The organism is Corynebacterium sp. ACRPO (assembly GCF_022347205.1).
In the GTDB taxonomy this organism is placed as follows: Bacteria; Actinomycetota; Actinomycetes; order Mycobacteriales; family Mycobacteriaceae; genus Corynebacterium.
The window spans coordinates 1-57,671 of the sequence record NZ_JAKRNE010000002.1 but is presented as its reverse complement, the minus strand read 5'-3'; the positions used below and the strand labels follow the sequence as shown (position 1 = coordinate 57,671).

Annotated in this window: 51 protein-coding genes (1 of these 51 running past the window's edge); 29 read left to right on the top strand and 22 right to left on the bottom strand. The window is 59.5% G+C overall.

Going from position 1 to position 57,671, the window contains the following annotated elements; translation table 11 throughout:
* The 12 genes from MHY22_RS01900 to MHY22_RS01845 form a co-directional block, all read left to right on the top strand.
* Positions 1-1,169: the 3' portion of an MFS transporter gene (locus MHY22_RS01900; protein ID WP_239277822.1), read on the top strand. 28 nt of this gene lie to the left of the window's left edge; only the last 1,169 of its 1,197 coding nucleotides appear in the window; the start codon falls outside the window, past its left edge; the stop codon is at positions 1,167-1,169.
* A 68-nt stretch (positions 1,170-1,237) separates the two neighbouring features.
* Positions 1,238-2,683, top strand: a complete 1,446-nt coding sequence (gene glmU, locus MHY22_RS01895) for a bifunctional UDP-N-acetylglucosamine diphosphorylase/glucosamine-1-phosphate N-acetyltransferase GlmU (protein WP_239277821.1) — start codon at positions 1,238-1,240, stop codon at positions 2,681-2,683.
* A 15-nt stretch (positions 2,684-2,698) separates the two neighbouring features.
* Positions 2,699-3,673 carry a ribose-phosphate diphosphokinase gene (locus MHY22_RS01890; RefSeq protein WP_239277820.1) on the top strand — a complete coding sequence of 325 codons (975 nt, stop codon included), beginning with the start codon at positions 2,699-2,701 and terminating at the stop codon, positions 3,671-3,673.
* Positions 3,674-3,801: 128 nt separating this feature from the next.
* On the top strand, positions 3,802-5,178 hold the full coding sequence (locus MHY22_RS01885) for a hypothetical protein (RefSeq protein ID WP_239277819.1): 1,377 nt from the start codon (positions 3,802-3,804) through the stop codon (positions 5,176-5,178).
* Positions 5,179-5,403: 225 nt separating this feature from the next.
* The gene (locus MHY22_RS01880; protein ID WP_239277818.1) at positions 5,404-6,054 is read left to right on the top strand and encodes a 50S ribosomal protein L25/general stress protein Ctc; all 651 of its coding nucleotides are present in this window, start codon (positions 5,404-5,406) and stop codon (positions 6,052-6,054) included.
* A 91-nt stretch (positions 6,055-6,145) separates the two neighbouring features.
* Positions 6,146-6,676 carry an aminoacyl-tRNA hydrolase gene (pth, locus tag MHY22_RS01875; RefSeq protein WP_239277817.1) on the top strand — a complete coding sequence of 177 codons (531 nt, stop codon included), beginning with the start codon at positions 6,146-6,148 and terminating at the stop codon, positions 6,674-6,676.
* 5 nt (positions 6,677-6,681) lie between these two features.
* Entirely contained in the window at positions 6,682-7,542 is an 861-nt protein-coding gene (locus tag MHY22_RS01870) for a fumarylacetoacetate hydrolase family protein (RefSeq protein ID WP_239277816.1), read from the top strand.
* A 76-nt stretch (positions 7,543-7,618) separates the two neighbouring features.
* Positions 7,619-8,506: a polyphosphate kinase 2 gene (ppk2, locus tag MHY22_RS01865; protein ID WP_204609688.1), complete on the top strand. Its 888-nt coding sequence runs from the start codon at positions 7,619-7,621 to the stop codon at positions 8,504-8,506.
* Positions 8,507-8,535: 29 nt separating this feature from the next.
* Positions 8,536-9,714: a sensor histidine kinase gene (locus tag MHY22_RS01860; RefSeq protein WP_239277815.1), complete on the top strand. Its 1,179-nt coding sequence runs from the start codon at positions 8,536-8,538 to the stop codon at positions 9,712-9,714.
* Positions 9,707-10,366, top strand: coding sequence for a response regulator transcription factor (locus MHY22_RS01855; RefSeq protein WP_239277814.1), 660 nt, complete (start codon positions 9,707-9,709; stop codon positions 10,364-10,366). The genes MHY22_RS01860 and MHY22_RS01855 overlap by 8 nt, the downstream gene beginning before the upstream one ends.
* Positions 10,367-10,452: 86 nt before the next feature.
* A complete protein-coding gene (locus MHY22_RS01850) occupies positions 10,453-11,166 on the top strand; it encodes an ATP-binding cassette domain-containing protein (protein ID WP_239277813.1) in 714 nt (237 codons plus the stop codon).
* Between the two features lie 82 nt (positions 11,167-11,248).
* Entirely contained in the window at positions 11,249-12,649 is a 1,401-nt protein-coding gene (locus MHY22_RS01845) for a hypothetical protein (RefSeq protein WP_239277812.1), read from the top strand.
* A 135-nt stretch (positions 12,650-12,784) separates the two neighbouring features.
* On the opposite strand, the gene MHY22_RS01840 is transcribed toward MHY22_RS01845, so the two are convergent.
* Positions 12,785-14,239: a glyceraldehyde-3-phosphate dehydrogenase gene (locus tag MHY22_RS01840; RefSeq protein ID WP_370658823.1), complete on the bottom strand. Its 1,455-nt coding sequence runs from the start codon at positions 14,237-14,239 to the stop codon at positions 12,785-12,787.
* Between the two features lie 64 nt (positions 14,240-14,303).
* On the bottom strand, positions 14,304-15,287 hold the full coding sequence (locus MHY22_RS01835; RefSeq protein ID WP_239277810.1) for a nitronate monooxygenase: 984 nt from the start codon (positions 15,285-15,287) through the stop codon (positions 14,304-14,306).
* A 35-nt stretch (positions 15,288-15,322) separates the two neighbouring features.
* Here MHY22_RS01835 and pth (MHY22_RS01830) point away from each other — a divergent pair, with 35 nt between their 5' ends.
* Complete coding sequence (gene pth, locus MHY22_RS01830) at positions 15,323-15,970, top strand: aminoacyl-tRNA hydrolase (RefSeq protein WP_239277809.1); 648 nt, start codon at positions 15,323-15,325, stop codon at positions 15,968-15,970.
* Here pth (MHY22_RS01830) and MHY22_RS01825 read toward each other — a convergent pair.
* Positions 15,967-16,659 carry a TrkA family potassium uptake protein gene (locus MHY22_RS01825; protein ID WP_239277808.1) on the bottom strand — a complete coding sequence of 231 codons (693 nt, stop codon included), beginning with the start codon at positions 16,657-16,659 and terminating at the stop codon, positions 15,967-15,969. The genes pth (MHY22_RS01830) and MHY22_RS01825 overlap by 4 nt on opposite strands.
* Positions 16,652-18,004, bottom strand: a complete 1,353-nt coding sequence (locus tag MHY22_RS01820) for a potassium transporter TrkG (protein ID WP_239277806.1) — start codon at positions 18,002-18,004, stop codon at positions 16,652-16,654. The genes MHY22_RS01825 and MHY22_RS01820 overlap by 8 nt, the downstream gene beginning before the upstream one ends.
* 81 nt (positions 18,005-18,085) lie before the next feature.
* Between MHY22_RS01820 and MHY22_RS01815 the strand changes: the two genes are divergently transcribed.
* Positions 18,086-18,922: an SDR family NAD(P)-dependent oxidoreductase gene (locus MHY22_RS01815; RefSeq protein WP_239277805.1), complete on the top strand. Its 837-nt coding sequence runs from the start codon at positions 18,086-18,088 to the stop codon at positions 18,920-18,922.
* 24 nt (positions 18,923-18,946) lie between these two features.
* Complete coding sequence (locus tag MHY22_RS01810) at positions 18,947-20,581, top strand: peptide chain release factor 3 (protein WP_239277804.1); 1,635 nt, start codon at positions 18,947-18,949, stop codon at positions 20,579-20,581.
* Between the two features lie 72 nt (positions 20,582-20,653).
* Here MHY22_RS01810 and MHY22_RS01805 read toward each other — a convergent pair whose 3' ends face one another.
* Entirely contained in the window at positions 20,654-22,219 is a 1,566-nt protein-coding gene (locus MHY22_RS01805) for a TrkA C-terminal domain-containing protein (RefSeq protein WP_239277803.1), read from the bottom strand.
* A 152-nt stretch (positions 22,220-22,371) separates the two neighbouring features.
* A complete protein-coding gene (locus tag MHY22_RS01800; protein ID WP_239277802.1) occupies positions 22,372-23,241 on the bottom strand; it encodes a patatin family protein in 870 nt (289 codons plus the stop codon).
* Between the two features lie 25 nt (positions 23,242-23,266).
* On the opposite strand from MHY22_RS01800, the gene MHY22_RS01795 reads away from it, so the two are divergent.
* The 3 genes from MHY22_RS01795 to MHY22_RS01785 are packed head-to-tail and all read left to right on the top strand — an operon-like array spanning position 23,267 to position 24,555.
* On the top strand, positions 23,267-23,608 hold the full coding sequence (locus MHY22_RS01795) for a hypothetical protein (protein ID WP_225747272.1): 342 nt from the start codon (positions 23,267-23,269) through the stop codon (positions 23,606-23,608).
* Positions 23,609-23,619: 11 nt separating this feature from the next.
* Positions 23,620-23,997 (top strand): hypothetical protein, encoded by a 378-nt coding sequence (locus MHY22_RS01790; protein WP_239277801.1) that lies wholly within the window; start codon positions 23,620-23,622, stop codon positions 23,995-23,997.
* A gap of 18 nt (positions 23,998-24,015) precedes the next feature.
* Positions 24,016-24,555 (top strand): gamma carbonic anhydrase family protein, encoded by a 540-nt coding sequence (locus MHY22_RS01785; RefSeq protein ID WP_239277800.1) that lies wholly within the window; start codon positions 24,016-24,018, stop codon positions 24,553-24,555.
* On the opposite strand, the gene MHY22_RS01780 is transcribed toward MHY22_RS01785, so the two are convergent.
* The gene (locus MHY22_RS01780) at positions 24,552-25,205 is read right to left on the bottom strand and encodes a hypothetical protein (protein WP_239277799.1); all 654 of its coding nucleotides are present in this window, start codon (positions 25,203-25,205) and stop codon (positions 24,552-24,554) included. The genes MHY22_RS01785 and MHY22_RS01780 overlap by 4 nt on opposite strands.
* Before the next feature lie 234 nt (positions 25,206-25,439).
* Here MHY22_RS01780 and MHY22_RS01775 point away from each other — a divergent pair, with 234 nt between their 5' ends.
* From MHY22_RS01775 to MHY22_RS01765, 3 genes are read left to right on the top strand one after another with little or no spacing between them, the layout of a single operon-like run.
* A complete protein-coding gene (locus tag MHY22_RS01775) occupies positions 25,440-27,818 on the top strand; it encodes an MMPL family transporter (RefSeq protein WP_239277798.1) in 2,379 nt (792 codons plus the stop codon).
* A complete protein-coding gene (locus MHY22_RS01770) occupies positions 27,811-28,410 on the top strand; it encodes a TetR/AcrR family transcriptional regulator (RefSeq protein WP_239277796.1) in 600 nt (199 codons plus the stop codon). The genes MHY22_RS01775 and MHY22_RS01770 overlap by 8 nt, the downstream gene beginning before the upstream one ends.
* Positions 28,411-28,452: 42 nt before the next feature.
* Positions 28,453-29,628 (top strand): DUF6882 domain-containing protein, encoded by a 1,176-nt coding sequence (locus MHY22_RS01765; protein WP_239277795.1) that lies wholly within the window; start codon positions 28,453-28,455, stop codon positions 29,626-29,628.
* Here MHY22_RS01765 and MHY22_RS01760 read toward each other — a convergent pair.
* Positions 29,605-30,648 carry a 3-hydroxyisobutyryl-CoA hydrolase gene (locus MHY22_RS01760; RefSeq protein ID WP_239277794.1) on the bottom strand — a complete coding sequence of 348 codons (1,044 nt, stop codon included), beginning with the start codon at positions 30,646-30,648 and terminating at the stop codon, positions 29,605-29,607. The two genes, MHY22_RS01765 and MHY22_RS01760, sit on opposite strands and share 24 nt — an antisense overlap.
* A 24-nt stretch (positions 30,649-30,672) precedes the next feature.
* Here MHY22_RS01760 and MHY22_RS01755 point away from each other — a divergent pair, with 24 nt between their 5' ends.
* Both MHY22_RS01755 and MHY22_RS01750 read left to right on the top strand, forming a co-directional pair.
* Positions 30,673-31,515, top strand: coding sequence for an HAD family hydrolase (locus MHY22_RS01755; protein WP_239277793.1), 843 nt, complete (start codon positions 30,673-30,675; stop codon positions 31,513-31,515).
* A 120-nt stretch (positions 31,516-31,635) separates the two neighbouring features.
* A complete protein-coding gene (locus MHY22_RS01750; RefSeq protein WP_239277792.1) occupies positions 31,636-35,388 on the top strand; it encodes an acyltransferase family protein in 3,753 nt (1,250 codons plus the stop codon).
* 189 nt (positions 35,389-35,577) lie between these two features.
* Here MHY22_RS01750 and MHY22_RS01745 read toward each other — a convergent pair whose 3' ends face one another.
* Both MHY22_RS01745 and MHY22_RS01740 read right to left on the bottom strand, forming a co-directional pair.
* Positions 35,578-35,901, bottom strand: coding sequence for a putative quinol monooxygenase (locus MHY22_RS01745; protein ID WP_005323747.1), 324 nt, complete (start codon positions 35,899-35,901; stop codon positions 35,578-35,580).
* 88 nt (positions 35,902-35,989) lie between these two features.
* Positions 35,990-36,580: a hypothetical protein gene (locus MHY22_RS01740; RefSeq protein WP_239277791.1), complete on the bottom strand. Its 591-nt coding sequence runs from the start codon at positions 36,578-36,580 to the stop codon at positions 35,990-35,992.
* 161 nt (positions 36,581-36,741) lie between these two features.
* On the opposite strand from MHY22_RS01740, the gene MHY22_RS01735 reads away from it, so the two are divergent.
* Positions 36,742-37,500, top strand: a complete 759-nt coding sequence (locus MHY22_RS01735; protein WP_239277790.1) for an AEC family transporter — start codon at positions 36,742-36,744, stop codon at positions 37,498-37,500.
* On the opposite strand, the gene MHY22_RS01730 is transcribed toward MHY22_RS01735, so the two are convergent.
* Both MHY22_RS01730 and MHY22_RS01725 read right to left on the bottom strand, forming a co-directional pair.
* Positions 37,497-39,230: an alpha/beta hydrolase gene (locus tag MHY22_RS01730; RefSeq protein WP_239277789.1), complete on the bottom strand. Its 1,734-nt coding sequence runs from the start codon at positions 39,228-39,230 to the stop codon at positions 37,497-37,499. The two genes, MHY22_RS01735 and MHY22_RS01730, sit on opposite strands and share 4 nt — an antisense overlap.
* Positions 39,197-41,005, bottom strand: a complete 1,809-nt coding sequence (locus tag MHY22_RS01725; RefSeq protein WP_225747284.1) for an ABC-F family ATP-binding cassette domain-containing protein — start codon at positions 41,003-41,005, stop codon at positions 39,197-39,199. Before MHY22_RS01725 ends, MHY22_RS01730 begins: the two co-directional genes overlap by 34 nt.
* Before the next feature lie 92 nt (positions 41,006-41,097).
* Between MHY22_RS01725 and MHY22_RS01720 the strand changes: the two genes are divergently transcribed.
* Entirely contained in the window at positions 41,098-42,435 is a 1,338-nt protein-coding gene (locus MHY22_RS01720) for a hypothetical protein (protein ID WP_239277788.1), read from the top strand.
* Here the strand turns inward: MHY22_RS01720 and MHY22_RS01715 are convergent, their stop codons facing one another.
* The 4 genes from MHY22_RS01715 to MHY22_RS01700 form a co-directional block, all read right to left on the bottom strand.
* Positions 42,436-43,416, bottom strand: coding sequence for a 4-(cytidine 5'-diphospho)-2-C-methyl-D-erythritol kinase (locus tag MHY22_RS01715; RefSeq protein ID WP_239277787.1), 981 nt, complete (start codon positions 43,414-43,416; stop codon positions 42,436-42,438).
* Positions 43,417-44,277 (bottom strand): 16S rRNA (adenine(1518)-N(6)/adenine(1519)-N(6))-dimethyltransferase RsmA, encoded by an 861-nt coding sequence (gene rsmA / locus MHY22_RS01710; RefSeq protein WP_239277785.1) that lies wholly within the window; start codon positions 44,275-44,277, stop codon positions 43,417-43,419. It lies immediately after the preceding gene.
* A gap of 72 nt (positions 44,278-44,349) precedes the next feature.
* On the bottom strand, positions 44,350-45,531 hold the full coding sequence (locus MHY22_RS01705) for a resuscitation-promoting factor (protein WP_198492757.1): 1,182 nt from the start codon (positions 45,529-45,531) through the stop codon (positions 44,350-44,352).
* 285 nt (positions 45,532-45,816) lie between these two features.
* Positions 45,817-46,671, bottom strand: coding sequence for a TatD family hydrolase (locus MHY22_RS01700; protein ID WP_239277784.1), 855 nt, complete (start codon positions 46,669-46,671; stop codon positions 45,817-45,819).
* Between MHY22_RS01700 and MHY22_RS01695 the strand changes: the two genes are divergently transcribed.
* Positions 46,670-47,164, top strand: a complete 495-nt coding sequence (locus MHY22_RS01695) for a GNAT family N-acetyltransferase (RefSeq protein WP_239277783.1) — start codon at positions 46,670-46,672, stop codon at positions 47,162-47,164. The genes MHY22_RS01700 and MHY22_RS01695 overlap by 2 nt on opposite strands.
* A gap of 10 nt (positions 47,165-47,174) precedes the next feature.
* Entirely contained in the window at positions 47,175-47,675 is a 501-nt protein-coding gene (locus tag MHY22_RS01690) for a GNAT family N-acetyltransferase (protein WP_239277782.1), read from the top strand.
* Positions 47,676-47,800: 125 nt separating this feature from the next.
* On the opposite strand, the gene metG is transcribed toward MHY22_RS01690, so the two are convergent.
* From metG to rsmI, 3 genes are all read right to left on the bottom strand, one after another.
* Positions 47,801-49,633, bottom strand: a complete 1,833-nt coding sequence (gene metG, locus MHY22_RS01685) for a methionine--tRNA ligase (protein WP_239194409.1) — start codon at positions 49,631-49,633, stop codon at positions 47,801-47,803.
* A 153-nt stretch (positions 49,634-49,786) separates the two neighbouring features.
* On the bottom strand, positions 49,787-51,643 hold the full coding sequence (locus tag MHY22_RS01680) for a BCCT family transporter (protein WP_239277781.1): 1,857 nt from the start codon (positions 51,641-51,643) through the stop codon (positions 49,787-49,789).
* A gap of 247 nt (positions 51,644-51,890) precedes the next feature.
* On the bottom strand, positions 51,891-52,745 hold the full coding sequence (gene rsmI, locus MHY22_RS01675; RefSeq protein WP_239277780.1) for a 16S rRNA (cytidine(1402)-2'-O)-methyltransferase: 855 nt from the start codon (positions 52,743-52,745) through the stop codon (positions 51,891-51,893).
* A 24-nt stretch (positions 52,746-52,769) separates the two neighbouring features.
* Here rsmI and MHY22_RS01670 point away from each other — a divergent pair, with 24 nt between their 5' ends.
* Positions 52,770-54,389 (top strand): dolichyl-phosphate-mannose--protein mannosyltransferase, encoded by a 1,620-nt coding sequence (locus tag MHY22_RS01670; protein WP_239277779.1) that lies wholly within the window; start codon positions 52,770-52,772, stop codon positions 54,387-54,389.
* A 17-nt stretch (positions 54,390-54,406) separates the two neighbouring features.
* Here the strand turns inward: MHY22_RS01670 and MHY22_RS01665 are convergent, their stop codons facing one another.
* Both MHY22_RS01665 and MHY22_RS01660 read right to left on the bottom strand, forming a co-directional pair.
* Positions 54,407-55,108 carry a zf-HC2 domain-containing protein gene (locus MHY22_RS01665; protein WP_239277778.1) on the bottom strand — a complete coding sequence of 234 codons (702 nt, stop codon included), beginning with the start codon at positions 55,106-55,108 and terminating at the stop codon, positions 54,407-54,409.
* Entirely contained in the window at positions 55,095-55,508 is a 414-nt protein-coding gene (locus MHY22_RS01660; RefSeq protein ID WP_049379053.1) for a DoxX family protein, read from the bottom strand. Before MHY22_RS01660 ends, MHY22_RS01665 begins: the two co-directional genes overlap by 14 nt.
* A gap of 156 nt (positions 55,509-55,664) precedes the next feature.
* On the opposite strand from MHY22_RS01660, the gene MHY22_RS01655 reads away from it, so the two are divergent.
* Complete coding sequence (locus MHY22_RS01655) at positions 55,665-56,381, top strand: DNA-3-methyladenine glycosylase I (RefSeq protein WP_239277777.1); 717 nt, start codon at positions 55,665-55,667, stop codon at positions 56,379-56,381.
* A 14-nt stretch (positions 56,382-56,395) separates the two neighbouring features.
* Here the strand turns inward: MHY22_RS01655 and glpR are convergent, their stop codons facing one another.
* The gene (gene glpR / locus MHY22_RS01650; RefSeq protein ID WP_239277775.1) at positions 56,396-57,586 is read right to left on the bottom strand and encodes a gephyrin-like molybdotransferase receptor GlpR; all 1,191 of its coding nucleotides are present in this window, start codon (positions 57,584-57,586) and stop codon (positions 56,396-56,398) included.
* Positions 57,587-57,671: the final 85 nt, after the last annotated feature.

Sequence of the window (57,671 nt, the reverse complement as noted above, 5' to 3'; positions counted from 1 at the left end):
TCTGGTCCAATGGCCTGCAAAATTTGGGCGATCAGATTGTTGCTGCCAAGACGGTGCTGCCCGCGCTCTTTAGTGCGGCCGGAGTGCCTGCGTTCTTTACCGGTCTGCTCACCCCTATCCGCGAGTCCGGTTCGATGCTGCCGCAGGCGGCGCTGACCCCGTGGGTGACTACGCATAGGGCCCGCAAGCGCCTGTGGATTATCGGTTCTTTGGGCCAAGCGGTATCCGCCGCGGTCATCGCGCTCGCGGCATTTTTTACCCGCGGTGCGGTATTGGGTGTGGTGGTGCTGGTGGCCTTGGCGGCGCTTTCCCTCTTCCGCGCGCTGTGCTCGATTGCGGGCAAAGACGTGCAGGCGCGCACCATTTCTAAGGGTGCGCGCGGCCGAGTGACCGGCAGCGCGGCTGCCCTTGGTGGCGGCGCCACTTTGCTGACCGGCATTATCCTCTACTTTTTGGGCGAGCTCAGCATTCCCATGATGGGCACGGTCCTCGCCATTGGTGCGGCCACGTGGGCCATTGCCGCGTGGGTCTTTTCGGGCGTGGATGAGCCGGTGCCAGAGGAAGCCGAAGGGGGCATCGATAAGCGCTGGTGGCAAGATACCTGGCAGCTTTTTACTAGCGACGGCCAATTTCGCAACTTCGTCATCGTCCGCGCGCTCTTGCTCGTGTCGGCGCTATCTACCTCTTTTATTGTGCTGCTCAGCAGCAACCTTTCCGGGCTCTACGGATTTGTGCTTGCTTCAGGCCTAGCCTCCCTGGTGGGCGGGCGCATCTCCGGGGTGTATTCGGATAAGTCCTCTAAAAACACCATGGCCGTGGGCGCGGCCGTGGCTTCCGTCGTGCTGGTGCTTTTGGTCGCCAGCTCGCACTGGGCACCGGATGCGGTCAATGCCTGGGTCATGCCGATTGGTTTCTTTGCTGTGAACTTGGCGCACACGGCCATTCGCGTGGCGCGAAAGACCTACGTGGTGGATATGGCCGGCGGCGATAAGCGCACCCAGTATGTAGGTGCGGCCAATACGATGATGGGCATTATCCTTCTCATCGTCGGTGGCATTTCCTCCGTGGTGGCACTGGCCGGCCCCGAGGCAGCGCTGCTTTTCCTTGCCCTCATTGGTTTCCTCGGCGTGTGGCGCGCCCGCGGCCTGAAAGAGGTTTCTCACACATAAATCGCACTTGGGCTATAGGATGTAGTCCGGATAAGAATCAGACTCAACCCCCAGGAGCTCAATAACCCGTGGTAGCAACAACCTCGTGTGCTGTCGTCGTCCTTGCGGCTGGCGCCGGCACCCGCATGAAGTCCACCAAGCAGAAGACCTTGCATGAGATTGGCGGGCGCACCTTGCTCGGCCACGCTCTGCACGCTGCGGCCGGGATCAACCCGGAGCGCATCGTGACGGTGGTGGGCCACCAGCGCGATCAGGTCTCCCCCGCCGTGGATGCCATCGCCCAGGAGCTGGACTGCGAGGTACTCCAGGCGGTGCAGGAGGAGCAGCTGGGCACCGGTCATGCCGTGGCCTGCGGCTTGGAGCCGATTCCGGACTTCGAGGGAACCGTCATTGTCACCAACGGTGACGTCCCGCTGCTTACCCCAGAGACCATCGAGGGCCTGCGCGCCACCCACACCGAGCAGGGCAACGCGGTCACTGTGCTCTCGATGCGCCTCGATGACCCGACCGGTTACGGCCGCATCATTCGCGGCGAGGACGGCAGCGTGTCTGCCATCGTGGAGCAAAAGGATGCCACCGAAGAACAGCGCCAGGTCAATGAGGTCAATTCCGGCGTTTTCGCGTTTGATGGGCGCGTGCTTGCCGCAGCCCTCCAGAAGCTCGACTCCAATAACGCCCAAGGCGAGCTGTATATCACCGATGTCCTCGAGATTGCCCGCACCGCAGGACACGGCGTCGGCGCGCATGTAGCAGCGGATCCGGCCGAACTCGCAGGCGTCAATGACCGCGTGCAGCTCGCCTCTGCCGGCCGAGAGCTCAACCGCCGCATGGTAGAAAAGGCGATGCGCGGCGGCGCCACCATTGTGGATCCGGAAACCACCTGGATTGGTGTCAACGTCACCGTGGGCTCCGATGTCATTATTCACCCAGGAACGCAGCTGTGGGGCACTACCAGCATCGCCGATAACGCCGAGATTGGCCCCGACACCACCTTGACCAATATGCAGGTGGGCGAGGGCGCTTCAGTCGTGCGCACCCATGGCAGCGATTCCGTCATTGGTACCAACGCCAAGGTCGGCCCGTTTACCTATATCCGCCCGAAGACCGTCGTGGGCGAGGACGGAAAGCTCGGCGGCTTCGTAGAGGCAAAGAACGCCCAGATTGGCCGCGGCTCCAAGGTTCCGCACCTGACCTATATCGGCGATGCCACCGTGGGCGAGCAGTCCAATATCGGCGCCTCCTCCGTCTTTGTGAACTACGACGGCGTGAACAAGCACCACACCACCATCGGCAGTCACGTGCGCACCGGTTCTGACACAATGTTTATCGCTCCGGTCAATGTCGGTGATGGCGCATACTCCGGTGCGGGTACAGTAATTAAAGACGATGTTCCTGCGGGAGCACTCGCAGTCTCCGGTGGCAAACAACGCAACATCGAGGGCTGGGTTCAAAAGAAGCGTCCGGGTACCCCCGCGGCTGAGGCCGCAGCCCGTGCGCAGGACAACGAAAAGTAAGGGGCATATTCTCCCATGACTGGCAAGGTAACTGGTAGCAGCAAGAACATGAAGCTCTTCTCTGGGCGGGCACACCCAGAGTTGGCGGAGGCTGTGGCTAAGGAGCTCAAGACTGATCTGGTTCCTACCACCGCCCGCGACTTCGCCAACGGCGAAATCTTCATTCGCTTTGAAGAGTCCGTGCGTGGCGCCGACTGCTTCGTAATGCAGTCTCACACCCAGCCGCTCAACAAGTGGCTAATGGAGCAGCTCATCATGATCGATGCTTTGAAGCGCGGCTCCGCTAAGCGCATCACCGCCATCCTGCCCTTCTACCCATATGCACGCCAGGACAAGAAGCACCTGGGCCGCGAGCCAATTTCCGCCCGCCTGGTGGCAGACCTTCTGCAGACTGCTGGTGCGGACCGCATCGTGTCCGTGGACCTGCACACCGATCAGATCCAGGGCTTCTTCGATGGCCCGGTCGATCACATGCACGCTCAGCCCATCCTGACCGATTACATCAAGTCCAAGTACGCCACCGATAACATCACCGTGGTCTCCCCGGATGCTGGCCGCGTGAAGGTGGCAGAAAAGTGGGCCCACGACTTGGGCGATGCCCCGCTGGCCTTCGTGCACAAGACCCGCTCCAACACTGAGGCTAATAAGACGGTATCCAACCGCGTGGTCGGCGATGTAGAGGGCAAGGACTGCGTGCTTCTCGACGACATGATTGACACCGGTGGCACCATCGCCGGCGCCGTACGCGTTCTGAAGGACGCCGGTGCGAAGAAGGTCATCATCGCCTGCACCCACGGCGTTTTCTCCGATCCAGCCCGCGAGCGCCTCTCCGAGTGCGGCGCGGAGGAAGTTATCACCACCGATACCCTCCCGCAGTCCACCGAGGGCTGGTCCAACCTCACGGTGCTGTCCATTGCACCGCTTTTGGCACAGACCATCCACGAGATCTTTGAGAATGGTTCCGTGACCACCCTCTTCGATCGCGCCTAAGCGCAGCATAACCAAAGGCGGTGAGTAATATTTTTGCTCACCGCCTTCTTTTTGCTGCGAAACCAACATAAGTCTCCTACCCTAAATCTCGTCTCTAAAAGTTTTCTCTTTCAGATTTAGGGTTTTCAGTGAAAAAGGTTTTTCTCTTAGCTCTCGCGTATTTCAGCTCCGTCGTCGGCGCCGGATTCGCCTCTGGGCAGGAGCTTTTGCAGTACTTCACCGCTTTCGGCATCTGGGGCATTGTGGGCGCAGTCGTTGGTCTCATCCTTGCCCCGCTGACCATCATGATTGCGATGCAGTACGGCTCCTACTTTCAGGCAACATCCCACGGGCGCGTGTTTTCCTCGATTGCTTCCAAACCGGTAGCACGCTTTGTGGATTACGCCATTATCTTCACTCAGTTCTGCCACACTTTTGTCATGCTGTCTGGCGGCGGCGCTAACCTGAACCAGCAATGGGGGCTGCAGCCGTGGGTTGGCTCCGCGCTGATGGCTGCCCTGGTCCTCATTGTCGGCTCTATGAACGTGGCCAAGGTGACGAATGTCCTCGGTGCGATTACTCCCTTCGTCCTCATTCTCCTCCTCTTGGCCGTAGGTGCTGCTTTTATCGATCCACCTTCTGGCCTGCAACAAGCACACGAATTCGCCACCGCCAACGTTGAGTCACCGCTTCCCTTCTGGTGGATAGCGGCACTGAACTACCTTGGATTGTCCCTCATGGCGTCAACAGCGATGAGCATTGTGATGGGTGCAGATACGCTCAATTCCAAGCAAGCCGGCCGCGGTGGTTTCCTCGGCGGCCTGCTCTTTTCTGGAATGCTGGTTTTGTTGGTCATCGCGCTTCTTCTCAGCGTGGAAGATGTGTGGGATGCGGATCTTCCTACCCTAGCCATGCTTAATGAGATTCATCCGTGGCTGGGCGTCGCCGCAGCGGTCTTTATCTACTTGATGATTTTCTCTACCGCGATCTCCAATTTTTATGGAATGGCGCGGCGCCTCAGCGCCCAGCGGCCAAATAGGTACCTTCCGATTTTGGGTGCCAGCGTCATCATCGCGTTCATTTTGTCGTTTGTTCCGTTCGGCACGCTCGTCGGCATAGTCTTCCCAATTTTGGGCTATATCGGCATCATCGTCATCGGCTTGCTCATCTTTACCTGGCTCCGCCGTGGCCGTGGCATCGTGAATGCGGAATCTCGCCGCCGCGATAAGATTCGAGCCCTGCTCCTACGCATGATTGACCCGAAGGAAAAATTCAGCAAGGAAGATCAGACTCAGCTATCTCGCGCGGTGTACAACTCTAACCTTTCCGGAAAGCACCTCCGCACAGAAGTAGCGAATGATGTCATCTCAGAATTGGATGAAGATGAATCCTCATCCTTCCATGCGGAGGACTACCAGCTAGACAAAGATTGGCAGGATCTCGAAGCAAAGCAACCACCCGCTGAGGACCTACGGGATCCAGACACCGAGCATTTCCACATCCCAAAGAACGACGGAAACCACTAAGGTGCCAGTAAGGGTTTTGATTACTCACTGGCTAACGTGCTAATCTAGCTCAGTCTCGGCGAGGGCGACCTCAGGATGAGGAAGCCGTTATCGACGCGATTGAAGTTAGAGCATGTTGCTTTTTATATACGCCTGCGATGACTCGTCCAAGACGTCCATCGGCAGGCTTTCGTCGTTTTTATCGCGTTGGCCGCGCCGCACTACTTTAACTAAGGAGAATCAAGCATGGCACAGCGCCCAGTAATCAAGGCTGAAACACGTACCGAATTTGGCAAGGGTGTCGCACGCCGCCTGCGCCGCGAGTGGAAGGTCCCAGGCGTCATCTACGGTTCCCACCAGGAGCCGGTCCACTTCGCAGTTCCGCTGCTGGACATCCAGTCCCTCGTCCGCAACAACGGCGTCAACGCCGTTCTGGAGCTGGAGATTGACGGCGAGCAGTACCTGACCATGGTTAAGCACGTTGACCAGAACGTTCTGACCTTCGACATCGACCACGTTGACCTGCTGGCTATTAAGCGCGGCGAGAAGGTTGAGGTTGAGGTTCCGCTGACCCTGACCGGCGAGCCGGCCCCAGGCACCATGCACATCCAGGATGCTGACGTACTGCTGGTTGAGGCAGACGTACTGAACATTCCGGAGGAGATCGAGGTTTCCATCGAGGGCCTCGAGGACGGCGCAGTTGTCACCGCTGCCGACCTCACCATGCCGGAAGACACCACCCTGGTGGCAGAGGAAGACACCGTTATCGTCTCCATCTCCCTGCCTGAGGTTGATGAGGAGCTCGAGGAAGCAGCCGAGGCTGCTGAGGAAGGCGGCGCTGACGCTGGCGCCGAGTCCGTCGACGAGGGCGCAGAGTCCTCCGACTCCGAGGAGTAATCCTCTCCCCTTCACACGCAAGGCCGCCGTGAAATTCGCTTCTCACGGCGGCCTTGCCGTTTTTCTCTCTGCCTATGAGACAATTGAGCGCGTGACTCCACTTCTCGTAGTAGGCCTTGGCAACCCCGGCCCCAAGTACGCAGGCACCCGGCACAATATCGGCTTCGATGTGGCAGACGAACTTGCAGGAGAGCTCATGAGCAGCTTTTCGGTACACAAAAAGACCAACACCGAAGTCGCTGAGGGCATAGCTAGCGGCCGCAAGATTATCTGCGCAAAGCCTCGGTCCTATATGAACCTCTCCGGCGGTCCGATCAAGGCTTTGGCCCAATACTTTCATCTCTCTGCCGCCGACATCATCGTTGTTCACGATGAGCTAGAACTCGATTTCGGCACCATTAAGCTCCGCAAAGGTGGCGGCGACCATGGCCACAATGGGTTGCGTTCAACCACAAAGTCCCTGGGCACCAAGGACTACCAGCGCCTTTCGGTAGGAATCGGTCGCCCACCCGGGCGCATGGACCCTGCGTCGTTTGTGCTCAAGCCTTGGGCAAAGCAAGAAAAGGCAGAAATCCCCATCCTTTGCGCCGACGCGGTCGAGGAAATCTTGCGCGTAGGATAGTCGCCATGAAATTGGCTACCCTACGCACTGGCTTTGGCACTTCCGCTATCCGCATCGACGGCGATAACGTGGGTGTTGAATTGGATTATGAAGACGTCGGCCAGCTCCTGCGCAGCGAAGATTGGCGCAAAGCCGCCCAGCTTTCCGGCGAACCCTTGGTCTTCGACCACGCCGACTTGGAGGCCGTCGTACCAACTCCCGGCAAAGTCATCTGCGTGGGGCTCAATTACGCCAAGCATATTCGCGAGATGGGACGCGAATTCCCCGAACATCCCACCTTGTTCATCAAGTTCGCCGATGCTCTCACCGGCCCCTATGATGATGTCTTCATTCCCGAATATGGCACACAGAAGCTGGATTATGAGGGAGAATTGGCGGTCATCATCGGCGAGCGTGCCCACCGTGTCAACCGCGACGAGGCCCTAGATTATGTGGCCGGCTACGCCATCATGAATGACTACACGCTGCGTGACTTCCAACGCCAAACTAGCCAGTTCCATGCCGGTAAATCCTTTTATCGCACCGCCGGCTTCGGTCCTTGGCTTACCACCGCGGATGAGTGGTCACCGGGGTCCGGAGCTGTCCTCACCACGACCGTAGACGGTGAGGAAAGGCAGCGCGATAATACCGATGACCTCATCTTTTCCGTAGCTGAGCTCATCGAATTCTGCTCACAGCTCTATCCGCTCAATCCGGGCGACGTCATCGTTACCGGCACGCCGGAGGGCGTGGGCTTTGCCCGCACCCCGCAGCAATTTATCGAGGACGGTCAGAACGTCACCATCGCCATCGAAGGCTTGGGGCATATTTCCAATACCACCCGCTATGGCGAACCCGGCTGCGGCCCCGGCTGTACTTGTTCCTAAGCTGTGCCCAGGTTCTCACTCCAAAGTGGGCGGTCCCGTTTTCATCCCAGCCGCTTGCGCCGGTTAAGCTGGATTAATGAGCACAAAAAGCAGTAAAGCCCCTAAGAAACTCAACAAGAAGGCCTACGAAAAGGAGCTCGAACGCCTCCAAGCAGAGCTCGTGGACATGCAGCAGTGGGTCGTTGAAACCGGCGCCCGCGTAGTCATCATCATGGAGGGCCGCGACGCCGCCGGCAAGGGCTCCGCGATCAAGCGCATCACCCAGTACCTCAACCCGCGCACCTGCCGCATCGAGGCGCTGCCCGCTCCCAACTCTCGCGAACAGGGCCAGTGGTACTTCCAGCGCTACGTGGAAAAGCTTCCCACCAAGGGCGAAATCGTCATCTTTGACCGCTCCTGGTACAACCGCGCCGGTGTCGAGCGCGTCATGGGCTTTTGCACCGATCAGGAATACGTCCGCTTCCTGCACCAAGCACCCACCTTTGAGCAGATGTTGGTCGAAGACGGCATCATGCTGCGCAAGTACTGGTTCTCCGTCTCCGATGAAGAGCAGATCAAGCGCTTTGAATCCCGCCGCAACGATCCGCTGCGCCGTTGGAAGCTCTCCCCTATGGATCTGCAGTCCATTACCCGCTGGGAGGACTACTCCCGTGCCAAGGATGCGATGTTCATCCACACCGATACCCCAACTGCGCCGTGGTACACCGTGGAATCAGAAGACAAGAAGCGCTCCCGTATTAACGTCATTTCGCACCTTCTGAGCACCATTCCGTACGAGAAGCTCGAGCGCGAGATGCCGGAAATTCCGCAGCGCCCGGATTCCGATGGCGAAACCTATGAACGCCCTGCCCGCGAAGAGTTCCGCTACGTGCCGGACGTCGCCGCCAAGCTAGAGCGCAAGTCCGAGCAGAAGACGGCAAAGAAGACGTCCAAGAAGGGCAAGAAGAAGGATAAGAAGAAGTAGCAGCACCGGCTGTATTACTATCTTCTTTTATGAGCACTGACACCGTCGCGCAAGCGCGTTTAGGAGATAAAATCCTCACTGCGGTGGCGGTGCTCATTGCGCTATTTTATGTCATTTCTGCCGCGAAGAATCCCAGCATAATTGAGATTATTCAGGCAGGTCTATCGTTGCTATTCCTGCCATTTATGTGGATATGGCGGAGCCGTCCCGTGCTCAGCGCCACGGGCTTTATTGTGCTGCTCGCGGCATGGGCCGTGGCTTGGATGAGCCAGCTGCCCACCAATCTAGGGCTTACCCCCTGGGCCCTGACTGCACCCATGGCGGTGTATGCGACCTCCCGCTACGTGGGGCGCCGCATAATTCCCCGCACGGTGCTGGCGCTGACGATTCTGGGCTCCTTCATCTCGCCCTTCATGTGGCGCATTGATCCGGAGTCATTCCTGCTGCACTACCAGCTAGACCGCCGCTTCTTGGCCATGCTGGTGGTGCACTGGGCAGTTTTGGGCAGCACCTATTTCATAGCCGCGCGCTACTTTGACTTGGCGCGCCAACACGAGCGGCTAGCCCAGGAGCGTTTCCACCAAGCCCAAGAAGAAGAACGCCTGCTCATTGCTAGGGAATTGCACGATGTACTCGCTCATTCTCTTACTTTGATCAAAGTTCAGGCGAATGCCGGGATCATTGCCGGGCGTGTAAATAGTGACGCTGCCCAGGATGCTCTTGCCACTATTCGTGAGGGCGCGGATTCTGCATTGGAAGAGGTCCGCGGCATTGTCACGGCACTGCGGAGCACCGGCCCCTCCGCTCTCAAACCGACAGAGCAGCTTGAGCACATCGAGGGCATTATCGATGGGTTCCGCGCGGCGGGCTTAGAAATTGCAGCGGACTTACCAGAGACCTATGAGGCGCCTGCACTTACGCAATTGGCCTTGGTACGCATCATTTCTGAAGGCCTGACCAATGCGCTGCGCCACCAGGGCCCTGGCACGCACGTAGAAGTAGAGCTCGCGCTTGCCGACGCCGCTCAGATCACCCTTACCTCTACCAATCCCTCCCCGACTCCCAGCGAAGTTACTGGCAGCGGAGTCGGCCTCATTGGCGTCGAAGAGCGCGCCCACGCGCTGGGTGGAAGACTAGAGTGCTCGGGTGATGCAACAAAGTTCATACTGCGTGCCGAACTACCGATGCAGAAGGAAAACCGTGCCTAAGATTCGTGTCCTACTCGCCGATGACCAAGCAATGCTTGTTGCCGCATTGTCTACCATCCTTAACGCACAAGATGATATTGAGGTCGTGGCCACCGCAAATACCGGCTCAGAGGCCGTCACCGCAGCGTTGAGCCACCGCACTGACGTAGCCATCCTGGATATCCGAATGCCCGGCATGGATGGCATCGCTGCGGCCCAAGCAATTCTTTCCCGCGTCCCCGAATGCCGAATCATCATGCTCACCACGTTTAATGAAGAAGAATTGGTGGCTCAATCTATCGCCGCTGGCGCGCATGGGTTCCTTCTCAAAGATGCAGATCCGGAGGTGCTAGTGGGAGCAGTCCGGGACGTCGCCAAGGGCGAATCGGTGCTGGCTTCTCAGGTCACCGGACCAGTTTTGGAGGCCTATCGCACCGCCCTTACCCGCGGCCAGTTGAGCGCGCAGGAGCGCCAAGGGCTTAGCCTGGTAACCCGGCGCGAGATGGAAGTTCTTTCGCTCATCGCACGCGGTGCTACAAATTCCGAGATCGCCGCCGAGATGGTCATTGCGGAAACGACGGTAAAGACGCACGTCTCTTCACTCATGTCTAAGCTTGCGGCGCGCGACCGCGTGGCGCTGGTGCTGTTCGCCCAGCGCGCTGAAATTGCCTAGTCTCCTACGACGGTAGGAGACATTCACTGCGAAGTCCGTCTTGTAGGCGGAAGATTTTCGCGCCCCGGCACGCGAGACTTCACAGTATGAATTATGAAATCTCCTTTGAGCGCGTCTCGAAGTCTTTTGGCTCCCACACAGTTTTGCGGGACGTAGATTTTCGCATCACCCCTGGTCGCGTCCATGCTCTTTTAGGGCGTAACGGTGCCGGTAAATCTACGCTCTTTTCCATCTTTTTAGGCCTGCTTACCGCCGATTCCGGGACTATTCGCGTGGCTGGTGCGCCCTGGTCACGCGGGGTTCTCGACCACGTGGGGGCTTCCGTCAACGGTCCAGCTTTTTATGGGCACCTTTCTGCAGCAGCCAATCTTCGCGTCCATACGCGGTTGCTTGGTCTACCAGAATCCGAGATAGAGCGAGTGCTTGCCATCGTCGGTCTCAACGGAGCCGGAAAGAAAAAGGCTAAGTCATTTTCTACTGGCATGAAGGCACGGCTCGCCCTAGGCCAAGCACTGCTTGGCGATCCCGAAATCCTCGTTCTCGATGAACCCCAAAATGGCCTTGATCCGCAGGGCATCGTCGAGCTTCGTGAACTTCTGCAGAACCTGGCTGGCGCCGGTCATACCGTAATCGTCAGCTCCCACCAGCTCGGTGAGATTGTCCACTTAGCCCAGGACATCACCATCCTTGCCGAGGGCACCATCCGCTATTCTGGTTCGCTTAAGAATTTGGCTCCCAGTGGTCAGCTTGAAGCCGAATTTTTCCGGCTGACCTCCCCGGATGGTGAGGCTCATGTTTAATCGCTACCTTTCCGCCGAGGTCCTTCGCAGTCGCGGGAGCGCGCTGCAATGGCTCCCTCTACTGGCCGTACCATTAGCGGTAATGACAGCGTTGTTTTCCGCGCTTGCTTCTCCCACGCAAGACGTCACCAGCGTTTTGGGGTGGCAGTCCATGTTCATCACGGGCATGTATGCACCTCTCATTGCGCTTTTTGCCGCCATTCCCGAGCGTCGAGAAGCCCGTACTCGCGGCGGCGGTACCCTGTGGCGCCGGATCAACGCCCACTATGAACAGAGCTCGCGCTTTCTTGTCATAATTTCTAGCCTGGCGATCTTCCATGTCCTCAATTTCGGTCTTTCTTGGGCAATCGTGGCTCTTCAGGGCCGTGCCAACCATCAGCTATTAGTAGTGGCTGGGCTCTTTTCCTTCCTAGGGGCTATAGGGATCGCCGGGCTCGCTGCAGGGTGTGCGCGCCGCTGCGGCCTCGTCGCCGCGTTGGCTGGAAGCATTGTCTGGCAAGGAATTGGAATTCTACCGAGCACTGTCGAGGGCAACGCGTGGTGGGCGTTCCCACCTGCGTGGCCGATGAGGTTATTGCTTCCTGCCCTGCGGATTCATCAGAACTCTGTTCCTCTCGATCCAGGTGATCCGCTACTGCAAGAAGGTCCACTGCCCGCCGCACTACTATGCCTAGTTCTTGCGGCTGTAGGTACGTGCGCGGCAATCTTTACTCCTCGCCGCATACGACCTCTTAGGTTGCGTCTGCGCCAGGGCGGTACCGCTGAAGGTGCGGCCGCAATCACCACTGGTGGGGTGTGGATCCCTACTGCTACACCGAGAGCTGCCGCTCGGTCCACACTATCTGGCGCGCTGATCGGGCTGCACCGTGCGGCGTTGAGCCCCTTGCTGATCGGGTGTCTAGTGCTGAGCATCGTGGCTTTAGCCGTCATTGCCCTCACCTACCCTGCCGATTATGTCCACGGCTTCTTCGTCTTTGCGCTCCTGCCTGTGGGCGCGGGAGTCCTCCCTTGCCTAGTGTGGCCACTGCTAGAGGCGGCGTGGCCGCTAAGCTACAGCGAATCACGTCATAGCCCTAACGCCTTTCTCATCTGGATCTTTGGGGCAATAGTACTCGTGTGCACGGCTGCATCGCTCGCTTCAATCAGCGCCGGTTCTTCTGCTCCTGCTGTCTTGGGACGACTGCCGCTGGCCGTAGGTGTGGGTTTCAGTATTGCGGTGATTTCCCTGTGCATCGTAGTGCGCTTCAGGATTATAAGTGCACTCGCCATCACCATAATGGGCACCATTGTTTCCGTAACTCTCGGCGGTGATGTCCTCGCCAAGACTTACCTGTGGCTAGTTGCCTTTTCGGCGTGGCCAATAAATGCCGATACTCCTGCACGCTACGCTGTCGCAGCATTCTTAACACTGCTTATCGCCGCTGCTGGTTCATGGACGGCGAAACGACTGCTGCGGACAAAGGCACTGCAGCCAACGGATTAACCACATAAAGCGGCCACGTTTCAACGCCATTGGCGTGCTTCCAGGCCGATAGCGTGGCTGCTTTTCGGGGTTGGGTGATTGGAGCAGGGAAAACGGCAAAAGCCCGCGGAAACCGCGGGCCAGAGCTTTATGAGCTTAAAGCTCAGACGGAGATACGCGCTTCGGCAGAACAACCGGGCGGGTGTGCGCCAGCTCTTCTACGATGCGTACTACCTGGTTGGAGTAGCCATACTCGTTGTCGTACCACACGTACAGCACCAGGTGCTTGCCGGAGGCGATGGTAGCAACGCCGTCGACGATGCCGGCGTGGGTATTGCCGATGAAGTCAGAGGAAACAACCTCTGGGGAGGCAATGTAGGAAATCTGCTGGCGCAGGTCGGAATGCAAAGAGACATTGCGCAGGAAGTCGTTGACCTCATCGCGCTCTACTTCCTTGGACAGCTCGAGGTTGAGCACGGCCATGGACACGTCCGGGGTAGGAACGCGGATGGCGTTGCCGGTGAGCTTGCCCTCAAATTCCGGCAGAGCCTTAGCCACAGCCTTGGCTGCGCCGGTAGCGGTAAGCACCATGTTCAGGCCTGCGGCGCGGCCGCGGCGATCGCCCTTGTGGTAGTTATCGATGAGGTTCTGGTCATTGGTGAATGAGTGCGCGGTCTCCACGTGGCCGTGGTTTACACCGTAGCGGTCATTGATGACCTTGAGAACAGGGGTAATGCCGTTGGTGGTGCAGGATGCAGCGGAGAGAATCTGATCCTCATCGCTGATGTTGTCGTTATTGATGCCGTAGACGATGTTCTTGATATCGCCCTTGCCCGGTGCGGTCAGCAGCACGCGGGAGATGCCCTTGGCCTTGAGGTGCTGAGACAGACCCTCGCGGTCGCGCCATGCGCCAGTGTTGTCCACCAAGATGGCGTTATTGATGCCATAGGAGGTGTAATCGATCTCGGAGGGATCATTGGCATAGATCATCTGGATCTTGGTGCCGTTAGCCCAGATAACCTCGTTCTCCTCGTCGACAGAGATGGTGCCGTTGAAAGCACCGTGGACGGAATCGCGGCGCAGCAAGGAAGCGCGCTTGAGGATGTCACCGTCGCCCTTCTTGCGCAGGACGATGCCGCGCAGGCGGACGCCACCGTATGCTGCCTCGCGGGCGACGAGCAGGCGGGCCAGCAGGCGTCCGATGCGGCCGAAGCCGTAGAGGACGACGTCGGTGGTCTCTAGGTCAACGCCAGCACCGACGATCTCGCACAGCTCGCCTTCCAAGTACATGCGGAGGTTTTCCTCGTTGGATTCCTCCCACCCCAGGACCAAGCGGCCGAGGTCGACGCTTGCGGCGCCCAGGTTCATGTCTGCCAATTCCACCAGGATAGGCAGGGTCTCCGCCGTGGACAGGTGGCGCTGTGCGATGCGGCGGCCGTAGCGATGAGACTTGATGATGTCGATATCGGTCTGTCCCACCAGTGGGCGGCCGAAGATGGTGGTGACAACGTTATTGTTGCGGTGCAGCTGGTGGATGAGCGGAATCATCTGCTGCGCCAGCTCGAGGCGCTCGTTCCAATCATCATGGCCAACATGTGCGTTCGCAGTCACGTAATTCATTCCTTTTCTGTCACGGGGGTGGCATTAAATCTTCAAACATAAATATTAGCGCTTACTAGTGTGGGTTTTGGCATAGATCGTTCAGGATGTTGGCCACAGTACCCCCGTTAATTTTTGCCACGTCGGTACCTACGAGGCAGTAAGCTACGGCATCATCGTGCTGCGCACGGCGTTCCTTAAGCACAGGGTTCAAGAGCGGATAAACCGGTGGAAGGTTGGGGTGACTGCGGGTGTACTGAGTTTCTAGTCCACGAGCAAAGCGGCCCGAGAAAGCACGGGTAGACACGGTTTGCCCACCACGGCGCAGTAGCTGCCGGTTGTAGTCACTCGTTCCTGCTTCTTCGGTGAGCAAGAATGCGGAACCACAGGAACATGCGGCGACGCCATCCCAGGACATAGCGGTGGCTATATCGTCTGCGGTGCGCAGGCCGCCGGCGGCAATGAGGGGAACTTCTGGGGCTGCGGTATGCACGTCGGACACCAATTCCTCCAAGTCCCGAGAATCGAGAGTCGCGGCTAAGTCCCAGGTTCCGCGATGGCCGCCGGCGGCTGGGCCTTGGACGCAGAGCACGTCGACGCCCCGACGTGTGGCGGCGGTTGCCTCCGCAGAAGTGGTGACGGTGGTCCAGGCCTCTGCGCCCGCGGCGTGGATTCGCTCTATCTGTTCGGGTGTGAAGGTGCCAAACATAGACCACACCACGCGGGCACCGCCGCGCAACGCTAGGTCCAGCTTCTCTTCAAAGCCAAAGGAGTAATCGGGATCAGGCAGTGGCTGGTTTTCTGCTTGCGCCAGCTCGCGTGCGGCGGCACGTTGCCCCCCGGAAAGCGGCTGTTGTGGGCAAAAGAGGTTTACCCCAAACGGAATGCCGGTGCACTGGTCAATCTGTATGCGGGCAGTGTCTATGCTGGCAGAGCCCACGCCTAAGGTGCCAAAAGAACCGGCGGCATGGGCGGCGCGCACTAGTTCCGGGGTGGTGGGACCGCCGGCCATGGGCGCGGGGATTACGCTACGGGAAAGGGAGCTTATAACCTGACTCATAGCACCCCACCTTACTGAGAGAGGAAGCTAGTGCAGTGGCACCTTTAGGAGATTTTTTCGCGCGGTTCTTTGGCTCGAAGAATAAACCCACACCAGGCCTCAATCCGGACGAGCTAGAGGCGGAGTGGCTTATTGTGGGCCTGGGCAATCCCGGCGCGAAGTATGCCGCTACCCGCCACAATGTGGGCTATATGGCCATCGATGATCTGCTAGCCGCAAGCGGAGACGTGCTGGAGCCGGTTCGTGGGATGGATGTGCAGGTCGCGCCACTTAGCTGGGCGGGACAGAAAGTACTTGCCGTGCGTTCGGGCACGTTTATGAATCTTTCTGGCGATCCAGTAGCGCCGCTGGCACAGAAGCTAGGCATCGCCCCAGATCACGTCATTGTTCTCCACGATGAGCTGGACCTTCCGGCCAATAAGATCCGGATCAAGCAGGGCGGAAATGAAAACGGGCACAACGGCCTCAAGTCGCTCACCGAGCGCTTGGGCACCCGCGACTATCTGCGCGTGCGCATTGGCATTGCCCGGCCGCCCAAGGGTTCGTCCATTCCGGATTACGTATTGGGCCCCGTGGATGCGGGCGCTGGCTTTGATGACGCCATCGCCACCGCGGCCGAGGCCGCCCGCCTCATCGTGACGGACGGGCTAGGCAAGGCCCAGAACCAGATCCACTCGCGCTAGCACTGGGAAAATTTTTCTAGTGCCTTGGGGCTGCCGGCGGCGACGATGAAATCGGTGGGGGTGAGCTCGGTGGCGTCGGCAAGCGGGGCCCACTCCCCTTCCGCGCGGCGCACAGAGACCAATTGCACGCGGTGCGTGCGCCAGATGGCAGAAAGGTCGAGCGGCCGGCCCACCAATGAGCTAGGAACGGCCATCTGGGTCACGCCATAATCGGTGGCAATCTCCGCAAAATCACGGAAACGCCCGCCCAAAAGGTAAGCCACGCGGCGGCCGGTATCACGCTCTGGCCGGATGACATGGTGGGTGCCAATCTGGCTGAGAATGCGCGCGTGCGCCTCCGAATCAGCCTTGGCCCAGATGTCTTTGACCCCCAACTCCACCAGATTGGACGCGGTGAGGATGGAATCTTCCAAGTGAGAGCCGATGGCGACGATGACGCGCTCGACCTCCTCCACGCCCAGCTGGCGCAAGGCCTCTGGGTCGGTGGTATCGGCTGCAATGGTCTCGGTGAGGTAGGGCGCTTCTTCACGCACGCGCTTTTCGCTGGAGTCGATGCCGAGGACCTCAACCCCATTGGCCATCAGCTCATGAGCAAGCGAGGAGCCAAATCGGCCTAATCCAATAACGACGACGGGTGGAATATCGATGCCAGCGCGGGTGCGTCCCAGCGCCTTGAGAATATTAGCCAAGGAACGGCCTTTCTTCGGGGAAGCTATAGCGCCGGCTGACGGATTTCGCCGCCAGCGCTGCTACCAAGGTGGTTGGGCCAACGCGGCCCAGGTACATAATGAGGCACAGCACTATCTGCGAGGGCGCAGACAGGCTTGCGGTAATTCCGGTGGACAAGCCCACCGTAGCGAAAGCAGAAAGAACTTCGAAGGAGACTTGATCACCGCTAAACTCCGGATCAAAAAAGCGCAGCGCCGCCACGCCCAACGTGACCACCATGACGCCGGCAAAGCTCAGGGCTAGGGCCTGGCGAGTCACCGATCGCGGAAGGCTGCGGTGGCCAATGGTGGTGGTTTCCCGGCCCGAAAACTCCGCGGCCATGGCAGCCAAGAGCACGCAGGCGGTGGTGACTTTAATACCGCCGGCCGTACCGGCCGAGCCACCACCGATGAACATCAAAATGTCGGTGCCCATCAGCGTAATGGGGTGTGCCTGCCCATAATCAATGGCGTTAAAGCCCGCCGTGCGCGGAGAAGCGCTGGCAAAGAAAGAGTTGAGCAACTTATCCCCCAGCGACATCGAGGACAAAAGCCCGGTCCACTCCATGCACGCGAAGAAGACGCCACCGGCGAGCAAAAGCACGGTCGTGGCCGCTAGGGTCATGCGGGCGGTAATGGAAATGCGGTGGACCACATGGCGATCGCGGCGTACCAAGCGCACCAGCTCCGCCCACACCGGAAAACCTAAACCGCCACCGATTAAGGCGGCGGCCAACGGCAGCAAAATCCAGGCATCAGAAACAAAGGGCACCAGGTTATCGCTATTGGTACTGAAGCCGGCATTGTTAAATGCAGATACCGCATGGAAGATGCCTTCCCACACCGCGCGCGGAAAGGAGTGCCCATAGCCAATCATCAAGCGTGCGGCCACAATGACAGCGATGATGGTCTCAGCCACCGCGGTAAAGACGAAGGTAAAAATCAGCGTCTTGCGGATTCCACCGGGGGCAATGGGGCGCCCCTCATAGGCACCGGTTTTGCGCGCCTTGAAGCTAATCCGGCCAGTAAATAGCAGGCCGGATAGCGAAGCGAGCGACATGATGCCCAGGCCGCCCAGTTGTATAAGCGCCAAGATGATGACCTGCCCGGCCGGGCTCCAAAAACTGCCGGTGTCCACCACGATGAGGCCGGTAAGCGAGACCGCAGACGTAGCAGTAAACAAGGCAGACAGGAAGGAAGCGCGGGCGGTGCCGGCCTCGGCGAACGGCAGCATAAGCAAAACCGTTCCCACCAGAATCAGCACAAGGAAGCCAGCCGCGGTCAATCGCGCCGGGCCCCACTGCCGTATGGAAAGCAAGTGTTTCACCAGCGGAAGTATAGACCTGCTTTCGGCGCAGGGAAACTGCTGGCCGGCACTACCCCTCGGTGGACGGTTAGCATTGGTGTTATGACTTCGCCAAATAGCACTGCCAAGACCATTGTGATTACCGGCGCATCCGGCGGATTGGGCGCCGCGGCTGCTCGTCAGTTGCACCGCACCCGGCCACAAGACAACCTGGTTATCATCGGCCGCAATCCGGAAAAGACCCGCGCGGTGGCCGAGGAAGTCGAAGGCCAGTACTTCCTAGCGGACTTCGAATCCCTGGGCCAGGTACGCCGCTTGGCACAGGATTTGGAAGGCCTAGAGCATATCCACGCCCTGGGTAATAATGCCGGCGGCATTTTTGACGGCCCGTCTACCACCGCCGATGGATTTGAGCGCACCTGGCAGGTCAACGTGGTGGCGCCTTTCCTGTTGACCTCGCTGCTACGGGACAAGCTGCGCGCGGATAACGCAAACGTGGTCCAGACGGCTTCGCTAGCTAATTTCCTCATGTCCAACTTTGACCTGAACGATCCCAATACGCTGGAGCACTTCAGCCCCGAGCGTGCCTACGGCAACGCCAAGCTGGGCGATATCCTGTTCACCCGTTATCTCGACGCCCACGGGCTTTCCGCGGTGTCCTTCCACCCTGGCGTGCTTGCCACTGACTTTTCCAAGTCCTCTACCGGCATGATGTCCAAGATGTATTCCGGGCTGATTGGCAAGACCTTTGGCAAGCCTGCCGAAGGCGGCGATAACCTCGCCTACTTTTTGACCGGCACCGAGGGAATCCACTTTGAATCCGGCGAATACTACAACGACAAGCGCAAACCAGGCCTCCAGCGCCCCATTGCGAAGAAGCTGTCGGTGGCTCGCCGCGTCTTTGATGATTTGGGGCGCCGCCTCAATGTGGAGTGGTAGCGCGAAACCACTAGACTATGCCGCATGAGTTCTGTCGCTTCTGAGGCCTCGCGCCGCCGCACGTTTGCCGTTATCGCCCACCCGGATGCTGGTAAGTCCACGCTGACGGAGGCGCTGGCGCTGCACGCACACGTTATTAATGAGGCCGGCGCGGTCCACGGCAAGGGCAACCGCAAGTCCACCGTGTCTGACTGGATGGATATGGAAAAGGACCGCGGCATTTCCGTGGCTTCCTCGGCGCTGCAGTTCGAGTATGCGCCGGAGGGCCACGAGGGCGAGCCCTACATGATCAACCTGGTTGATACCCCGGGCCACGCGGACTTCTCGGAGGATACCTACCGCGTGCTCACCGCGGTGGATGCGGCAGTCATGCTTATCGACGCCGCCAAGGGCCTCGAGCCCCAGACTCTTAAGCTCTTCCGCGTGTGCAAGGCCCGCGGCCTGCCTATCGTTACCGTCATCAATAAGTGGGACCGCGTGGGCCGTGAGCCCCTAGAGCTTGTCGACGAAATCGTCAACGAAATCCAGCTGCAGCCCACCCCGCTGTACTGGCCGGTGGGCATCGCCGGTGACTTCCGCGGCCTGGCGCATATCAATGATGATGGCGAGGCCGATGAGTATATCCACTTCATCCGCACCGCTGGCGGTTCCACCATTGCTCCAGAGGAACACTTTGATCCGGATGCCGCCGGGGAGAAGGAAGCAGATGTATGGGAAACCGCAGTCGAGGAAGCCGAGCTCCTCGCCGCCGATGGTGCCCTGCATGATCAGGAGCTTTTCGAGCAGTGCGTGACCTCCCCGCTTATTTTTGCGTCTGCGATGCTGAACTTTGGTGTGCACCAAATCCTGGATACGCTGTGTGCCATTGCCCCGGCTCCGCACTCGCGGGACTCCGATCCGAAGGCAGTTGAGGCTGCCACCAGCGCCATTGATGAGGTCCGCGAGGTCAGCGATGACTTCTCTGGCGTCGTCTTCAAGGTCCAAGCAGGCATGGACCAAAAGCACCGCGATAATTTGGCCTTTATGCGCGTGGTCTCCGGTGAATTCGAACGCGGCATGCAGGTCAACCACGCCCAATCCGGCCGCAGCTTTTCCACCAAGTACGCCCTCACCGTCTTTGGCCGCACGCGCGATACCGTGGATACCGCCTATCCGGGCGATATCGTGGGTTTGGTCAACGCAGGCTCGCTTGCCCCTGGTGACACCATCTATTCCGGCAAGAAGGTGCAATTCAAGCCCATGCCGCAGTTCGCGCCGGAGGCCTTCCGCATTCTGCGCGCGAAGTCGCTAGGCAAGTACAAGGCCTTCCGCAAGGGACTGGAGCAACTGGCGGCCGAAGGCGTGGTCCAGATCCTCAAGAACGAGGCGCGTGGCGATGCCTCCCCTGTCATGGCGGCGGTGGGCCCCATGCAGTTCGAGGTCATGCAGGCCCGCATGGAGTTCGAATACAACGTGGAAACCGTCACCGAGCCTATCCCCTATTCCGTGGCTCGCCGCACCGATGCCGAATCCGCCCCAGAGCTCGGCCGTCAGCGTGGCGTGGAAATCTTTACCCGCCAAGATGGCGAGCTCATCGCGCTCTTTGGCGATAAGTGGAAGCTCGCCTTCATTGAGAAGGAACACCCAGAGCTCACTATGGAAACCCTCGTGGCGGATTAGAAACCACACAGGTCCACATAGCAGAGAAAAAGGCCGCTTCCCGTTCTGGGAAGCGGCCTTTTCCGTTGCGTGTTAAACCATCAACATCACAGGGACAACGGCAATCTTGACCACCTGCCCCACCACAATGGTGGCCGCATAACCGGTCATGATGCGCGAGTCGGAGCTCAGCCCCGTGGCGTAATTGACCACGGCCGGCTGAGCAAAGATGCCAGAAAGTCCGCCAGAGGTACGGGTTTCGGACTGACCCATGAAGCGATTCGCTACAGCGAATAAGACCGAAACCACCACGGTGACAATGGCGGCGAGGATCATGCACTTCAGACCCATCCAGGAGAAGGCGGTGGACAAGAATGCCTCGCTGGATGAGAGGCCCACAGACGCCAAGAAGATGACGAGGCCCCACTGCTGGAAGGCGGTATTAATGGAAGCCGGAACCTGCCATGGAATGCGGCGGGTGCGGTGCAGCGCACCGAGGATAAGACCGGTAATCAGCGGGCCGAGCGCGAAGCCCAGCTCGAAAGAAGCACCACCTGGCATCGGTACCACGACCTGGCCCAGCAGATAACCCAAGAAGAGGCCACCACCCAAGGCCACCCAGTTCAGCTCGGAGTAGGACTTAATGGAGTCGCCGAAGTAATCCTGGATATCGCCCAAGCGGTCAAACTTCACGATGAGCTCGAGGATATCGCCGGAAGCCAGATGAGTTTCATTATTGGCCAAGAATTCCTCATCGCCGCGCTGCACGCGCACGATACGACCGCCATAGCGGGAGAACAGGTTGAGCTCCTCAACGGTGCGGCCGGCAATATCTTGGTTAGAAATAGCCACGGTTTCGATGACCAGGCGCTTATCCACGAACGGAGTTTGCGGCTGGCGCTTGCCCAGCATTTGGGTCAGTTCACGGGCCTTGGCCTTGGTGACCATCACGCGCAGGATATCGCCCTTGTGCAATTCGGGGCGATCGCCGGCAACCCGGACCTTATTACCGCGGCGAATGGTAGCGATCACAAAGTGATCCTTGAACTGTTCTTCCAAATCATCGTAGTTCACGTCTTTGGTAACGCGAATGGTGCGGGAGCGGAAGATCTTGGAGGCAGAATTGTCCTTATCGTGCTTGGCGGGCCAATTCTGCTTGAGCAGGAATGCCACGACCAAAATGGCCACCGCCACACCCACGGGATAGCCCAGCGAGTAGCCCACGGCGGGTAGCTCTTCACCGGTTTGTTGCTGGGCAACTGCCAGCGACGGCGTCGAGGTCGTGGCGCCGGCAAATACACCAACGGAAGCCAAGGTATCCAGCCCCAGCATGCCACCAAAGAGGATGGCTGCGCCCGCGGCCACCACAATCGCAATGGTCGCCGTGAGCATGTGCTTCATCTGCTTGGAAAAGCCCTTGAAGAAGCGCTCACCGGCGGACAGGCCTTGCATATAAATAAAGAGTCCCAAGCCCAGCTCTTGCAGGGAGCTTAAGATGTCTTTATCTAGGTCAATAAACGAGCCGAAGGCCAAGCCCACAAACAGCGTGCCTGCCGCGCCAAAGCGCAGCGGACCGAAGGGGATCATGCCAAAAAGCGTGCCGAGCAGCACTATGAAGAAAATGCTCAGCCATATATTTCCATCAAAAATTGCTAACACGCTGGAATATTTTAGGCATTTTCCCCCAAAGTTCCACGTGAAAGGCACATTCTTTAACGACCACCAATGGCATCGCTACTGCTTAGACCCTTTTCACCAGGGGCCACCCACCCCCAGCAGCGGCACATCTCACAGCTAACGCCCATAGTGAACTAATCGAGGAGGAATTCCTTCCACCGTGGCCACTCCGTGTAGGTCTGGGCTTTCCCTGCCTGATAGTTCGCCCGCAGCTTGTGTACGTTGCGTTCGGTGGAGGCCACCTGCATATCTTCCGGGAAAAATAAATGCGCCTTCCCTTGGCGCTCCAACTCCAAAAGCCGATCTTTGGCTGCGTTATAGAGGGCGGGGCGGGCTATAAGGGCGTCGGCAATAGCGGGGTACCTGCGGAAGATGCGGCGGACGAAGGCTGGGCGCGCAACCTCCGGGCGCACATACCCGCGCGGCTTAGTACCAATAAACAGAAACTTCTCGTATCCGGCCTCTTCTGCTTGCGCAATGGTAATGCCACCGGAAGAGCCCAAAGCACCGTCCACGTACGGCGCGCCGTCGATAAATCGCATCGGCATAATCAGCGGCAGCGTGGAGGAAGCGCGCACGCGCACGAAGAGATCTTCCGGGGTGTGGATGTCCTGGCGAGTCCAGTAAACAGACTCGCCGGTATCGGCGCGCGCTGCAGCAAGCACCATATCGGCCGGATGCTCGCAGTAGGACTGCCAATCAAAGGGCAAATCCCTGTCTGCTGCGCGCTCATAGATGTACTCGGCATTGAAATACCCGGTGCCACGCACCAGCGAACCCACGCCACCGAAGCTAGGGTTTTTAGCAAAGTCCGTAAAAGACTCTTCGGCGCGGCGGGCATCGCGCGACAAGTAATTAACGGTGTGCGATGCCCCGGCAGAGACGCCGCCTACCCAGCCAAAGTCCACGCCTTCTTCGATGAGTTTGACCATACAGGCGGCAGTATAGGAATTGCGCATGCCGCCGCCTTCAATAACGAGTGCGGTGTTACTGGCGTCAATCATGGTGCCCCATACTACGCTGGGCCCAATGAAGCGCATTTTCCGACAATTGCTCGCGGACGAAGAAGGCACCTTCGATATCGAAACCGGCCAGCAGCCCCGCACCGGGTTCGCCTATAACCCCACCGGGAAGGTGCTCCTGCGGGTGACGGAGCCTACCCCAGCCGCGGTGAGCAAAGCCTTGGCCTTAGCCAAGGAACACGGCGCGCGGTATCTCGGCACATGGCGCCAGCCCGATGGTCCACTCGTCTTCCTCGCCACGGCCGTAACCCACGATGAATCTGTGGCCCGCGAGCGCGTTGCCGCCACCGGGCAGCGTGCGTACTTCGACTTGGAGCGCTGCCGCACCATCACCGTGAGCGCTCACTAGACTGGGCTCCCATGGGATTAAAAGATGCACTTGCCCGGCTGACCGGCGCGCAGTCCCCACGCCTGGCCCGCCCAGATTCCGCGGCGCTCACCTCCCACATTGACCGGCTGGAAATCCACACCGCAGGGCCGCTTATCATCGTCGTTACTGACCAGCCCGGCGCCGAGGTACTGCGCGAAGTAGCCCGCGCCCGCGAGTCAGCTACGCTGGATTCTCCCACCACGACGGTGCATTTTCCCGCCGTAAAAAAGGAAGCCTTGCCCATCAAAGATCCTCGGCACGGCTGGGTCATACCGATGACGCCCGCGCTTGCCGACGCCCTCGTAGACAACCTCCCCTACCCCGGCGACTACGAGCTTTCCCCCGCCGTAGCCGTGGTGGTGGAATAGTTTCCTGAAAGGACTGACATGCTGCTTTTGCCTTATTCTGGAAAGAAGCCGCGCATCCACCGCAGTGCGTGGATTGCACCCACTGCCACCATCATTGGCGATGTAGAAATCGGCCCGGATTCCTCCGTGTTTTATGGCAGTGTCCTGCGCGGCGACGTGGGCGCGATTCGCATTGGTGCTAGGTGCAATATTCAGGACAATTGCGTCTTCCACGTAGAAGAGGACACGCCGTGCGTACTAGAAGATGATGTCACGGTGGGACACATGGCGATGGTCCATGCCGCGCATGTGGAGGCCGGTTCCCTGGTGGGTATGTCCTCTTCGCTGCTCTCGCGCTGCACTATTGGCACCGGCTCACTCATCGCGGCAGGCGCTGTGGTACTGGAAGGAACCACCATTGCGCCGCGGAGCCTTGCCGCCGGCGTGCCAGCCAAGGTCCGCCGCGAGCTCAGCCCAGAGGAATCGCAAGCCTTCATTCCGCATGCTGCTCGCTACGTGGACTGCGCGCGCAGCCAATCCGATGCGGCTTTGAGCCTGGATGAGGTCACCTTTGATTAAAGGGAAAGCACGCCCATGAGGATGAGGAAGACCGCCACGAGGTAGCCGCCAAAGAGCGCCACCTGGGTGCTATTGGCGCGCGCCGCGGCAAAAAGACGGCCGGCAGCCGATTCGGGATGGGCGCGCACCACCGCAATAAAAAGGCCACAGACAGTGGGCAGGGACAGGGCAAGGCTGGCGTACCACACCAAGCCGCCGTACTGAGCGGCCGGAGCAATATCTTCGGTAGCCAAGTGCATAAGCCCGTAATAAAACGGCACCGAGGTCAGCGATTGCACCACACCCATTACGAAGCCGATGAGTGCGGTAATCGGTGATGGCGTCCGCAGCGGCTCTAGCAGCCGATTGACTAAGGCATTGGGCTGCCCATTAGATCGCCATGATCCGAAAGCCACCGCAATGCCCACTGCTACAAGGACCCAGCCAGCAATGGGTGAGCTCAAAATGGCCTCAATTTGGTCTTTGACTCCTAGCAACAAAAACATCACCACTGCCGCTGCGACGAGCACCCCGACCCAATCTCCTATTACCACCAATGCAACAATGCGCCGATACTTACCGCGGGGCAAAATGATGCCGATGGCCACAAGGATGCCAATAAGTAAGGCATTGACGGAATCCAGAAGGGCGAAACTAACGGCGTGGAGCATGCCGGACAGTCTACCGCCCCATACCGCCATCGCCGATACACCCGAGGGCACAAGCCGTATATCTCACGAGCAGCTTCCTATTGCCCACCACACACGTCTTTGCACACATTCCGCAATTTTGCGTACACTATGCAATGTTTCGCACGGGGTGCAGATTTTTCCCCGCGGATTCCATATTCACTGTCACCCGCGCGCAAAGCATTGCACGCATACTGCACAAGAAAGCACATTTTTATGTCTAAATTCCTCTACCGGCTAGGCAGCTGGTCCTACCGCAAGGTGTGGCCATTCCTCGCCTTTTGGCTCATCGTCTTGGTGGCCATGGCGGGACTTACCGCCGGCTTTGCCAAGTCCCCGAACCCTAATTTCTCCATGCCGGAGATGGATTCCACGACCACCCAAGACAAAATGATGGAGCGCTTCGGCCAAGATACCGATGCCATGAGTGCTCCCGAAGGCACGGTGGTCATCCAAGCACCGGAGGGCAAAGACCTCACCGATAAACAGGTAGCCGGCAAGGTAGATGACCTCCTTAGCGAGCTCAAAGACACTGGCGCGCTCAAGGCCCAGGACAAACTGGTCAGCCCGGTGATGGCTGCAGCCGGCATGGAAAAGCAAATGGGCGAAAAGATGAAGGCCCAGCACATGCCGGAGGAGCAGATTCAAAAGAACCTGCAACAGCTCTCCCCGCTCAGCGAGGACAAAACTACCGGTACCGTCACTATTACCTTCAACGCCAACGAAGTCATGGACATCCCAGAAGAGGACATGACCAAGGTCACGGACGTCCTCAACAAGTACGACGAGGGCGAGCTCACCGTGAAGTACCAGGGCAACGCCTTTAGCTCCGCGGGCCAAGAGATGGGTGGCAGCGCCGAGATGATCGGCCTCATCGTCGCCGCAATCGTGCTGCTGATTACCTTCGGTTCCTTCGTAGCCGCTGGTATGCCGCTAATTTCCGCCATCATCGGCGTGGGCATCGGCATCCTCGGCGTACAGGTATCCACGGTCTTTACGGATACCGTTTCCGATATGACCCCGACGTTGGCCTCCATGATTGGCCTGGCCGTCGGCATCGATTACGCGCTGTTTATTGTCAACCGCTTCCGCAACGAGCTCATCACCTCCTCTGGCCTCAACGATCTTTCGCCAAAGGAACTGGCCCAAGAGCTCAAGAAGATGGATAAGGCCACCCGTGCCCACGCCATGGGCATGGCGCTGGGCACCGCGGGCGGTTCCGTTGTCTTCGCCGGCACCACCGTGGTCATCGCCTTGGCCGCGCTGACCATTATCGGCATCCCGTTCCTGGGCACCATGGCCATCGCCGCCGCGGCAACAGTGATCATCGCCGTATTGGTTGCCAATACTTTCATTCCCGCCCTGCTGGGACTTTTGGGCACCAAGATCTTCGCCGGCCGCGTGCCTGGCCCCAAGGTTCCAGACCCAGAAGACGAAAAGCCCACCATGGGTCTGCGCTGGGTTCGCCGCGTGCGTGCCCACCCGTGGCTGCACCTTATCGCGGGCGTCGTTGTGCTGGGCATCCTGGCCGTACCATTTGCCCAGCTGCGCCTGGCCATGCCCACCGATGGCACCGCAAAGCCCGGCACCCCGCAGCGCGAGGCCTATGAGATCACGGCAGACGCCTTTGGCCCTGGCCGCAATGCGCCGATGATCGCGTTCGTTGATGTGGCCGACGTCCCTGAGCAGGACCGCATGCCGGCCTTTCAGGAACTGCTGCAAGAATTCAATGACAACGACGGCGTAGAAAACGCCCAGATCGTGCAGACCACTGACAACGGTGATGCTGCGCAGATCATGATCACGCCTACCACCGGCGCAACCGATGAGGAAACCACCGAAACCCTTAACCACTTGCGCGATTACCAGGGTGAGTTTGAAAAGACCGGCGGTTCCTACGGCATTACCGGTATCACCCCGATCTTCGATGACATTTCTGAGCGCCTCAATAACGTGCTTATCCCATACGTAGCCATCGTGCTGGGCCTGGCCTTCATCGTCTTGATGCTGGTCTTCCGCTCCATTTGGGTACCGCTCATCGCTGCTGCTGGATTCGCGCTTTCGATGACTGCCACCTTCGGCATCACCGTGGCCATTTGGCAAGAAGGCATGTTCGGCATCGTCGACGACCCACAGCCGCTGCTTTCCTTCCTGCCCATCATGCTCATCGGCCTTACCTTCGGCCTGGCCATGGACTACCAAGTCTTCTTGGTGACCCGCATGCGTGAGGGATTTGTCAATGGCAAGACGGCCGGCAACGCCACCTCGAATGGCTTTAAGCACGGCGCGCGCGTGGTCACCGCCGCGGCCCTCATTATGGTTTCCGTCTTTGCCGCCTTCATCTTGATGGACGAGCCGTTCATTAAGACCATGGGCTTTGCCCTGGCTGCGGGCGTGCTTATCGACGCCTTCGTAGTCCGCATGATGATCATCCCCGCTACCATGTTTGTGCTGGATAAAAAGGCATGGTGGTTCCCGCGCTGGTTGGATAAGATCACCCCTAATATGGACATTGAAGGCGAAGCCCTGCACTCCGACCGCGAGGAACTCCTGCGCGCACAACGAGAGAAGGTAGGCGAGACACACCGTGGCTAGTCTGCGCGAAGAAAAGAAGCGAGCTACGCGTCAGGCCATGGCCGATGCGGCAGCGCGCCTCGTCCTCGACGGTGGCGCCGAAGCCGCCACGATCTCCGGCATCACCGCGGCCGTCGGGGTCTCCCCGCGCACCTTTCACAACTACTTCTCCTCCGTGGCAGATGCGCTACTGTCCTTTAGCACCGATGTGCTTGCCAAGTTTTCCAAGGAAGTACCCACTGTCTTTCCTAATTCATCCATTTCTGAATTCCTCGAACAGGTAACGCTCGATGCCACCGAAAACGAGGGCAAAGAGCTACATTCTTTTACCTCTCCTTTCACCATTGGCGAGGCTTTAGAAAACTTGAGCCATACCTCGAAAAAGCGCCAACAATTCCAAGTCGTAGCTGACCAAGTTTTGGAAGCTTTCCACCAACGCGTCCCGGATAAGTCGCGCTTTGAGATCGCGGTCATTCTCCAAGCGTGTGCGGGTGCCAGTGCGATGAGCATGAAAGAAATCCACCGCCGCTCCCAGGCCGAAGAATCACTGGACGCTCACACAAAGCATGAGATAGTTCGCACAGCCTTTGCCACCGTGCGCGCCATCGACTAGCTAGCCTAATGGGCGCTTTAATCCGTATGCTCGGCAATAGTTATGGATAAGAAAGCCCCTATATCGAGCACCGCGCAAAACGCCCGCTTCATTCAAGCGGGCGTTAATGCCGCATTTCAAGACCGCATCGGGGAGGCGACCGACGTGGAATTTAATTTCCTCGGCCCCTCCACTGACGATAAAGGCAACTTTGTCACCGATCAGCTAGTGGAGGCGAGGATAAGTTCCGCGCGGCACGTTTCTGATTTCCGTGGCGTGCGTCTCGCCGTCATCGCCGCAGGCACTTGGCACTGGACTACCGCTGCTACCGCGCACTATGGTGACCTTCCGCAGTCAGGTACGGCCAGCACAGACGTCGACCGAATGGTTGCTTATGCCTCCCTCATCGTGGGAAATATGCCGGTGCTGCGCGCCCAGCAGGGCGAGCACGTGGCCATCGTTGCGGTAGATTTCCATCCCTACCTGGACTTTCGCCAGACCTTGCTGCGCGGTCTCCAACACAGCAACGCGGACATGGATGAGAAAGGGCCGGTCCTCGCACTCGCCCGCTACCTAGACATGGATTCCACCGCGGAAGAGCCTTACCTGCATTTTTCTGATGGCACCACGGTGCGTTTTGAACAGCCAAGCCCCGAGGTACACAAGATTTCCAGCATCACCCCGGGCTTGGCGGCCGCGCGCGTCTTGGAGGACGCCTTTTACTTAAGCACCGAAAACCAGATGTTTTTCCAGGGCAACTTCCCAGATGCCACGGTAGAACTCGATGTGGATAAGGCCACCGCCACGGTGTCTTATTGCGGCGGGCAGATTGCGGCCAACGCGGTGCTTATCGCGACCATTTCGGACGAGGAGTTCACGTGGGCCTGGGCAGATCCGGTGTTTAAAGACACCGCGGCGGCGCGGTTGGCAAGAAACCTAGCGCGCTTTGGCATCGACGAGGCCGTGCCCGAACTGGTGCGCCCTCACCTTCCGCTTCCGCTGGCGCGCGAGCACCAGCTGCCGCAGCTAGCTTTGCCCATTTTGGGGATCTGGACACTGGCGGGCACTACGCTTGCCGACGCCCGCGTGGGCCTCGTCCTCCTCGATGCCCCACAGCTCCACCTCCCTGAGCCGACCCCAGCCGCCACCAAAGCGACGTTGGCGGTGCCCCCTCCCACATGGATCAACGCCGATCGCGCCCGCGCCGCCTATGGATCATTTCGCGGGGTGGAGGTGTAGGGCGCTGCGGAGGGCGTCCACGTCGACGTCGGCAAGCGCGGCAGGCTCAAATGCCGCATCGTTGGTTTTATCCACCAAGACCGCTCGCACGCCCTCGGCAAAGTCTCCACGCCGGTACATATAAGCGCCCAGGTTGGTCTCCATATCTAGGGCCTCGCGGATGCTGCTGCACTCCTGCTCGGCGTGGAATAGCTCCATGGCCGCCACGATGGAGGTCGGGCACGCCTGCGCGGTCAGCTTTTCTACCTGTTGCTTCAGTTCTGGGTACTTTTCCAGGGCCGCAGAAATGTCTTGCCAGGTGTTGTGGGAAAAGGCGTCCTCGATGGCGTCGATAAGCTCGGCCAAGGCAGCCTCGCCGCTAGGTGCGGTGGCGTGCTGGGCTAGCGCCGTGGCTAGTCCCTGCTCAATAACCGCACTTGCAAAGGCCTCGCCGTCCGCCACATAGTGGGTGGCCAGCCCGCTCCACACAAGGTCTGCGGCATACATGCGGTAGCCGGTAATCCCCCAGAACTTCGCCAACTCGGCCGAGGCCTTCCCGCGCGTTCCCACCGCACGCTGGGCGGCATAGGCCATGCCCACGTCGGTGACATAGCCAATATTCATCTCTGGCATGGAGGCAAAGGTTTTCTCCGTAACCACGCGGTGGGACCCATGGGCGGAAATGCCCAGACCTCCTCCCATAGCGATGCCATCGATGAGCGCCACGATGGGCTTGGGATACTCCGCGATATCACCGTTCAACGTGTATTCGGTGGCGAAGAAGGCATCCACCTCATCCACTTTGCCTTCCTTGACCGCATCGCGGGCATAGCGAACATCGCCGCCGGCGCAATATGCCTTGGGGCTAGTCGAGGTAAACAGCACCTGTTCCACCTCATCGTTGGCGCGCCACTGCGCCAGCGACTCCGCAATGAGGTGGATCATTTCCGGGGTGAGGGAATTGAGAGCCTTGGGGCGGTTGAGTTCAATGACTCCGGTATGGTTACGGATTGAGGAAACGATAGGTGCAGCAGTAGTCATAGCCCCTAGTGTGACACAGAACGCATGCACCTATCCACCATAAGCCAATTCACAGATAGGTTCGGAATTTTGCTCCCACAGCTCATCGCCCTGGATATGGACGGCACCCTACTGGACGGCAACGGCCAGCTTCCACCAGATTTCGCCGCGATCAGCACCCGTGCCCACCAGCTCGGCGTCACCCTTGTACCCGCCTCGGGCCGCCAGCTCGCCACCCTGCAAGAGATGTTTCCGCACGAGGACACCTTCATCGCCGAAAACGGATCCGTGGTCGTCCACGATAATCGCGTCATTAGCGCCACTACCTTGCCCAGCGCAGCTGTGCGCGCCGCCATGGCCGCACTCCAGTCTGTCGAGACCCCGCATACCGTAGTGCTGTGCACGCCGGATACCGCCTATGTCCACAAAGGCGCCAATAAACAGGCCCGTGCTGAGATTGCCAAGTACTACAGGTCAGTGGAATGGGTAGATGACCTCGATGCACTACTGGATACGGACATCATCAAAATCGCCGCTTACTGCGCCGACGGCAGCGAAAAGCACCTACACCAGCCCCTTCTTGCGGCCGTACCGGAACACAATATCGCCATTTCTGGCGCCGTATGGCTCGATGTCATGGCCGCTGGCGTCAATAAGGGCGTAGCACTACAAACCATGGCCGAGCTCCTCTCGGTTCCTATGCCTCGTACCGCAGCTTTTGGCGATTTCCTCAATGACTACGAGCTCCTCCGCGAGGCCGGCACCGCGATCGCAATGGAAAATGCACACCCAAAGTTGAAGGAAATCGCCGATCACATCGCCCCACCCAATACCGAATATGGGGTCATGACAGTTCTGCGTCAGCTTTTTGACAGCGAAGAGTCTTAGACTCGAATTTTCGCCTCCGCCCCGCGCGCCGCACCGCTACTCCCCTGCATGAGGAGAAGTGCTGGTGCGCAGGCTAAAATAGTCCGTTTAGAAAATATACGTAGTGCTTTGGGAGTTTTTGTGAAGCAAATTTTGCGCTCACTGCTGGGGAAGAAGAAACCTGGGCGTTCGAACGAACCACGCACACCGGTCTATCAGCCAGTACCGCCCAAAGCTGGCTCTACCAGTGCGCCCCAGACCCCTAAAAACAAGGATTCTGCGCGCCAGAACTCGACCAACACCGAATCCACCACGGGTGCCCAATCCACCGAGCCGAAGGGCAAGCCCCAGGACCGCACCGCTAAGGACGGCGAGTCCAAGAACCAAGCTAAACAGGCACCTGCGCGCAAGCCCACCCCGGCAAAGGCTGCACAGGCTTCCGAATCCAAGCCTGCTGCTGCGAAGCCGAAAAGTGCGAAGCCTGCCGCCAAGCCCGCGGCTAAGGACACTACTCAGCCCAGCACTGAAAAATCCCAGGCAAGCAAGGCCACTTCCGCAAAACCGCAGCAGGCTAAGTCCGCCTCGCCATCGCCTGCAGCCAAGGCGCCAATGACCAAGCCTGCAGCCCAAGGTTCTGCCACCAAGCCATCCACCACACAGCAAAACAAGGCAGAATCCTCCCCCAAAACAGCTGTTAAAAAGCAACAAGACTCGCCTGCTCAGGACAAGAAGCCACAGCGCAAAGCACACGAACCGGTTCAGCGACCACGCCGCGGCGCAAGCTTTAGCACCACCCCGCCTAAGTCCTCCCCAAAGACTCCGTCTACCCGCAGTACTTCCCCGAAGCCGGCCGCGAAGCCTGACACCCAACCCTCTCAGAAAGGCGCGGTAAAGCCCGCACCTCAGACTCAACCCACTACCCAGAAGCCGAAGCAGACGCCCAAGCCGTCCTCTTCTTCCAGCGCGAAGAAGGCTTCCCCGCAACCGGCAAAGCCGCAGAAATCCCAGCCGGCTAAATCCAAGCCGGCCACCGGCCAGCAGCAAGCGCAGAACCCACGTTCCCCCAAGCGCGTGCCGGCAAACTCGGCAAAGCAGCAACCGCAGCCGCAACCTACGCCGAAGAAGAACGCGCAGCCGTCAAAGCCCTCGCAACCGTCCAAGGGCCAAGGATCAGCACGTACTCCCGGCTCTGCAAAGCAGAAGGCTGCCCCACAGGTCTCGACTCCTAGCGCTCCAGCGCCAAAGAAGGGCACCTCTGCCCCCAAGCCGAAGGTGGCTGCGCCAAAGACTGCATCTGATCCTTCTCAGCAGAAAGCTGGGGCGGCGCAAAACCAGACTGCTCGCAATGGAAACAAGGTAGTCCAGCCGAAATCGCAGCTAGGCACACCCGCTAAGGGCAAACTGCCCAAGCAACAGGCACAGAAACAACAGCCGCAGCCGAAGGCAAAGGAGGCGACGCCTCAAGACAATGCCAAGGAGGTAACCAAGCGCCGCCCGCAGGTTAAGCCCTCCGATATCAGTCGCGGATTGGCTCGTAAATCGCAGCAGGTGGGCACTCCAACCCCGGCCCAGCAAAAGCCGTCGCGAGCCGCTCAAAAGCCCAAGGCAAAGCAACAGCCTGGTTCGCCCCAGCCGAAGAAGGCCGAGCCTCAAGCCGCTCCGAAGACGAAGCCTGCAAAGGCAGACAAGTCCGCTGCGACAGGCGCCGTAGCAGCTGGAGCGGGTACGGCCGCCGCCGCTGCCGCCGCTGAGAAAAAGCGGGAGAAGGCACAGCCGTCGAAGGAGCAACATCCAGCCCCTGAAAAGCCACAGGCAAAGGCGGCACCGCGCCAGCCACAACAAGCTGCGCAAAAGCCAGCATCACAGAAAGCCTCGATCACGCAGGTAGATACTAAGTCTAAGTATCCGCTACAAAAGCAGGCCAAGGACCCTGAAGCGCTGGCTACGCCGCCAGAGAGCAAGGTAGTTAAGAAGAAGCGCCACGCCCGCCTGCGCCAGGTCAAGGGGCTGGATGGACTGCGCGGCCTCGCAGTTATTGCCGTGGTGCTGTACCACTTCTTCCCTTCCCTGCTTCCCGGTGGTTACTTGGGCGTTGACCTCTTCTTCGTCCTCTCCGGATTCCTCATCACCTCGTTGCTGGTGCGCGAATTCCGTACCTCCGGCACAATCAGCTTGAAGGACTTCTGGGTGCGTCGATTCCGGCGCATCCTCCCAGCAGCTGTATCCGTCCTGGTCATGTGTACCGCTTTGGTGGCGTGGATAGGCGGGGACCTAGCGGTCGGCTTGCGCCAGCAGTTCTTGGGTACTCTATTCTTTGTCAATAACTGGACCCAGATCGCCACCTCCCAGTCCTACTTTGCGGACAATGAGATTCAGGTCTTTGCCCACTATTGGTCGTTGGCCGTGGAGGAGCAGTTCTATGTCTTCTGGCCGCTTCTTATTACCGGCGTTTTCCTGATTTCTCGCCGCAAGCCGCGCCGGCTTCCTATCCTCGTAGCCGCAGTCTTAGCTATCGGTTCCGCCGTGGCCATGGCGCTCATCTACGTGCCGGGTGAAGACCCGACGCGCGTCTACTACGGCACCGATACCCATGCTTTTGGCCTGCTCACAGGCGCCGTGCTGTCTTTGCTGATGACCTCTACCAAGTCCGACCCGCAGGCGGATTCGTGGGCAGCGGCAGGCAAAGCCGAATCGCGCATCGCCGGAATCATCGGCACTGTGGCGCTCATCGGCTACGGTGTCCAGCTATTCCTCATGCCGGATGACGCGGAGATCACCTACCGGGGTGGGCTCTTCCTCACTAGCGTGCTTGGCGTCCTGATGGTGTGGGGCGTGGTTCGCGAATACGGCCCGATGACCCCGCTCTTTAGGACCAAGGTCATGCGCTGGTTTGGCCAGCGATCCTTCTCGCTGTATCTCTGGCACTGGCCGGTCATCATGATGCTCAAGGCGCTTTTCGAGGGCAACCAGAACTCCGATAAATCGTGGATCCTGGGCCTTGTAGCCGTGCCTATTTCGCTGCTCCTGTCCGAGATTTCCTATCAGTTCATTGAGAATCCGTTCCGCCGCGGCGGCTATAAGAAGACATGGAAGACCTACTGGTCCTCCCGCCCAGGATTTAGCGAATTGCGCGATGGCTTTGGCAAGACCATGTGGCCGGTAGTCCCATTCCTAGTCATTGCCTCTGTAGCCGGCGTAGTCTACGGCGTTGTCAATTCCAGCGATAAGACCGAGCTGGAGCAGCAGCTGGAGCAGCTTCAGCAGCAGAACCAGAGCAGCAACAATGCCCCGGCGCAGCCGAATGATGCTGCGCCACAGCCGCCTGCTGAGGACAACGACGATAAGGCTGCCGCGAAGGACCAGAAGACCCGCCCGATGCCGCAGGGCAAAGACATCACCGCTGTCGGCGACTCGGTGATGCTGGCTTCTAGTGGCGCCCTCAAGCAGCGCTTCCCGCAGATTTACGTCGATGCAGATGTATCCCGCCACTACACTGCGGGTATCCAGATTCTGCAGCAGCTTAAAGATTCTGGTCAGCTGCGCGATACCGTTTTCCTCGGGTTTGGTACTAACGGCCCTGCCTTCCCAGACCAGATCAAGGAAGCGCTGGATATCATCGGCGAAGACCACACCGTTGTCATGGCTGTTCCTTATGGTGACCGTGAGTGGATGGCCCAATCCCAACAGGATGTCCTCGACGCAGCCAAGGAATACGACAACGTATATATCGCTGACTGGTGCGGACATGCACAGAGCAACCCGGAGATCCTCTACTCCGATGGTGTTCATCCAATGCCGGAACGCACCGGCGGGTACTCGGATGCCTTCTACGATGCTCTAAAGCAGTACTCGAATGGCGACAAGACTGTGTCCTCTCAGTGCGTGCCGCAGTAAAGCACAGGCCGGCGCGGGGCGGGGCGTCGGAAAGCGCCTAGTTCCCTCCCTCCCGCCCTTCGCGCTCACCGGAAGGTGTGCTCCGCTAGCAGCAGCATCCGCTGTGAGCGCGAAGGGCGCTGGTGCGCCTAGGCATAGATAAAGCTCGCCCCCTACATCACGGTAGAGGGCGAGCTTTATTCGTTGGGATTAATCGACGGAGAATTCACCCATCTTGTCCCAACCGGTGCGGCCTTCGATATGAACGTTAATGATGTCCGGGGTTTCCACGAGGTACTTCGGGAATTCCTCGCAGGAGCGCTGGAAGTGCTCGCTCTGGACGTGCTCTACGTCCTTGCCATCTGCGTAGGACTCCAGCAGAAGGAAGCGCTGACGATCTTCCGGATCGCGGAACCACTTGAAGTCGATGCAGCCCGGCTCTGCGTTGCAGGCCTCGGTGTACCAATTGATTTCATCGAGGAAGGTCTCTGCGTATTCGGGCTTAACGTGGAACTGTACGTTGATCAAAATCATGCCCCGATCCTACCGGCACCTTGCAGCCTCGTCATCGCTGCAGATAGAGGCCACGAATGCGGTGGAATCGGGACTAGTGGAATGCAGTTTAGTTGAGGAAGAACTCCGCAACGTAGATGTAGGTTCCGTCATAAGCAGTTGCTACACCAAAGCCGTGTGGGGAACCAGCATTGACCGGTACATCGCGGTTAAACCAGTTCAGACGGTCTTGTGCCTGCTGCTCGGTGAGACGGTGAACAGAACCCTGGCCTTCGTCCTTGTGATTCAGGCCGTGGGCTACCCCGCCCTTGTAGTCAAGCTTGCCGGCGGCACCCTGGTTGGCCCATTCCTGGGCGATGGCGGCCGCGTGGGCGTCCTTGCGGTGCCCAGCCTTCTCGAGGTGGGCGGTGGTGGCGGCCCCCAACTCACCAGCTACCTTGGGCGCGTGGCCCGCTGGTTTGGCCAGGAATTCTGGCAGCGAGATATTGTACTTCTCGGCCAGCTCATAGGCCTGCGGTGGCAAGGTGAGGCGGAAATCCTTCACAGCGGCGAAAGGATCAGAAGAAAGCTGCTGAGCTTGCGAAGAAGCCTGCTGAATTTGCGGCGGCAAGGCCGGCTGAGCAGAGGCCACGGTGGATGTACCAGTAATGACAAGAGCGGTGGACAGGACGGCTACGGTTGCACGGTGAGAAAGCTTCATGCCCTCCACCGTGCCATAGGTGGCCAGCAGTCTGGAAGGAGTTTCCGTGCTGCGCAGGTAATTCGATACAACTTTGTTATGGTCCCTGTGTTCTGGGGGCACTGCGGATGGTGCGACAATATCCTCACGCATTGTGAAGTACTGCGAAAGGTTGTTGACTGTTGCTGGACGTATTGACCGGGTTTGCAATTATTTTCGTAGTCATCGGCGTCGGGTTTGTGCTGGCCCACAGGGGCGTTATTGGCAAGGGCGAGGCGCGCTTGCAATTCAATCGAACGGCCTTTTGGGCGGCCACGCCGGCACTCATTTTCTCCAGTGTGGCTACATCCGATACCTCCGCGTTTGCGTCCCCAGTGGTGGCCGTGATCGCTGCGGCGGCGAGCTCCTACAGCTCGGTCAATATTGGCCTGCCCATTGCCACCTATGTCATTGGTGATGCCACCTACGTTATCCCGGCATTGGTTCTCCAGATGGCGGTGCTCTCCCCGTTTATCATCGCGGGACTCAATGCACAGGGTACGAGCCTACGATCGATATGGAACTCCGTGGTCTCGGGGGTTACCGCGCCGGTGGTGTTGGCTGCGGTGGCGGGATTTATTGTCTCCGCGGCGCAGTGGCAGGTACCGGATGTGGTGATGAAGCCGCTAGAGATATTGGGTGGCGCTTCTATTCCTATGATCCTGATGAGCTTTGGTGCCTCGTTAAAGGGCGACGGGCTGCTGGAGGAGGACCGTCTGCCCACCCTTACCGCGACGGTATTGAAGTTGGTGGGCATGCCCGCTTTCACGCTGGCCGTGGGCGCAGCGCTGGGGCTAAACGGCGTGGAGTTATATGCGGCATTGATTCTGGCTGCCTTGCCTACGGCACAGAATGTGTATAACAATGCCGCCACCTATGAGGTTTGGCTAAAGCGCACTTAGTATATGCCGACGTCGAGCGCGGCAAATTGGCGTTGCAGCTCATCGGGGTAAATGGCTCCCGCCACCTCTGGACCAGCGATGGCGGCAAAGCCGTCGAGCACCGATGCACCGTAGTTATGACCGTGCCCATCGGGTACGTCCTTTGCGCCGGGCAGATCGGCGGCAACTTGGAGGGAAGAGATGAGGGGCATCCACTGCATTACGCGCTCGGCAGAATACGGGGTCCGCTCGCGCATCCAATCCGGCTCCTTAAAGGCCATCTGTGGCGACCACCAGGCCACCGGATCCGAGGGGTGTTGGATATAGAGCATGCGGGTGCGTCCCCACTCCTCTTCTGGCACCGTGCCCCATTGGCGCACCTGCGCGTCATCGTTGGCAAAGCGCACGACGAGGCCGCCGGCGTATTCGGGAGTTATCTCAGAAGAGCCAGGGTCGCGGCGCTCCACAAACTGGGTGCGCAGGCGATTAAAGTGCGGCGGCCCCGTCAATAGGATGCCGTCGACGGAATTGGCGATATCGCGCACCCCGGAAAAGGCCGCCTCAATGCCCGTGGTGCCCAAGGATTCGCCGTAGAGGTAGAGCTTCGGGCGCTTGTCCTCCGGCAGGCCGTTCCACCAGTCCACGATGGGGTTGATGAACTCCTGCCCGGCGCGTTCTACCTGACCACCGCCGGACAGGAAATGCAGCGCCGAGGGCATGGCGGAGTATTGGGCGGCCGCGATGGCGGTGTCGCCGCCGTAGAGCAGCTCGAAGGCCTGGGCGGAATAAGACGATACCCACCCCGTTCCGGTGGTCATAATGAGAAGCAGCGCCTTGCGGTCTTGGGCGTGGGTGCGCTCGAGCTCGTCGATAAGCAGCTGCGCTCGCTCCTCATTGGAGGCGCGATTGCCCAGGCCGGCATAGGCGCGAATGGGTTCTTTAGCGGGCTTTCCGGTTACCTCTTCTAATTCCGCGCGGTGCGCACCGGAGGAGAGGAAACGCGAGCCCTGTAGTCCCACCCCATTCCAGTCCACGCGGGAGTCTGGGGAGCCACTGCGCTCAGCAGACGTGGGACGCTGCGTTGCGGGATCGGGCTCGGCATTTTGGGCGGTAAAGATCCTCTCCCCCACGCCCACAATGGCGCCGGGGATGAGGTTTTCCACGGTATACGTGCCCACCAGTGCCACGATGAGTACCGCACCCGCAACGCGGTAGGCGGCGCGGAAGCGCTGGGGAAAGTGGCTGGAAAGCCAGCGCACGCAAAAGCGCAGCAGGCGCAGGAGGAAAAGAAAGGCGGTAAATACCGCCAGTGCCAGCGGAACCACCAGCACATAGCTCGCAATGGTGGGCGCCGGTGCGGACAGGGCGTCTGCGAGTTGGCGTTGCCACCGCACGGCAAAGACCGCAAAGCCTATCATCCAGACCACAAAAGCGGCGGTGGCGATGCGGGAGGCTAGGCGGTAGCGCCGAGCTGGCCACGTGGCGACATCGAGCCAGGCATGCCGAGGCGCCACATAGCGCACCACCAGCCGGTACCACACGAGCTTGAGGGCGATGCCCAGCGTATAGCCCAGTCCTGCGGCGATGCCGGAGACGAGCCCTTGGTAGAGCCAATCGCGCGGCAGAATGGATGGGGTAAGCCCCAGGGTAAAAAGCGCTGCGGCGCCGATAATGCCCCACAGGTCGAGGTAGCTGACAATATCGGCGATGCGGGCTTCTACCCTTCGAGCTTCTCCCCCAACTCCAGCCATTCCATCTCCAATTCCTCGTAGGCGCTGCGGTTTTCCTTTAAGTCTCCGTCCAATTCGGTCAAGGCCTGGGTATCAACCTTTTCCGCGGCGGTCGCCATTTTCTCATTAATCTGCGCGGCCGCCTTTTCCAGCTTGTGCATCTTGCGCTCGAGGGCGTTCATCTTCTTGGTGATTTCGCGCTCTTGCTGGGACGAGAGCTTCTTTTCTGGCTTCGGTGCAGCGTTGTCTGCCTTCTTTTCTCCCAGGTTGAGCACACCGGAACTCTGCTGGGCCTCAAGTGCGGCGCGCTTGCGCAGGTACTCGTCGATGCCACCGGGAAGGTTGGTGAGCTTGCCATCGCCAAAGAGCGCGTAGGTGTTATCCGCGATGCGCTCAATGAGGTAGCGATCGTGCGAAATGACCACCATGGTGCCAGGCCAGGAGTCCAGGAGGGACTCCAGTTCCTGCAGGGTATCGATATCGAGATCGTTGGTGGGCTCGTCCAGCAACAACACATTGGGCTCGGCCATCAGTACGCGGGTCAGCTGCAAGCGGCGGCGCTCGCCACCAGAGAGGTCACCTACCGGAGTGCGTTGACGCTTGGCGGAAAATCCCAGGCGCTCGGCCAGCTGGGAGGCGGAAAGCTCCTTTTTGCCAAGCTGAACGTAGGTGGCGACGTCCTCGACGGCGTCGATAAGCCGGCGCTCCGGATCCAAGTCATCGAGTTCCTGGCGCAGCCAACCGAGGCGCACGGTTTGACCCTCGATGCGCTTGCCTGCCGCCAGCTCGTACTCGCCGGCCAAGGTGCGCAGCAGGGTGGTTTTGCCAGAGCCATTAACGCCCACCAAACCAATGCGTTCGCCGGGGGCTAGGCGCCAGGTGAGGTGGTCCACCAAGGTGCGACCGTCCGGGGACTGCACGGTGGCATCCTCTAGCTCGATAACCACGCGGCCTTGGCGCTGCTTGGAAAAGGCCATGAGCTCGACCTTATTGCGTGGCTCCGGCACGTCAGCGATCAGCGCCTCAGCGGCCTCGATACGGTAGCGCGGCTTGGAGGTACGCGCCGGTGCGCCGCGGCGCAGCCAGGCCAGCTCCTTGCGGGCGAGGTTCTTGCGGCGCTGCTCCATGGCGTCGGCCTGGCGGGCACGCTCGGCGCGGGCAAAGGTCCAATCGTTGTATCCACCCTCGTAGGTATCGACCACGCCATCGTGTACCTCCCAGGTCCACGTGGCCACGGTATCGAGGAACCAGCGATCGTGAGTAACCACGACCACGGCCAGGTTGCGCTTGAGCAGGTGGTCCGCGAGCCACTGCACGCCTTCCACGTCGAGGTGGTTGGTCGGCTCATCGAGCACCACGAGGTCCAAATCCTGCACTAGCGCGGCGGCCAGGTTCACGCGGCGGCGCTCGCCACCGGAGAGCGAACCCACCGGAGTATCGAGCCCAAGATCTACAATGCCCAGCCCGCCCAAGACATCGCGCACCTTGGCATTGGAGGCCCACTCATAGGTCTCCAATTCCAGCGGCTCAATAATCACTTGCGCGATGGTCAGCTCATCGGGCAAGTCAAAGCGCTGGGTAACCACAGCCATGCGCAAATCAGAGGTATGGGATACGCGGCCGGCGTCGGGCGGCTCGATGCCGGTGAGCACCTCCAGCAGGGTGGTTTTGCCACCGCCATTAACGCCGACGATGCCGATGCGATCGCCGCTTTGCACACCTAGGGATACCCCGTCTAGGAGGGTTTTTAATCCATAAGTTTTGCTGACTTGCTCGAGGTTAATCAGGTTTGCCATAACGAGTGTCCATCTTAATACCTCCCTGCACATACCCCCGCATTCCTCCAACCTATTGCTATTGATTTTCACGTCCAATAGTGTGCCTATGTATGAAGCATTACACACTTTCCCTCTGCGCGGTGCTCTCTGCCGCGGCAGTAGCCATTACCTCCTGTTCCGCCCCCACCGAAGAGGAAAAGGACTCCCTGCACTCCCACGGCCACGCGCACAGCGAGGAGGACCACGCTCACGAGCACGACCATGAGCATGAGCACGGCCATGACCACGCCGGGCACTCGCACGAAGGTTTCGAAGCCGAGGAGGGCGAGACCGAGGTAGCCCAGCTGCCCACCCGCATTGTCATTTCCCACGCGGAGGGTCTGCGAGCTTATGACGCCAAGACCGGCAAGGTAATCGGCGAGGACAAAATGAATGCCTTCCTGCGCCTGAGCGATGCCGGCGACGACCGCCACGTCATGGTCACCAAAGGCGATAGCTTCCTCACCTACGACACCGGGCGCATCACCAAGGGCCACGGCGATCACAACCACTACTACACCGCTGAGCCTTCGCTTGGCGACGCCCCTATCAAGGCCCCGCACGCCGGCCACGTGGTCCACCACGACGGCTTTACCGCACTGTTTTCAGACGGCGATGGAGTAGCGAAAATTTACAAGACCGAAGACATTGGCAAAGACGATGCCCAGCCGGTCAATACCGTAGACACCGGCGCCGCACACCACGGCGTGGCTGTACCGCTGAAGGATGGCTCGGTAGTTATCACCAAGGGAACCGAGGACGAACGCCACACTATCCAGCATCTGGATAAGGAGGGCAAGGTCCTTACTGAAACCACCGAGTGCCCAGGCGTGCACGGCGAGGCCGCCGCCGGAAACGGCAATATCTTCTTCGGCTGCGAGGACGGCCCTGTAATCTTCGATGGCACAAAGTTCCACAAGGTGGACGCCTCCGCCTATGCCGGCGCAGGCGGCTACCAGCGCTCGGGCAATGCTGCCGGTTCGGAGGAATCCGATGTCATTCTGGCCGATAATAAGACCGACGAGGATGCAGAACTCGAGCGCCCCACCTCCGTGACCTTGGTGGATACTAAGGACTTTTCCGCGAAGAAGGTTGACCTCGATGCTTCCTATTGGTTCCGCTCCCTGGCCCGCGGCCCGCTGGGCGAGGCACTGGTGCTCACTACCGACGGCAAACTCAACATCATCGACCCAGATTCCGGCGAAATCACCTCGCAGATCGATGCCATCTCCAGGTGGAAGGAAAATAAGGAATGGCAGCAGCCGGGGCCCATCCTGCAGGCTGCCGATGGCTACGCCTTTATTACCGACGCCCAAAAGAAGCAGCTCGTGGTCATCGACCTCCTCCAAGAAAAGGAAGTCAACCGCTTCGACCTCGACATCGAGCCCACCGAGATGACGGTGCTCTAGCTACAGCACCACGGCGCCGCTAGCGGGTCCATGGGTAGCCACACCCTTGGTTCCGGGAATTTCCACCGTCACCTGGGAGACCACTTCCCTAGCCTCCTCTGCCCCAGCACAGAGGAAGGCACAGGTCGGACCACTGCCGGAGACAATGCCCGCGAGGGCTCCGGCGGCCACACCCGCCTCCAGCGTCTTACGCAGATCCGGGCGCAGGGAAAGCGCCGCCGGCTGCAGGTCATTATGCAAGTGCTCTGCCACCCGGTGCGGGTCGCCTGAGATGAGCGCCTGCGATACCGCCGCGGTATCCATGTGCGGCGCGCCGCCGCGACCCTTTTCTCGCATTTCATCCAACTTGTGAAAGACCTGCGGGGTAGATAGCCCGCGGTCCGAGGCGATAAGCGCCCAATGGTAGGTACCGCGCGCCATCATCGGGGTAAGCTGCTCGCCGCGCCCCGTACCGAGCGCGGTGCCACCCAACAGAGTAAAGGGAACATCCGAACCCAACGCCGCGCCTAGCGCGTCCAGAATCGGCTCGCCCACCGAGTCGATGCCGTAGTAGCCGCCATAGCAGCGCTCAGCAAGGCGCAGCGCGGCGGCCGCATCAGCAGAGCCACCCGCCATGCCGCCGGCGGTAGGGATGGCTTTGTGGATTTCCAGCGCTACCTCCGGCAGCGCCTTCGGCCCATGGGTGGTGTAGAGGTACTGCATGATGCGGTTAACCGCGGTCCACGCCAAGTTTGTATAGTCCTCTGGCACGCCCTGCGCATGAGGGCCCGTAACCTTTAAGCCTTGAATGCGCGGCTTATCCACCTCGGGATTACCCAAGTCCGTGAGCGTCACGGTGTCATGCAGCTCCAAAGACTGAAAGACACTGGCAAGCTCATGGAACCCATCCTCGCGCGGTTCCTCCACGCCGAGGTGAATATTGACCTTGGAGTGAGCGCGCGCGGTATAGACGAATGGTTCGTTATCTAGCGGTGCACTCATTTAGATTCCTGCCAATCGTACGAAGTCCTCTACGGCAAGCTTTTCACCGCGCTGCTTCGGATCGATATCCGCCGCTCGCAGCGCTTCCTCGGCCGCGGCACCCGAACCAAAGTGGCCAGACAATGCCGCGCGGAGGGTCTTGCGGCGTTGGGCAAAGGCGGCGTCGATAACCGGCCAGACATTAGCCCGCGACTCATCGGTAACCGGCCAAGGAGCATCTTCAAAGACATCGATGCGCACCAGGCCAGACTCAATATTAGGCGCCGGCCAAAAAACGTTCTTGCCAATCGTGCCAGCCTTGGAGACCTTGCCATAAAAGCCCGCCTTGACCGAGGGCACGCCATAAACCTTGCTGCCCGGCTGGGCGGCGAGACGGTCCGCCACCTCCAGCTGGACCATCACCAGCACGCGGCGAATGGAGGGAAATGTCTCCAGCAAATGCAGTAGAACCGGTACGGCGACGTTATACGGCAGGTTGGCCACGAGGGCAGTCGGCTCCGTGACATCAGAATCCGTCACGCGCAGTGCGTCCTTTTCCACTACGCGCAGGCGCTGCGCATACCCAGGGGCGCGCTCTGCCACGGTATCGGGCAGCTGCGCCGCCAGGCGGGAATCGATCTCTACCGCGGTCACGTCCCCCACGGCCTCAACCAAGCCAAGGGTCAGCGAGCCCAATCCGGGGCCCACCTCGAGGACGCGATCTGTAGGCTCCAGCTCCGCCGCAGCGACGATGCGCCGGATGGTATTCGGGTCATGCAGAAAGTTCTGCCCCAACTTCTTGGTGGGCACGATGTCGAGCTTCTCCGCGAGGGCGCGGATCTCAACGGGACCCAAAAGCGCGGCGCCGGTGGAATTAGTCATGCCTTCTAACTTAGTAGAAGAGACAAAAAGGCCGCACACCACAGTGGGTGTGCGGCCAAGAAGCGCTGCGGTTTAGCGCAGGCCCAGCTTGGAAGTACATGCCGGCCATGCGCCCCAGCCCTGCGCTGCCTGCACCTTTTCTGCCACGGCAATCTGCTGCTCACGGGAAGCCTGCCATGCCTCCGGTGCGTACTCAGTACCGCCGAATGCTGCCCAAGTGGATGGGGTGAACTGCAGACCACCGGAGAAGCCGTTGCCGGTATTAATAGCCCAGTTACCGGTGGCCTCACACTGTGCAATGGAATCCCAGACGGAGCCATCTGCCACCGCCGGAGCAGCAGCACCGGAGTTGCCACCCTTCTCCGGCTTTTCCTCCTCGGACTTCTTGGTGCCGCGGGCAATGGTGGCAGCCTTAGGCTCGACGGTCACCTTTTCCTTGATGACGTCATTGGATTCCTTAGCGCCGTCCTTCATTACCAGCTTGTGGGTAATAACACGCTTGCCCTTAACGCCTTCCTCGCGGACCTCTTCGGTGCCCTCTTCCAGCTCCGGGTCATCGACAAAGTTGGGCTCGGCGTCAAACTCTTCTTCCGAGTCATAAACGGTGGTAGAAACCTGGTCCACCTTGATGGACATGCCTTCGGTAACCTTGGTCTCCTTGGACGGGAAGACGCGGTCATCGTCATCAACGTCGATATTGCGGGCCTTGAGAACATCCTCGACGGTCTTAGCGGCAATCTTGGTGTAGGTTACCTTGCCGCCATCATTAATCTTGACGATCTTCGGGGACACAACCTCAAGGTCCATGCCCTCTTCCAGCTGGGCGTCCTCGTCCACGTCGGCATCGCCAGACTTCACAGAAGCACCCTTGACCACGCCGTTGAGGCTACCCAGCAGGTCAGAAACGGTGAGGTCGGTGGTGGACAGCTGCTGCTGCACACCGTCGATGGTCACGGCCACCGGCTTGGCGGTGCGCACGGAAATCTCATCGCCATCACCCACGGATTCGGACGGGGCCGGGGAGACGATGTCTTCCTCACTCACCTGCACGCCGGCTGCCTCCAGCGCGCCGTCGACATCCTTGGCAAAGGTAGCCAACTCCACCTTGTCGCCGTTGATGTCCACGGTGACGTCCTTTTGTGCCGCAACGGCTACCACGCCGCCGACGGCCAGGGTGCCCAATACGCCACCCGTTGCCAGACGCAGTGGCAGCGAGCGGGAGTTATTGAGGCGCTTGATCTGATGAGGTGACATGCTGAATGAATCTCCGGTAGTGCAGGTTTCAACAATTACAAGAGTTTAGGTCAGCAAAGAAGTCCACGCAGGCAATTCCCTTGCTCAGATCCGCTGCTGCCGCACCGAGGGTGGCGCTGCACGACCTTAGAACCTAAACGAACGATTAATAACGATACGATAACAGCACTACAAAGTCGAGGACTAATCCACCACACGCCTCACTGGGCACACAACCGTCACACCAAGCACCCCCGCCACCTCTGACCAGCGGGTTTTATTTTTGTGAAAACCGTCACCTAGGCGTTAGCGCAGGCCGTAGACGCGATCAAAAGTGTCGTTTACCTCCGCCGCTAGCGCCTGCACCGTCTGGTGGCGTGCGCGAGCGATGCATTCATATGTGTGCCCGATAAGAGCTGGTTCATTGCGCTGGCCCCGGTAGGGCTCTGGCGTCATATATGGCGCATCGGTTTCCACCAATAACTGGCCGGCCGGCGCCTTCGCCGCCGCCTGCCGCAGCTCGGCATTGCGCTTGAAGGTGACGTTACCGGCAAAGGACAATACGTAGCCGCGCTCCAAGGCTTCCTCTGCCACTTTCAGCGGCGAGGAAAAGCAGTGCAGCATAACGGTGTCGGGTGAGGGGGCGTCGGCAAGAATGCGCATTAAGTCCGCATCCGCCTCGCGGTTGTGAATCATCAGCGTCTTGCCATGGCGCACCGCGAGGTCAATATGCCACCGCAGAGATTCCTCCTGTTGGGCCATGGTCGCGGTGGTCTCAGGCTCGTGCTGCACCCAGTAGGCATCGAGGCCGGTCTCTCCCACTGCTACGCAGCGAGGATCCGCCACCATCTCCTCCAGCGCCACCTTGGTTGGCGCATCCAACTCATTGGCGCGCACCGGGTGGATGGCACAGGCGGCATAAACATCCGGAAAGGAATGTGCAGTAGCCAGCGCCGCTGCCGATTCACGGCGGTCATCACCCACCGTCACCATGCGGCTAATACCGGCGGTACGCGCGCGATTGACCAGCACCTCATCGGTGTCCTTGTGAGAAAACAGATGCGTGTGCGCATCGATGAGGCCGCTTAGGCCCGGTGCCGGAACGGGAGTGGGACGTCGCTTCTTTTTAGCCATGTAGGCAATTGTAATATTGGCTGCCATGTTAATCAGACCCGCTGGCCTTGCGGACGTGCCCGCCATGACCGAGACCCTCAACTGGGCCATCGAGCACACCGACGTCATTTTCCGCACGACCCCGGCTAGCATCGCAGAGCGCGAAGCCTACCTGCGCCACATCTGGAAAGAGGGCTGCCCGTGCCTCATCGCGGAGTCCGATTCCGGCGCCTACCTGGGGTGGGCGCTCTACCATCCTTACCGCGATCCGCAGGTGTGGACGGGCTGTTATGAGACCACCATCTATCTCTCCCCCGCCGCTCAGGGCCAGGGCGTGGGCACTGCGTTGCTTGGCGCCTTGGTGGATGCGGCCCGCGCCGATGATAAGGTCCATTCCCTGCTCGCGCTCATCGTTTCCACCAATGTTGCATCGCTGAAGTTGCATGAAAAGTTCGGGTTTGAAAACGTGGGTACTCTTAAAGAGGTTTGCTACAAGTTCGATCACTGGTTGAGCCTCACCCACCTACAACTTCTGGTGTAAAGGAATTTCTATGCATATCCGTCCTGCTGAGCTTGCCGACGCCCCCGCGCTCACCGCCATCTACAACGCCGGCTCCGCAGCGAAACCCGCCGCTAACCTGGTCACGTGGCAAGAAGAGGTCTCTGACCGCGAAGAGTGGCTCAAGGAAATGTTTAAGGCCGGCTCCCCGGTCTTTGTAGCCGTGGACGATGATGAGGTCATTGGCTGGGCGGCCTACTTCCAGTTCGTAACCCCCGCCATCTATTACGGCACCGTGGAAGATTCCGTCTACATCGCCCCCTCCGCCCAGGGCAAGGGCGTGGGCTCCGAGCTTCTCGACGCCCTCATGGACTTCGCCGCCGACGATGCCTATGTGCAGACGATGATCACCTATATCGTCGATACCAACGAGGGGTCTATTGCCCTGCACAAGAAGTTCGGCTTTACCGAGACCGGCCGCATGCCGAATATCCATACCAAGAATGGCGTCCGCCTCGGCTTGGTGCACCTCCAGCGCGATTTCGAGCGCTAAACCACCCTTCCCGGCAAGGATTCGGGAATTTCGTACCCCTTTTTCTTAACCGGAATACAGAAACGGCCGCGTTATGCCCTCTTCTTTGTTGAAAAGGGACCATAACGCGGCCGTTTTAGGTGCTGTTACTTAGTAACAGGCGCCCACTCCGGGCCGGTCTCGCCCAGCTCCGGGTCGAGCTTAGAGATGAGCGGCTTCGGCTTGGCCAAGGCGGTGCCCGGCTCTACCTGGATGCGCTCCCACTTTGCCTGCTGCTGGGTGTAGTCACCCATGATGACCGGATACTCGTGGCCCTCTGGCGGCAAGCCAGCGCCAACGAGCTCTACCGGGATATCGTCCTTGACATCATGGACCTCTGGCTGGGCCGCCCACACGCCCTCGCGGCCCAAGGTTTCATGGACCTTTTGCGCGGTAAACGGCAGGTACGGCGTGAGCATGACATTGCAGTCAGAAACCACCTGGAGAGCAGTCCACAGCACGGTAGCTAGGCGCTCGCGCTGTGTCTCATCCTTAGCCAACTTCCATGGCTCTTGGTCTGCAATATAAGCGTTGGCTTCGCCGACGACGTGCATGATAGCGGTAATCGCCTGCTTGAACTTGGACTGTTCCAGCAAAGAACCGGCGGTCTCGAAGGTCTCTTCCGCCAGCTGCAGGATTTCCTTATCCTTTTCTTCCAGCGCTGCTGGTGCTGGAACCTCACCGAAGTTCTTAAACGCCATAGAAACGGTGCGGTTGACCAGGTTGCCCCAGCCATTGGCCAGTTCGTTATTGATACGGCGGACAAATTCATCCCAGGTAAAGTCCGTGTCGTTGTTTTCCGGACCGGCCACGGCGATGAAGTAGCGCAGGGCATCTGGGCCAAACTCCGCCAAGAAATCCTTGACATAGATGACAACGCCCTTGGACGAGGAGAACTTGGAACCAGACATGGTCAAGTACTCAGAGGAGACAATTTCCGTTGGCAAATTCAGCTCGCCGTACTGGTGAAGCTCACCGCCCTTGTTGCCCTTGCCGGCATAGCCCAAAAGCTCGGCGGGCCAGATCTGGGAGTGGAAGGTGATGTTGTCCTTGCCTTGGAAGTAATAGTGGCGGGTCTCCGGGTTCTGCCAGAAGTCCTTCCAGGCTTCAGGCTGACCAGTGCGGTATGCCCACTCGATAGAGGAAGACAGGTAACCGATGACCGCATCGAACCACACGTAGAGCTTCTTGGCGTTATTGTCCTGCCAGCCCTCAACGGGGATCGGAATGCCCCAGTCAATATCGCGCGTCATGGTGCGCGGGCGCATATCCTCCAACAGGTTCAGGGAGAACTTCAGGACGTTCGGGCGCCAGTCCTCACGGGTGGACAGCCACTTGTGCAGCTCATCCTTGATGGAGGGCAGATCCAGTAGGAAGTGCTCGGTTTCAATGAATTTTGGGGTCTCGCCGTTGATCTTGGATACGGGGTTGATCAGGTCCACCGGGTCGAGCTGGTTTCCACACTCATCGCACTGGTCACCGCGGGCGCCATCCGCGCCGCAGATGGGGCAGGTGCCCTCAATATAGCGGTCCGGGAGGGTGCGTCCGGTAGACGGCGAAATAGCGCCCTGGGTGGTCTCTTTGAGCATGTAGCCATTGGCATACAGGCCCTTGAAGAGTTCCTGTACCACGGAGTAGTGGTTACGGGTGGTGGTACGCGTAAAGAGATCGTAGGACAGGCCGAGGTTGGCTAGGTCAGTGACGATCTGGCGGTTGTAGCGGTCTGCGAGCTCGCGAACGGACACTCCTTCTTTGTCCGCTTGAACCAATAGCGGAGTGCCGTGCTCGTCCGTACCGGAGACCATGAGTACGTTGCGGCCACGCATTCGCTGGAAACGTGCAAAGACGTCAGAAGGAACACCAAAGCCGGCCACATGACCGATGTGGCGCGGGCCGTTGGCATAGGGCCAGGCAACATTTACTACTACAGACTCAGTCATGGGTTCTACTGTATCGAAGCCGGCTCCTGCCCACACGATTAGGGCAGACATTTACTCCGCAGGTGAACCGCTTTTTCAGAACAAAGCGCCCACCGCTTCCCCACTGCTGAGGAAACGATGGGCGCTATGAAAGCAAACCGCAAAGGGCGCGAATTACTTGCGCTTCATCGGGTGCTTGAGACGCTCGTTGCGGCGCTTCTTAAGTACCTGCGTGCGCTGGTACTCGCGGTGCAAGCGGCGCTCGCGGGCCATCTTGCGCTGGAACTGCTGTGCCTCGCGGTACTCGAGGTAAATAATATCCTCGCTCAAAGCCTTGTAGATGGCGAACATCAGGCCTATGACAATGAACAGGAACGGCAGTGCAGCAACGATGGTGACGTTCTGCAGGTTAGACAGCGCGTCCTCATTAGCCAGGAGCAGGGTCAGGCCTACCAAGGCAGTCAGTGCGCCCCATGCCGCGGATAGCCACGGCTTAGCGGTAGAAGCACCATTTTGAGACATAGAGCCCATCACCGTAGACGCGGAGTCCGCAGAGGTGACGAAGAAGGTAGCCAGAAGAACCGCCGCAACGATGCCGGCAACGAAGCCGCCAGGCATGGACTGCAGCAGATTAAACAGCTCTTCCTCAGCAGACTCGCCGGTAATGGATTCGCCGTTTTGCTCCATGTGGATAGCGGTGCCGCCGAAGATAGCGAACCACAGGGTGGATACGCCGGCTGGAATAAGCAGGACGCCGAGGCAGAACTCGCGAACGGAACGGCCACGGGAGATACGTGCCAGGAACATGCCCACGAACGGGGACCAGGAAACCCACCATGCCCAGTAGAAGATGGTGTAGCCGGACAGCCACTCACCAGCGGTGCCGTTTTCGGACTCGGCGGTGCGGCCGATCATCTCGGTGAAGTAGTTGAGGTAGTTACCAATGGAGCCAGGAATCTGGTTGAGGATGGTAACGGTCGGGCCCAAAATGAACACGAAGATAGCCAGCACTGCGGCAAGGACCATATTCGCATTGGAAATGTACTGAATGCCCTTGCCCACACCGGACATCGCGGACAGGAGGAATGCAAGGGTAAGGACCAACACGATGCCGATAACCACGGAATTGGTGGGGTTATCGATGATTCCGGATGCCTTCAAGCCGGCCTGAATCTGCAGGGCGCCCAGGCCCAAGGAGCAGGCGGTACCGAAGACGGTGGCGAAGATGGACAGGATATCGATAAACTTGCCCACCGCACCGTTGGCGTTACGCTCGCCGATGAGCGGCACGAAGGCCTGGCTCAATAGCTGCTTGCGGCCAATGCGGAAGGTGGAGTACGCGATGGCCAAGCCAACGATGGCGTACACCGCCCAGGGGTGCAGCGTCCAGTGGAACATGGCATAGGCCATGGACGATCCAACGTTGCCAGTGCCCTCGCCCGGGGTGCCGTCACGGTAGTTAGCCAGCGGCTCGGAAGCGCCGTAGAACATCAGGCCAATGCCCATGCCGGCGGCGAACATCATGGCAATCCACGATGGCGTGGAAAATTCCGGCTCCTCATTAATGCGGCCCAACTTGATGGAGCCGAACTTGGAGGCGGCAATAAAGACAACGAACACCACGAAGACGGTGCCGAAGAGGATATAGGCCCAACCGAAGTTGTCCACGACCCAGGTCAGGGCCGAAGAGGAGAAGTTGGCAAAGTTGTCCGGGGCGGCCAGGCCCCACACAACGATCGCGGCGACCAGAACACCGGCGATGCCGACGATGGACCAATCGATTGGAATATTGTCACGATCGGCCGCGATTTCCACCTCAGGATCGTCATAGCGCTCCGGGTGGAAGCCATCGGAGTGAATCATATCCTGAAGCTGGCCGGTGGCTGATTGTGCGTCCAGCTGTTCGTCTACAGTCTGATAATTCTCAATAGGCTGCCCGCTCGAAGAAGCAGAGGCCGGCTGCGCCTGTGCGCCGACCGGTTCCTTTCCTTCTTCTGGCACGCCTGTGCCCATATTTTCCGAGTTTGTCATGAGCTATACAGTGGTGCGGAACTACTCAATTATCAAACGAAGCACGTAGAAACTTCGCTGCTCAACACCGTTTCCCAGGGATTTTCCACGATAATTTGAAGGGATTTTACGCTTCGTTTCCCCATGTAAATACCGCTTTAAGCCGCCCACACGCCCGAGCACTATAACAATTCAATTACAAAGCCCCCGTTAGTGAAGCCATCTACGCGCGCTACGGGGTGTGACGTAATCGAATAAGCGGTGGGGACTAGTCCTTGCGAGCTGCCAAAGCGGCATCATAAAGCTCGCGATTAGAGACCTCGGTGCCTTTGGCTACCTGCTTGCACGCGTCCTTCAGTCGCATCCCCGCGTCCGCTAGCTCGAGCGCCTTGGGCACCAAGTCTGCAGCGGTAGCGGCAGCGGCAGTACCGCCCTCAATCACCACGGTGATCTCTCCCCGAGCACCGTCTACTGCCCACTCGGCTAGCTCGCCCAGATTGCCACGGCGGATTTCCTCATAGGTCTTGGTCAGCTCTCGACACACCGCGGCCGGGCGGTCGGCGCCGAGAATTTCCGCTGCCTCGGCCAAGGTTTCGGCTACGCGGTGAGGAGATTCGAAGAAGACGATGGCTCGCTTTTCGTTGCACAGTGACTCCAGCCACGCCTTGCGGGGACCGGGCTTGCGAGGAGGAAAGGCGTCGAAAAGGAAATGCCCCACGCCCAGGCCCGAAAGCGCCAGGGCCGTCGGCACGGCAGAAGGGCCAGGAAAACAGGTCACGGGGATATCCCGCTCGGCTGCCGCGGCCACAAGGGACAGGCCCGGATCCGAAATAATGGGCATGCCGGCATCGGTGACGACGAGAACGGTGCCTGACGCGGCGGCCTCGATAAGCTGCTGGGCTCGGTCCTTTTCATTGTGATCAAAATTGGACACCACCCGCCCGGAAATCTCGATCCCTAAAGCCTGGGCCAGATTGCGCACGCGCCGCGTATCTTCGGCCGCGATAACGTCCGCATGCTGCAAGGCATGCATTAAACGCGCGGAGGCATCTCCTACGTTTCCCAGCGGCGTGGCGGCGAGGATAACCCCGCGCGGTAGTGGATCCAGACCTAAAGCAGACATACTTCTAGCATTCCATACTCTTTAATGCGCGGTTGCGCTACGTTGTCGCCTAGACTCAACCAAGTGACTATTGCTACCGCTGCCCCATCGCGCACCACGCACGACACCGTGGCTCCGCCAGCACCCCGCGCCTATGCGTGGGGCAAGGCTGACTGGATAAGCACTAGCGTCGTCGGCGTCCTTGCGCTCATTACCCGCTTTGTCGGACTTACCGCGCCCGTTTCCAAGGGCACGCCCGTCTTTGATGAGAAGCACTACGTTCCCCAAGCCTGGGACATGGTGCGAAGCTGGGATAACCTTTTTATCGGCGGTATTGAAACCAACCCCGGCTATGGTCTAGTGGTACACCCACCGCTGGGTAAGCAGATCGTGGCACTAGCCGAGTGGGTCTTTGGTTATTCCCCTTTGGGCTGGCGTTTTATGACGGCCCTCTTCGGAGCAGCCACCGTGCTCTTGACGATGTCCCTGGCCCGCCGAGTCTCTTCATCCTGGCAGGTAGCAACCCTAGCCGGCCTCATCGCCGTATTTGATGGTGTGCTCTTGGTCTCTTCCAAGTTCGGCATGCTGGATATCTTCCAAGTCTTTTTCGTTGTAGCCGCCGCCTGGGCGCTCGCCCGCGATCATAATCAGATGCGCGAGCGCCTCCACAACGCGTTTTTGAAGGACCGGATGGGCTCTTCCGCCTTCGGCCCGCGCTTTGGATTCCGCTGGTGGCGCCTCCTCGCAGGTGCCTGCCTTGGCCTTTCCCTGGGTGTCAAGTGGTCCGGCCTGTACTTCATTATGTTCTTTGGCCTGATGTCCGTCTTTAGCGACCTTGCCTTGCGCAAACGCTATGGGGTGCGCCGCTACATCCTCGGCACACTGGTGCGCGATACCCCTGCTGCCCTGGCCTCCCTCGTGCTCGTGCCGGTACTGCTCTACGCCTGGACCTGGCGGGCTTGGTTTGCCTCCGAAACCGCCGTGTACCGCCATGCCAAGGTGGATGGCACCATCGAGGATGGATCGTGGCTGCTGCACCTGCCTGATTCCTTGGCCGGCTGGTTCTACTATCACTCCTCTGTCTTGGAATTCCATGCCAGCCTAACCTCTTCCGGCGGCCACCATCACCCGTGGGATTCCAAGCCCTGGGCTTGGCTCGTGGCCGCCCGCCCCATCTTGTACTACTCCTCCACCGACCTGCAGTGCGGTGATGGCAGCAACGAATGCCGCAAGATGCTCTACCTCTTTGGCACCCCAGCCATCTGGTGGCTGGTCATCCCGGCCGTATTGTGGGGCCTGTGGTCGCTCATTATTCGCCGCAACCGCGCCTTCCTTATCCCCTTGGTGGGCTTTGCGGCAGGCTTCTTGCCCTGGCTCGCGGCCTTTGACCGCCAAATGTACTTCTTCTACGCCACGGCTTTCATCCCCTTTGTCATCGTGCTTATTGCGTTAGCTTTAGGCCAGCTCATCGGGCATGGCAGGCCTGTGCGGTGGGGATGGCTGAAGAGCTTGGCCGGCGGCCCGGTACGTTGGGGCACTATCGTCGCCGTGTTCTACCTAGCCCTAGTAGTGGCGATGTTCTTCTATTTCTCCCCCATTTTGTACGGCTACAAGATTCCAGATTCCTGGTACCACTCCATGATGTGGCTGCCGAGCTGGACCTAACCCCGCCTGAACGAAGTTTATTGCGGCTGTGCGTTAAGAGACTTCCACCACGCGCGCACCAGGTAGCCCTTTTCCGCCGCCCAGGCCCACGCCAGGCTAAGAGTCGCCAGCGCGGTGGCGATAAGGAAATACACCTGCTCAATGGTTACGGTACCCAGCGCTATATCGCGCATGCCAAAGCCGAAGACGAAGGCAAACATCGTGGCCGATACCGGAAGCAGTCCGGTGACCGCTGCGGGGCGCCAGGCGCTGAAGAATAGACCACAGGCCATGCCAAAGCGCACTGCCGCGCCCTCCATCAGCAGGTTGGCTCGCTCCGGATCCGCAGTGGGATCCAAAACCTTTCCTTCCTCGCCCAACGGTACGAGCCCGGAGGCGTGCACGATGAGCACCACCGCCCAGATCGCAAAGATGACCCCCATAAGAACCATAGCGGCACGAGCAACCGTAAGGTTGGCTTGACGAGCGCTGGAGGTACGCCGCCATTCCGGTTCCACGCCGGCCAAGATGATATCAGAAAGATCCGTAGGAGGCGCCATACCGGAATCCGCAGGCTCCACAAAGCTCAATGAACGCGATAGCGCGGCCGCCTTATCGCGGAATGCGCGGCATTCGGCGCAGCTTTCCAGGTGAGTATCAATAACGTCCTGGGACAGATCGGAGTGCTCTCCATCCATGTGCGCGGAGATTGCCGCCTGAACCTGGCTATGCGTCAACATTGCTGAGCACCCCGTCCATGCTGGCTCTACCGGAGCCAAAAATTACGATCATCAGCAGGGATAACAGCAATACCAGTGGGTATTCGATTCCGCCGTCGGCAGCAAATAGACCGTGGCCCAGGTGCACGAAATACAGGGCACACCCCATGAGCAATGCGAGTGCCCCGGCGACAAAGGTGGTGAGCAGACCAACGACGAGGAATGCACCTCCGGCCATCTCTCCTATGGCGGCGATATAGCCGGAAAGCTGTGGCTGTGGCACCCCTAGAGCGGAAAATTGCCCCACGGTTTCATCCATGCCGGTCATAAACATCTTGTCCACGCCGTGTGCGATAAAGATTAATCCGAGGACCGCTCGAAAAATAAGCAGTGCGGCATCGCGTACGGCAGGTCTATTCATGCTGAACAGATTACCCTGAACCCCTCGCCCGACGCGAAGGCAATGGACTACACCTATACTCCTGGGAAATTCGCCCTTTGGCGGGGGAAGGAAAAGACCACGGCCGCGCGGGCTGTTTCAATGGGAACCACGCACAAAAGATAAAAGGAGAACACCATGAGCGAACCAACTACGCAGTCCGAAGAGCGCACCACCTTGGTCTATGACGATGATGGCCTGGGCCGCCCGCCTTGGGCGATGTCCTCGCCGATGCTGAAGGAGTATTACGACACCGAATGGGGCCTGCCCATTTTCGATGAAGCTGGACTTTATGAGCGTTTGAGCCTCGAGTCCTTCCAGTCCGGCCTGTCCTGGGCTGTGGTGCTCAAGAAGCGCGAGGCGTTTCGCGCGGCCTTTTGTAACTTCGATCCGGACAAGGTCGCCCAATTCGGCGAGGCAGACGTGGAGCGTTTGCTTGGCGACGCCTCCATTATCCGCAACGAAACCAAAATCCGCGCCGCGATTAATAACGCCAAGGCGACCATCGCTCTGCGCGAGGAAGGCGGGCTGGCAGAGTTCATCTGGGCCTACCAACCTCCGGAGAACCTCTACCCCACAGTGATGGAAGATATTCCGAAAAAGAGCTACGAGTCCAAGCTCATGTCCCGCGAGCTTAAGAAGAAGGGCTTTCGCTTCGTTGGACCGGTTACCTGTTTCGCCCTCATGGAGGCCATCGGCATGATTGACACGCACCTTATCGGCTCCCATCGCCGCGGTACCTCCGGGGTGTGGCTGGAGAGCGGCGTGCCGAATTATGGCCTAGCGCAGGAATACAACGCGCTCGCGAACTCGCAGACAACGAGCGCTGACGAGCTTCACGGCGCTGCTAGCTAGTCCGCTACGCGCGCTTATCCAGCGCGGCGGGCCGCTAGGTCATCGCGACGGCCATAACCATCGGGCCCGGCGTGCGGGCCGTCAAAGTCGCCGTCCTCACCATCGCTATAGCTCAGCGGAAGGTGCACGAAGTCCGGGCTTTCATCGTCGATTTCCACAACCACGGCGCCTGGGCGGCGCAGATTGCGCGGAATCTTCAGCTCTTCATCCTCGGTGTTGCGCACGCCCAAGCGGGCGCGGCGCAGGTGGCGCACGCGGCGGCGCATTAGTGCCTGTTCCTGGCGTACCTGGGAGCGAAGGGCGATCAAGTAGGCCACGGTGAGCACGCCGGCGACGGCAGCCAACCACCAAGTCCAGCCACCGACTACAATGCCGAGGGCTACCGTGAGCACCACGGCCACGGCAAGCCCCAGCAGGGTGCGCTGACGGCGCTGGTAGCGCGTCGCCGACTTTTCCTTTTCCGCTACCGGGTCCCAGCCACCGCGACCCAAACGACGCTGGGCGAACTCGACCTCGTCCTCGGACAGGTCGGTATCCATGCCGGCGTCGTCTGCTTCGGCGGTCTCAGCGAGTTCTTCAGCTCCCTCGGTATCCACCGTTTCTGCAGATGCAGGCTCGGCATCATCCGCGCTGGCAGAATTTGCGCAGTCGTCTTCACTGTCCTCGGCCTTGTCTACGGCACCCGGATACATGAGGTCTACCGGCGAGGTATAGGTTTCGTCATAGGCATAAGCATCGCTCGCCACGCTAGAGACAGCTGGGGCGCTAAAGACCTCAGCCTCGGCGGCGGCAACATCGGAGGCTTTGTCCTTAGTGGACTCGTCCGCGGCGTCGTCCTCGTCCTCCAGGAGCACGTCATCGACATCGTCCGCCTCTGCGGTGCTGGCTTCCTTGTCCGCATCAGCCTGCTGGGAGACAGGAACCGCAGCTGCCTGTGGCTCGACTGCAGTCTCGTCTTCTTCTGCAATCGCTTCTTCCACCAATTCACCATCGATGGTTTCTGCCTGTTGCGTGGATTCTTCACCAGCGGTGGAGGCGGATGCTGCAGTAAACGCACGGCTACCGCTACCGAAGGGCTGGGACTTGGCCCGGCGTGCGGCACCGGCAATAGTTACGGAGCGCGACGAGGGCTTGGTGGCCTCGGCATCGGATTCACTGTCGGCCTCGTATGCGGCCGCGGCGGGGTCGTTGTGCCCCGCCTGCAAACCGTTACCGGGGTGGGCGTGCGGCAGCCGCGGGGGGGGGGGGCGGCCACCGTGGTGGCGGTGTTGTGGCTGGGGGGAAGCTCCG

What these genes read in the sequence shown, in the direction of transcription:
- MHY22_RS01890 (WP_239277820.1), top strand. Translation starts at nt 2,699, where the DNA reads ATGACTGGCAAGGTAACTGGTAGCAGCAAGAACATGAAGCTCTTCTCT.
- MHY22_RS01880 (WP_239277818.1), top strand. Translation starts at nt 5,404, where the DNA reads ATGGCACAGCGCCCAGTAATCAAGGCTGAAACACGTACCGAATTTGGC.
- MHY22_RS01870 (WP_239277816.1), top strand. Translation starts at nt 6,682, where the DNA reads ATGAAATTGGCTACCCTACGCACTGGCTTTGGCACTTCCGCTATCCGC.
- ppk2 (WP_204609688.1), top strand. Translation starts at nt 7,619, where the DNA reads ATGAGCACAAAAAGCAGTAAAGCCCCTAAGAAACTCAACAAGAAGGCC.
- MHY22_RS01860 (WP_239277815.1), top strand. Translation starts at nt 8,536, where the DNA reads ATGAGCACTGACACCGTCGCGCAAGCGCGTTTAGGAGATAAAATCCTC.
- MHY22_RS01850 (WP_239277813.1), top strand. Translation starts at nt 10,453, where the DNA reads ATGAATTATGAAATCTCCTTTGAGCGCGTCTCGAAGTCTTTTGGCTCC.
- MHY22_RS01845 (WP_239277812.1), top strand. Translation starts at nt 11,249, where the DNA reads ATGACAGCGTTGTTTTCCGCGCTTGCTTCTCCCACGCAAGACGTCACC.
- MHY22_RS01835 (WP_239277810.1), bottom strand. Translation starts at nt 15,287, where the DNA reads ATGAGTCAGGTTATAAGCTCCCTTTCCCGTAGCGTAATCCCCGCGCCC.
- MHY22_RS01815 (WP_239277805.1), top strand. Translation starts at nt 18,086, where the DNA reads ATGACTTCGCCAAATAGCACTGCCAAGACCATTGTGATTACCGGCGCA.
- MHY22_RS01810 (WP_239277804.1), top strand. Translation starts at nt 18,947, where the DNA reads ATGAGTTCTGTCGCTTCTGAGGCCTCGCGCCGCCGCACGTTTGCCGTT.
- MHY22_RS01800 (WP_239277802.1), bottom strand. Translation starts at nt 23,241, where the DNA reads ATGATTGACGCCAGTAACACCGCACTCGTTATTGAAGGCGGCGGCATG.
- MHY22_RS01795 (WP_225747272.1), top strand. Translation starts at nt 23,267, where the DNA reads ATGAAGCGCATTTTCCGACAATTGCTCGCGGACGAAGAAGGCACCTTC.
- MHY22_RS01790 (WP_239277801.1), top strand. Translation starts at nt 23,620, where the DNA reads ATGGGATTAAAAGATGCACTTGCCCGGCTGACCGGCGCGCAGTCCCCA.
- MHY22_RS01785 (WP_239277800.1), top strand. Translation starts at nt 24,016, where the DNA reads ATGCTGCTTTTGCCTTATTCTGGAAAGAAGCCGCGCATCCACCGCAGT.
- MHY22_RS01780 (WP_239277799.1), bottom strand. Translation starts at nt 25,205, where the DNA reads ATGCTCCACGCCGTTAGTTTCGCCCTTCTGGATTCCGTCAATGCCTTA.
- MHY22_RS01775 (WP_239277798.1), top strand. Translation starts at nt 25,440, where the DNA reads ATGTCTAAATTCCTCTACCGGCTAGGCAGCTGGTCCTACCGCAAGGTG.
- MHY22_RS01765 (WP_239277795.1), top strand. Translation starts at nt 28,453, where the DNA reads ATGGATAAGAAAGCCCCTATATCGAGCACCGCGCAAAACGCCCGCTTC.
- MHY22_RS01760 (WP_239277794.1), bottom strand. Translation starts at nt 30,648, where the DNA reads ATGACTACTGCTGCACCTATCGTTTCCTCAATCCGTAACCATACCGGA.
- MHY22_RS01755 (WP_239277793.1), top strand. Translation starts at nt 30,673, where the DNA reads ATGCACCTATCCACCATAAGCCAATTCACAGATAGGTTCGGAATTTTG.
- MHY22_RS01745 (WP_005323747.1), bottom strand. Translation starts at nt 35,901, where the DNA reads ATGATTTTGATCAACGTACAGTTCCACGTTAAGCCCGAATACGCAGAG.
- MHY22_RS01740 (WP_239277791.1), bottom strand. Translation starts at nt 36,580, where the DNA reads ATGAAGCTTTCTCACCGTGCAACCGTAGCCGTCCTGTCCACCGCTCTT.
- MHY22_RS01730 (WP_239277789.1), bottom strand. Translation starts at nt 39,230, where the DNA reads ATGGCTGGAGTTGGGGGAGAAGCTCGAAGGGTAGAAGCCCGCATCGCC.
- MHY22_RS01725 (WP_225747284.1), bottom strand. Translation starts at nt 41,005, where the DNA reads ATGGCAAACCTGATTAACCTCGAGCAAGTCAGCAAAACTTATGGATTA.
- MHY22_RS01720 (WP_239277788.1), top strand. Translation starts at nt 41,098, where the DNA reads ATGAAGCATTACACACTTTCCCTCTGCGCGGTGCTCTCTGCCGCGGCA.
- MHY22_RS01715 (WP_239277787.1), bottom strand. Translation starts at nt 43,416, where the DNA reads ATGAGTGCACCGCTAGATAACGAACCATTCGTCTATACCGCGCGCGCT.
- rsmA (WP_239277785.1), bottom strand. Translation starts at nt 44,277, where the DNA reads ATGACTAATTCCACCGGCGCCGCGCTTTTGGGTCCCGTTGAGATCCGC.
- MHY22_RS01705 (WP_198492757.1), bottom strand. Translation starts at nt 45,531, where the DNA reads ATGTCACCTCATCAGATCAAGCGCCTCAATAACTCCCGCTCGCTGCCA.
- MHY22_RS01695 (WP_239277783.1), top strand. Translation starts at nt 46,670, where the DNA reads ATGTTAATCAGACCCGCTGGCCTTGCGGACGTGCCCGCCATGACCGAG.
- MHY22_RS01700 (WP_239277784.1), bottom strand. Translation starts at nt 46,671, where the DNA reads ATGGCAGCCAATATTACAATTGCCTACATGGCTAAAAAGAAGCGACGT.
- MHY22_RS01690 (WP_239277782.1), top strand. Translation starts at nt 47,175, where the DNA reads ATGCATATCCGTCCTGCTGAGCTTGCCGACGCCCCCGCGCTCACCGCC.
- metG (WP_239194409.1), bottom strand. Translation starts at nt 49,633, where the DNA reads ATGACTGAGTCTGTAGTAGTAAATGTTGCCTGGCCCTATGCCAACGGC.
- MHY22_RS01680 (WP_239277781.1), bottom strand. Translation starts at nt 51,643, where the DNA reads ATGACAAACTCGGAAAATATGGGCACAGGCGTGCCAGAAGAAGGAAAG.
- rsmI (WP_239277780.1), bottom strand. Translation starts at nt 52,745, where the DNA reads ATGTCTGCTTTAGGTCTGGATCCACTACCGCGCGGGGTTATCCTCGCC.
- MHY22_RS01670 (WP_239277779.1), top strand. Translation starts at nt 52,770, where the DNA reads ATGCGCGGTTGCGCTACGTTGTCGCCTAGACTCAACCAAGTGACTATT.
- MHY22_RS01665 (WP_239277778.1), bottom strand. Translation starts at nt 55,108, where the DNA reads ATGTTGACGCATAGCCAGGTTCAGGCGGCAATCTCCGCGCACATGGAT.
- MHY22_RS01660 (WP_049379053.1), bottom strand. Translation starts at nt 55,508, where the DNA reads ATGAATAGACCTGCCGTACGCGATGCCGCACTGCTTATTTTTCGAGCG.
- MHY22_RS01655 (WP_239277777.1), top strand. Translation starts at nt 55,665, where the DNA reads ATGAGCGAACCAACTACGCAGTCCGAAGAGCGCACCACCTTGGTCTAT.